Raw genomic sequence first — 57,671 nt, 5'->3', positions numbered from 1 at the left:
CATTCAGCGACGGTTCCACAGCAATCACTTTGATGTTCAGATAAGATATCTTTTAACAAACCAACTTGATGGTGATAATCTATAGGCATGAGTTAATCATCCTTTCACTTTACATATATGTATAATGTGCCTAGGGTTACCTGGAATTATACGAACCCGGAAAAGGAGCAATTCCAATATGGAGTAGCTCCTTTTCTTTTCGTAGGATTGAATAATTTACTACTTGGTGTTTTTTCCAATCACGAAAATAATCTTGCCTACACTATTGTTTCATGTTATCTTTTAAAACGATATTAAAGAGATAGAGGTGTTTAAATGCGTATGCGTAACAAGCCTTGGGCAATTGATTTTATTGCAGATCATCCCCAATTTGTGATATCGAATCCAACAGAAGCAAAAGGTAAATGGCATGAGATTTTTGGAAATTCTCATCCAATTCATATAGAAGTTGGTACAGGAAAAGGTCAATTCATTACCGGTATGGCAGGGCAAAATGACTCGATAAATTATATAGGAATTGAACTATCTGAAAGCATTATCGTTACTGCACTTCAAAAGGCGATTGAAGTTGATTTACCTAATCTTAAGCTGTTAAATGTAAATGCTGAAAAATTAACGGAGTACTTTGAAGATGGTGAAATTGACCGAGTTTATTTAAACTTCTCAGATCCATGGCCAAAGCCACGACATGCGAAGCGTCGACTAACGTTCAAAACGTTCCTTTCTATTTACGAGAGAATTTTAGTTGATGGTGGCGAAATTCACTTTAAGACAGATAATCAAGGCCTGTTCGAGTACTCACTAACAAGCTTTTCAGAATATGGACTAAGGTTGCAATATGTTAGCTTGGATTTACACAACAGCAAGTTTGAAGGAAACATCATGACAGAATACGAAGAAAAGTTCTCAGGACTGGGGCAACGTATTTACCGTTCAGAAGTGAAATTTTTAAACGAGAAACTCAGGACCAATAAGTGGTTTTGAGTTTTTTCGTTTGTGATTAAGTAGGCCGTGAAACTGAGATCTGTCTTCTAAAAGCAGTGGAGCTTTTTACATCACGTTCACTCTTTTCATGTGATATGATGAAAGCGGAGGGGATAAAATGGAAACGCTTCAAATAGGTCAAACAAAGTTAACATGGTTAAATGGAGGAGACACACATTTAGACGGTGGTGCGATGTTTGGTGTAGTGCCAAAAGCACTTTGGTCTAAAAAAGTATCCTGTAAATGAAAAAAATCTAATTGAATTAAGAACAGACCCAATATTAGTGCAAAAAAACGGAGTAAACCTTTTAATTGATACAGGCGTTGGTTCTGGAAAAATGAATGAAAAACAATTAAGAAATTTTGGTGTCACTGAAGAGTCGAGCGTCGATACTTCGTTAAAATCACTAGGATTAACACGTGATGATATTAATATTGTTATCATGACTCATCTGCATTTTGATCATGCAAGTGGATTAACAATGTGGGAAGATGATGAACTTGTTTCAGCATTTAAACAAGCGAAAATTTTTACCTCAAAAATAGAATGGGAAGAAATGCAACTACCGAATATTCGCTCGAAAAATACATATTGGCTAGAAAATTGGGAGTCCATTCAAAATCAAATCGTCACGTTTCAAGATCAAATCGAAGTAGTTGAGGGCATTACGATGTTTCATAGCGGCGGACATAGTGATGGACATAGTGTTGTTGTGATAAAGGATTCAGATGAATCAATTGTACACATGGCAGATTTAATGCCAACCCATGCGCACAAGCATGTTCTTTGGGTATTAGCTTATGATGATTACCCAATGACCTCAATTGAACAAAAGCAAAAGTGGCTACCATACGCGCAAAAACAAAATGCATGGTTAACTTTTTACCATGATGCGTATTACCGAGCGATCAAGTGGAATAGTGAAGGTGAAATTGTTAAGAAGGTTGAAAGAAACAGGGTCTGAAATTAGACCCTGTTAGTTTTTGTTTAACCCTTTAATTTGCGTGTGGGCCGCCGACTATTGAGCTGGTTCGACCAACTTTGGAGAGCGAGTGCCCAACTAATCATATCTAGACCCTGTTCACTTCTAATATCGTGCCTGTAGTTGCATCAACGATTGTTTCGTATTGTTCAACTTCTCCATCAGCTGTTCGAGTGATCCCAGTTTTGTATATTTGATAGGTAAGATCATTTTTTTTATATTCCTCAGGCACTGTATAAATCCATGATCCATCAATTTTGCCACGTTGTTTAAATGCCTTTTTAACAATATGTAGAGCTTTATCAGAAGAAATCGTTGCTGGTTTTAATTGACTACTTGCTAAATACGTAAGTGCTGCCCCAATTCCAATGCCAAGGAAAAATTGATTCCACCTCATAATTTCTCACCTATCCCCTTCGGTTACGTTCTACTTTAAAGTATACAAAAAGAATGGTGACTTGTTAAGTTGAATGGTAATTCTGGAAAGGCTTGCAAAATACATGTAAAATAGGTTTCATACATAGTAAGAGGTTCTCTCGCGTTAGAAAATAGCAAAGGGGTTTTAAAATATGAATCACGAAACATTAGAGTTATTTAAAACATTAACTGAACTGCCCGGTGCGCCAGGTAACGAGCATGCTGTTAGGTCATTCATGAGATCGGAAATTGAAAAATACACCGAAGAAATTGTCCAAGATCGTTTAGGTGGTATCTTTGGAGTAAAACGAGGAGAGCAAAACGGTCCTACTATCATGGTTGCTGGACATATGGATGAAGTGGGCTTTATGGTGACGGCGATTACGGATAATGGAATGCTCCGTTTTCAACCTCTTGGTGGCTGGTGGAGTCAAGTATTGCTTGCTCAACGTGTTGAAATTATTACCGACAACGGTCCAGTAATTGGGGTAATCGGATCAATTCCACCTCACTTATTAAGTGAAGATCAACGTAAACGTCCTATGGAAATGAAAAACATGCTAATTGATATTGGTGCTGATAGCCGCGCGGATGCGAAGGATATTGGAATTAAGCCTGGTCAACAAGTAGTTCCTATTTGTCCTTTCACTCCTATGGCAAATCCGAAAAAAATTCTCGCAAAAGCATGGGATAACCGTTATGGATGTGGCCTTGCAATTGAACTTTTAAAAGAAATAAAAGATACAACGTTGCCTAATACCTTGTATTCTGGTGCAACGGTTCAAGAAGAAGTTGGCTTACGGGGAGCTCAAACTGCAGCAAACATGATTAAACCAGACTTGTTTTTTGCTTTAGATGCTAGTCCAGCTAATGACATGAGTGGAGACAAAAAAGAATTCGGGCAGCTTGGTAAGGGTACTCTTCTTCGTATTCTTGATAAATCAATGGTTACCCACCGTGGCTTACGTGAATATGTATTAGATATGGCAGAAACAAATAAAATTCCCTATCAATATTTCGTGTCACAAGGAGGAACAGATGCTGGTCGAGTTCATATAACAAATGAAGGCGTTCCATCTGCAGTGGTAGGAATTTGCTCCCGCTACATTCACACGCATGGCTCAATTATCCATGTTGATGATTATGCAGCTGCAAAAGAGCTTCTTGTGAAGTTAGTAACATCATGTGATCAAACTACGGTAAATACAATTAAAGAAAATTCATAATATACAGGAAGGGAGAAATCACTTATTGGTTTCTTCCTTCTATTTTTCAGGAGGAATTATTTTGAAGATTGCGATCGGTACCACAAACCCAACAAAGGTAAATGCCGTTAAGGAGGCATTTGCAAGCCTTATCTCGGCTGAATTTCAAGCTGTTTCAGTTGCTTCTGGTGTTGCTGAGCAACCACTTTCTGATGAAGAAACAATATCAGGAGCGATCAATCGAGCTAATGCTGCACGTTTAGAATGTGATGTAACAATTGGTATTGGGCTGGAGGGAGGAGTAGTTAAAACAAAAATGGGCTACTTCTTATGCAATTGGGGAGCGATAATTGATGGAAACAACGAACCAATTGTAGCCGGAGGATCAAGAATTCTTCTTCCAACTGAATTGGGAGAGCAAGTATTTAATGGTAAAGAGCTTGGAGATGTTATGGACGAGTATACGAATCAGCATAATGTCCGACAAAATGAAGGAGCAATCGGAATTTTTACAAGCGGATATGTGAATCGAACGGAAATGTTCACACATCTCTCAAAGCTATTGCTTGGGCAATATTTGTTTAGTACGCAATCAGGTAATGAGAATTGAACGAACAAATAGGTTCACTTTACCTTTGGTTCTCGTGCAAATATCGAGATTCCCGTGCACAATTATCCAAAATTCTCTTGAAATCATCTCCGAATCATGCTCAAAACTGTAAAATCAAAAAAGAGTAAGCGCACCTTGTGCCCTACTCCTGATCAAAAATATAACGAAGCACTTTCATAGCTTGTTCTACGCTCTCAACCGTAACATTTGCTTTATTGGAAAGCTCTTTCAACGGATGGTGGAGATGCTCAGGACGAATTAAGATGAGTGGTTTGTTTAGGGCAATTGCAGAACTAGCATCCATCGCTGTGTTCCACTGTTTATATTTTTCACCGAAAAGCGCAATCACGATGTCGGACTTATTCATTAGGACACTTGTACGGAAGTTATTAATTTTAGAAGCTGCTTCATCTTTAAAAATTGAATTATGCTGCTCTCCAATGATTTCCTCTCCAATTTCATCTGATCGACTGTGATTTTCCATTGGACCAACGAAAGTAATTGGAAGACGATGTTCAGAGGCTCTTTCCTTAATTTCATCACGCCAATGACTATGTATTTCTCCAGCTAAATAAACGACAAATTCCAATTTCAGTTCCTCCAATTTTTTACTTTTCATCTAACTAACCTAGTTTATACCCGAAAAAATACTACTTAAAACATGATACTCTTGTCAATACTAAAAAAATAGGGTTATTATAGTAATTAGGTTCTATTTTCCTAGTAAGGAGGAGTATTAGTAATGAAGCAATTTGCATTTATACCATTATTATTCATTCTTTTATTAGTAGGCTGTGCGGTATCGGATGAGGAACTTAAAACAACAACTACCGAGAATGTTCAGCAAGGGTTTAAAGCCGAGCCTCAAAAACCAAATGAAGATGGTGGCCCTTTTTCCTATTTCCTACCAGAGGGATTTGAGATAAAGAAGACAAAAAACTCGAACATTCTTCTTGAAGAAGATGGACAACGGTTTATTTTATTCTCGAATGAAAATGAGGAAAATAATAGCCAAGTCTCTTATCAAACTCTAGCTAGCCAATATAAGAATCCAGTCATCCAAGAAACAATTGAAGATAAAAATCGATTCGGTTATGTTTTTGTGAATGAAATCGAAAAAAATACGTATGAAGTGACGATTGGGATCGGTGGTACGAAGATGACGACCGAAACAAAAAGTCAGAACGTAGCTGAAAGCGCAAAAATGATGATGACAATTGTTTCATCAGTTCAATAATTTTAGATACTCTTGCCCTCGGATAGAACCGGGGGCATTTATTTTTCTTTTGAACGCGGAGTTTGGTATGATCCAATTAGATACTTTTTAATAAATATAATCAACCTAATAGATCAACTAATTGATGGAGGTTAAAAAAATGAAAAAGCTGCAATCAATGGATGAATTCAAGGAATTAATGAATCTGGATTATGTCATTTTTATGTTTTCAGCAGATTGGTGTCCAGATTGTCGTGTTATCGACCCTATTCTACCCGAGATTGAGCAGGAGAATAATCAATATACGTTTTATTACGTAGACCGTGATCAGTTTATTGATTTATGTGTGGAGCTAAATGTGTTTGGTATTCCAAGCTTTGTTGCGTTTCATAAGGGAGAAGAAATAGGGAGATTGGTTAATAAAGAACGAAAAACGAAAGAACAAATACAAGAATTTGTTAACACGCTATAGGAACTTTAAAAAACAAGAGGGGAGGACATCTTATGAAAATGACATCAAGAATAATGGTTGAAAAAATTAAGGAGAAATTAGCAGAACGAGATTGGACGTTTTCTTTTGATCGTGAAAAAGACACGTTGCGAATTGAAAATAGTAGCTTAAACAAAGGTGTAACACTTTCACTTCCAGGAATTATTGCAAAATGGGAGACTCGAAAAGAAGATGCTTTAATTGAAGTCGTCTATTATGTAGAAGAGGCTCTCTCAGTAATGGGCGATTCCCATACACTATCTGGAAAAGAGAAGTCGATTTTCCCTGTTATTCGTTCGACGTCTTTTACAAAAGAAACAAGTGACGGAGTTCCGCTCCTGTTTTTAGCACACACAGCTGAGACAAGAATTTATTATGCGCTGGACCTTGGAACAACGTATAAATTAATTGATCAAACTATGATGGAGAAGGAAAACTGGACAGCTGAACGAATTAAGGAAAGCGCCATGTTTAACCTACGCTCATTGGAGACGAAGTATAAAGAAGATTCGGTAGCAGGTAATACCTTTTATTTCTTCAACTCAAATGATGGCTATGATGCAAGTAGAATCCTAAATGACTCCTTACTTCTAGCTTTTCAAGAAAAAATGGAGGGGAATATGGCAGTTGCCGTTCCTCATCAAGATGTATTAATTGTCGTCGATGTGAAGAATGAAACGGGCTATGACATTTTAGCGCAATTAACGATGAGCTTTTTTGCAAGTGGTACGATACCAATTACTGCACTTTCTTTTTTATATGAAAAAGAGGAACTAGAACCAATCTTTATTCTAGGTAAAAATAAACCGAAATAATTTGTTGGAAGGAAGATATTTGTGAACGTTTTTTATAACCTTGAAGGAGTGGGGGACACTCTGCTGATTTCGTTAAAGGACATTTCTCTAGAAAATCGGGACATTGAAACAAAGGAAGATGTTGTCAGGATTTTCAATAAGCAAACTGGAGAAACTGCTGGTTTCAATATTTTTCAAGCTTCTACATATTCCCCTATCATTGAAAATGGTGTGGTTGAAATAACGGAAGAGATGATCAAGCAAATTAATCAGATTCTCCAAAAGAATGGCTTCTCAGAAACGGTGGAGGTCGATTTGTCACCAAAGTTTGTCGTTGGACATGTTCTAACAAAAGAGAAGCACCCCAATGCAGACAAGCTAAATATTTGCCAAGTAGACATTGGTTCAGAGACTCTACAAATCGTTTGTGGAGCGCATAATGTTGAACAAGGACAAAAGGTTGTTGTTGCAAAGGTTGGAGCGGTTATGCCAAGTGGGCTAGTGATTAAGGATGCCGAATTACGAGGAGTTGCTTCAAGTGGGATGATTTGTTCTGCAAAAGAACTTGATATCCCAAATGCACCTCAAGAAAAAGGAATTTTAGTACTTAATGAAGACCGTGATACAGGAACGCCTTTTCTAGGTTAATATCTTAACTACCTCTCAACCAATGATAAAGGTAGCGTACACCCAAAAATTCTCACAATAAAACGTAGAGTCTACTAAGCCCTAGTCACTAGTAATTAATCTAGTGGCTTTTTTTATCTACAAAATCAGACAAATATTGATACAATAGAGAAGCTAGACTTTTATAATTGAAATTTTGAAAGAGTGATAAATATGAGTTGGGTATCGAAATTTATTCAGTATTTTGTAAGTGATTCTGATGAGGAAGAATTGCATGAAGAATTTAAACCACGTGAAAAAGAATATAAAAAGATTCAACAGGAACAATCGATGAATGAAAGTGAAAAAAAAGAAATTGAAACAAAAGTATCGTATCAATATCCAAAAGGTAACTTCCGCTTTCCACTTATTCTCGACGAAAGCGGTAAAAAAGGAACAATAAACAGACAGCATAATCTAAAATACGAAGAAAAAAAAACACCAAACTATCGAGAACTGAAAAGTCGAACGCGAGAGCAATCATCTTTTAAGGAAGTAAAAGATAAAAAACATTTTTCTCCAACCGAAATTCCATCTCCCATTTATGGCTTTCATTCTCGTTATAAGCAGGAGAGCGACTTATATCCATCTGCTTTAAGCGATCAAAGTACTAAATCTGAAGTACCTTTGCAAGAAAAACTCAATGAGGATTATGTACACTTAAATTTAGTGGGAAAATTAATGGACAAAAGTAACACTGTAATAGGAAATCAACCCTTCATTGAACAAGAGGAAGCTCGTCAGAATCACCCTGAATCAGTTCAACTAACTGAAGAAGTTCAACATGATGAGGAAGATCAAAAGGGTGTCGATATTTTTGAATACCGTGAGATGGAAGAGCCCTTGGACCACGAGAATTCTAAATCTATTCATCAGGAACCCGAACATTTTTTTAGTGGCCAACCTCTGAAGAGTCACACTGAATTAACAATAGAGGAAGCACCGCCAGTTGAGACGCAAAGAGAAATCAATTTAGAAGAAACACCGCCAGTTGAGACGCAAAGAGAAATCAATTTAGAAGAAGCACCGCCAGTTGAGACGCAAAGAGAAATCATTTTAGAAGAAACGCCAGTTGAGACGCAAAGAGAAATCATTTTAGAAGAAACGCCAGTTGAGACGCAAAGAGAAATCATTTTAGAAGAAACGCCAGTTGAGACGCAAAGAGAAATCATTTTAGAAGAAACGCCGCCAGTTGAGACGCAAAAAGAAATCATTTTTGAGGAAACGCCTCACATTGAAATGGCAAAAGAAGTAATCGTTGAAAAAACTCTACCTGAAAAAGAGAGTACCAGAGCAAACGACCGATTAACATTAACTCATTCAACAGAGAAAAAATCAACGATTCCTTTTAATGTTTTAATGTTGAATCGTGACAAGCAAAAGATGCCTGCACGGGAAGCTGAAGGTGCATATTCGTTTCCTTCGCTATCATTCCTAGATGTACCACAAAATAATGTGATTGAAGACACAACATGGTTGAATGACCAGAAAGAGCTATTAAATTTAACGCTCAAGAACTTTAATGTACGCGCACAGGTTGTCAATGTCACACAGGGTCCATCAGTTACAAGGCTTGAAGTGCATCCAGAGCCAGGTGTGAAGGTTAATAAGATTACCAACCTAAGTGACGATATCAAACTTAGCTTGTCTGCTAAGGACATTCGCATCGAAGCCCCAATCCCAGGGAAAAATACAATTGGCATAGAAGTGCCAAATAAGCATAGTAAAATGGTGTTCTTACGTGAGATTTTGCGTAGCCCTGAATTTAGAAATAATCCGTCACCAATGACTGCAGTATTAGGTTTAGATATTTCCGGTCTTCCAGTGGTTACAGATTTAAAAAAAATGCCACATGGTCTAATAGCAGGTGCAACAGGATCAGGAAAAAGTGTTTGTATTAATACGATTCTTGTTAGCTTGTTGTATAAGGCAGCACCACATGAAGTTAAATTGTTGTTAATTGATCCTAAAATGGTTGAACTCTCGCCATATAATGAAATTCCCCATTTGGTTAGTCCGGTGATTACAGATGTGAAGGCTGCCACAGCTGCACTAAAATGGGCGGTTGAAGAGATGGAACGCCGTTATGAATTGTTTGCACATTCAGGGGCGCGGGAAATAACTCGTTATAATCAAATGGTAAAGGAACATAAAACGGGTGAGCATTTACCTTACTTACTGATTGTAATCGATGAGTTAGCAGATTTAATGATGGTCGCTCCTAGTGATGTAGAAGAAGCGATTTGTCGGATCGCTCAGAAGGCAAGAGCTTGTGGTATTCACTTAATTGTCGCTACTCAGCGTCCGTCTGTGGACGTTATTACAGGCTTAATTAAAGCAAATATTCCAACGCGAATTGCTTTTTCCGTATCATCTCAAGTGGATTCTCGAACGATTATTGATGTGAGTGGAGCAGAAAAGCTCTTGGGACGGGGAGATATGCTATTTTTAGAAAATGGTTCGTCAAAAGCAGTACGTCTTCAAGGCACATTTGTATCAGATGACGAAATTGAACGAGTCGTAAGCTATGTGAAAAAGCAAATGAAACCTGAATACTTATTTCAACAAGAAGAATTAATAAAAAGAGCGGCTATTCAAGCAGATGAAGATGAATTATTTTTTGAAGCATGTGAATTTGTGCTCTTACAAGGTGGAGCATCAGCCTCAGGGTTACAAAGAAGATTCCGAATTGGCTACAATCGTGCAGCACGATTAATGGACATGATGGAGGAGCAAGGAATTATCTCTGGAAATCGCGGTAGTAAACCGAGAGACATTCTAATTACTGGTGAGGATTTGAATATTCTACAAGAAAACAATTAATTAATCTTCATGAATTCTGTTCTTCTACTTTATGAATGTGTACTATAATGATAGAATGTGATCACTAGCTAGGGAAAAGGGAGCTTATGTGGATGAAAGAAATTGAATTAAAGTTGCGAGGGGATATTAAACGGTTGTCGAATAACACATTTAAGTTTGACGAACGAGTTGGAGAAGGATGGTTTTCTGCCGTCTACTTTTTAAAAACTCGTGAAATCGTTAAAGACTTTCTTCCCAATCAACATGTTTTGATGCAGTTTTTTCAAAAAGAGCATGGAGTTCTATGCGGAACAGATGAAGTAATTGCTCTCATAAAAACGTTTGCTGATAATCCAGAAAACTTAGACATTTACTCTTTAAAAGATGGAGATAAAATTAGTCCTTTTGAAACCGTTCTGACTGTTGCAGGTCCTTATCAAGATTTTGGTTATCTTGAGGGAATGATTGATGGTATTTTATCTAGGAGAACTTCCGTTTCAACAAATGTATACAATGTGGTAAAAGCAGCAGGGATTTCGGGTATTCAAAAACCTGTCATCTTTATGGGCGATCGTGATGACCATTTTACACAGCAGGCGGGTGACGGCTATGCTGCACATATAGGTGGATCTACCGCACAAGCTACACATGCAATGAATGAGTGGTGGGGAAAACAAGGAATGGGCACGATGCCTCATGCGCTCATCCAACTGTTTGGTGGTGATGTGGTTGAAGCGGCAAAAGCTTATTATAAAAAATTTCCTGAAGATGATTTAATTGTTTTGGTCGACTATAACAACGATTGCATAACCGATGCACTGCGAATTGCAAGAGAATTTGGCGATCAGCTAAAAGGTGTAAGAGTTGATACCTCCAGGACGATGATTGATCAGTACTTTATTCGAAAACCGGACCTACTTGGCACGTTTGATCCTCGAGGTGTAAATGCTAATTTGATTTTTGCATTAAGAAAAGCCTTGGATGATGAAGGCTATCATCATGTGAAGATTGTTGTAAGTGGTGGTTTTACTCAAAAGCGTATTATGGAATTTGAAGAGAGTAAAGTTCCTGTTGATATTTATGGTGTAGGTGGCAGTTTATTAAACATCACCATTGGATTTACGGGTGATAATGTTTTATTAAATGGTGAGCCGCAAGCAAAAGCTGGTCGACGATACCGCCCAAATCCACGTTTAGAAAAAGTGGAATAAGGTCATGTGTAAGATTGTAAACTTGGAACAGCATCGGAAAGAAAAGGAAATACAGCTTCAGACTTTTTTGATGAAACACATAGGGGAGTTTGAACAGCACTTAGTTAGAAACTCAAACATTCGTGAAAAAGTAAAGGCCGTTCATATTTTTAGGGATAAGGTCGGATGTTCAATACCTAGAGAATTAACTAAACTAGAAGAGCAATTATTTTTGAGCTGGTTCTCATACGACTATAAAACAATTCAAGGCTTCACACTGTACCAAGTTTTCCTTAAGAACATTGATACAAAGTCAATTCCCTTTGAGGCTGTGTTTCATGCTCTTCTTATGGCAAGTGTGTTAGAGCCTTTCAAGATTATTGAAGTGAATAACGATTACTTTGTTGCACTCCACCTAATGACAAACGAACAAAGTATTATTAAAAGCAATCTAGATATACTTTACAAAAGGGACGACTTAGTCTTTCTAAGATGTGTACCAATCTATGATTATTTATTTTCTTTACACCCTGGCTTTCAATTTAATGATGAAAAACGGGGAGCATTACTAAAGCATTTTCAAAATACTGAGTTGAGTTGGCGAACATTTTTAAAAAAACATGCCATACAATTTGCTTGGAATGGGAAAACTGATCAAGAATGATGATTTTAACAATCTTCCTTCTACAAGTTAGAAGTAGTAGCTTGGAATTTAGTTTTCATGGTCAACTGCTATTGATATGTTATAATAAACACCCGTAAGCCCGACTATATTTTTGTTTGGCTTTCTAACCAGAAATTTTTTATAAAAATAGTTTTTTTACATACTTTGAATTGCTATAAATGAGTTGCAAAACTAGATGAACGTCATATACTGTCAATCAGATAGACGTTTGTTGGAGGTTCTATATATGACTGTTTATCACTTTGTTGGAATTAAGGGGACGGGAATGAGCTCCCTCGCACAAATCTTGCATGATATGAATTATCAAGTTCAAGGGTCTGATATTGAAAAAACCATTTTCACTCAGAAAGCACTTGAATCACGTGGAATTCCAATATTACCTTTTACAAAAGATAATATTAAAGAAGGGCTTACTGTTATTGCAGGGAACGCCTTTCCCGATACACATATAGAAATTGAAGAGGCAATTCAGCTTGGGTTACCAGTGATTCGTTACCACCGCTTCCTAGGTGAATTTATGAAGAAGTTTATAAGTGTAGGCGTTACGGGTGTTCATGGTAAAACATCAACAACAGGTTTGCTTTCACATGTTATTCAAGGTGCTGAACCAACTTCTTACCTCATCGGAGATGGAACTGGGAATGGGATTGAAAACAGCAAGTATTTCATTTATGAATCGTGTGAGTACCGGAGACATTTCTTGTCCTACCATCCAGATTACGCGATTATGACAAATATTGATTATGATCATCCTGACTACTTTACAAGCATTGAAGATGTTTTTAGTGCTTTTCAAGAAATGGCTTTGCAAGTAAAAAAGGGAATTATTGCTTGCGGTGATGATGAGCAGCTACAGCAAATTCAGGCAAAGGTTCCTGTTGTCTATTATGGATTAGCCGATCATAATGATTTTCAAGCTCGAAACATTCTCAAAGATACGGATGGTACTGCATTCGATGTATATGTTCGAAATACGTTCTATGCTTCATTTAAAATCAATACCTATGGTGATCATAGTATTTTAAATGCGTTATCTGTTATTGCATTATGTCATTATGAAGAAGTGAGTGTTGAAATTATTCAACAACGTCTTATGACATTCGAAGGGGTTAAGCGTCGTTTCAATGAGAAAAAAGTAGGCGACCAAATTTTAATTGACGATTATGCGCACCACCCAACTGAAATCAATGCAACAATAGATGCAGCAAGACAAAAATACCCTGATCGTGACATCGTTGCCGTTTTTCAACCACATACATTTTCACGTACTCAATCTTTTTTAGAAGAGTTTGCAGACAGCCTTCTAAGAGCAGATTATGTGTATTTATGTGACATTTTTGGCTCAGCCAGAGAGAATGTTGGTAAACTTTCAATTGAAAATCTTAAAGATAAAATACACAATGCTAGCTTAATTTCTGAAGAAGATACATCGATCTTAAAAAGACATGAAAATGCAGTTTTAGTTTTCATGGGCGCTGGTGATATACAAAAATATCAAGAAGCTTATGAAAGAGTTATGGTATAAAAAAAAGGGTGCCTCTCAAATTTTTGAGAGACACCCTTTTTTTATACCAGAATTTATAAGGCGCCTTGCGCTTTTCTTACTGTTTTGGAAATTATAAAATTCTGGTACTGTGGATAACGTTTCTGCATCCAGCTCCAGCGTCTAGCCCCGACGTACAGGACGTGCTAGTGCAGTCAATGCGACAGGATGTCGCGTTTTTGACTGCCTCGAGGTCATAAGTCAATTATAAATTGAAGGCAAAGAACACCTTCTATTTATAATCGCCTTATGCTATGCCTAAGGCTGTTCAAGGCGCTTGCGCTTTTGTTCCTACTTCAAATTCTCAGGATTAAGCGCTTCTAACTCAGGAATAACAAAGCGTCCATCTTTTCGAATTAATACATCGTCAAAATAAATCTCACCACCACCATATTCAGGACGTTGTATCATGACCATGTCCCAGTGAATGTTTGAGTTGTTGCCGTTTGATGCTTCGTCATAGCATTGTCCTGGAGTGAAGTGGAAACTACCGTCGATTTTTTCATCGAATAAGATATCCTGCATCGGATGTAGAATGTAAGGGTTAACACCGATTGCAAACTCTCCTACAAAGCGTGCTCCTTCATCTGTATCGAAAATCTTGTTGATTCGTTCGCTATCATTTGCAGTTGCTTCAACAATTTTGCCTTCCTTAAATGTTAAACGCACATTTTCGAACGTAAAGCCATTGTAAGGTGATGGCGTGTTGCATGTAATTGTACCGCTTACGGAATCACGAACTGGTGCTGTGTAAACTTCACCATCTGGAATGTTCATTTGACCAGAACACTTAATAGCTGGGATATCCTTAATTGAGAAAGATAAATCAGTGTCAGTTCCAGTCAGGCGAACTTTATCTGTTTTGTTCATCAAGTCAACTAATGAATCCATCGCTTTGTCCATTTTTCCGTAATCTAAGTTACAAACATTGAAGTAGAAGTCTTCAAATTGTTCTGTGCTCATTTTTGCAAGCTGTGCCATTGAAGCAGTAGGGTATCTTAGGACAACCCATCTCGTTTTAGGAACTCGAATTTCACGGTGCACCTTTTGTCCGACCGTTTTTCCATGTAACCTCATTTGATCGTCTGGAACGTCTGCCTGTTCACTGATGTTATCACCAGAACGCAAGCCGATATAGGCATCCATTTTGCTCATTACATTTGCCTCGAAATCTGCGATCATATTGTACTGTTCTTCTTGTCCGCCCATAAGCAAGGAACGGTCAACTTGGTGATCTTTTAACGTAACAAAAGGATAACCGCCAACTGCATATGCTTCCTTCACAAGAGAGACAACAAGCTCTCTTTGTAAACCGAAATTCTCAATTAACACTTTCTCGCCTTTTTGTAAGCGGATTGAGTAATTAATTAGATTTTTTGCTAACTGCTCGATACGTGGATCTTTCAAAGTAAATCCTCCTATAAAAAAAGTATATGTACATTCATATTGTAACCGATAACAATTGGAAGAAGAAATGATTTACAAAAATCAAAGTTGCAATAAAAAGGAATTAGACATTTAATGAAGAATTAAGCTATATGATCATATTTTTATGTTTATAATAAGCTTTATCGGGTAATTATCTATTATAATTCACAGGAGGTGTAAGTTCATGATTGTTATTCTTTATTTAAGTGCTGCAATTATTGCGATAGCATTCGCTGTTCTAGTCGTATACTTAGCAAAAACTCTCAAATCCTTACAGGGAACTTTAGACAATGTAGCAGGAACTCTTTCAGGATTAGAGGTTCAAATGCAAGGGATAACAACTGAAACAACGGAATTGTTACATAAAACAAACGCGTTAGCAGAAGATATACAACATAAGTCCGATCGCCTGAATAGTGTCGTTCACGCGGTTGAAGACGTTGGTAACTCAATTCAACAATTCAATTCTTCTGTAAAGAAAGTTTCAACTACAGTAACAACAAATCTTGAACAAAATCAAGATAAGATTAGTCATATCGTTCAATGGAGCAATGTTGCGATGGACATCTGGGAAAAATGGAAGCTCAAGAAGGAAAAGCAACCAACTGTAAAACAGTACTAACAAATAAGGGGAGGAATTTAACATGAGTAAAGATGGAATTAATAGCAAGGATTTTATTATTGGGAGTTTAGTTGGTGGAATTATAGGTGCAGCGACTGCTCTTTTTCTAGCACCGAAGTCTGGTAAAGAGCTTCGCGATGATCTGGGGCAACAAGCAACTGTTGTAAAAGATCGTACTGGAAAATTCACGAATGAAGCACTTGAAAAAAGCAACGGTATCGCTAGCATGGCAAAAGAAAAAACATCTACACTTTCCCAAGTTGTAACAGAACAATCTTCTCAAATTATGAACAAAGTACGTGACTTAACAAATTCGTCAAAAGAGAATGGCGATGTTGTTGAAAACATGGTAGTAGATGCTTTAACGAGTATTTCTGATGAAAATACAGGTTCTGAGTCAGTGAATAAACAAACTGAAGCAGCAATTAATGAGCTAGAAAAAGAAACTTCAGAAGTCGCAAAAAGCTCTGAAGATGTTAAAGCACAAATAAACGAAGAATTAAAAGGTGCTGAGAAAGAACTAACGAAAACGAATCATTAATCGGCGGGAAACTGCCGGTTTTTCTATTCTTAAAACCCATCTAATACATTAACGAAAAGGTGACCGAATATGAGTAAAGAAGTCATAGAAACAGTCGAACAATTTGAAGACATTTTAACCAGGCATGAGAAATTCCTATTCCTCAAAAATAGTTTAACTTGTCCAATCAGTCATGCAGCTTTTGAAGAGTTTGAACATTTCACGGAAGATTATCAAGACATCCCAAGTTACTACTTAAATGTGCAAGACGCACGACAACTTTCAAATTACATCTCAGAAACGATTGGGATTAAACATGAATCACCGCAAGTATTTTTGTTTAAGAGTAAAGAAGTCGTCTGGAGTGCATCCCATTGGAAAATCACCTTTGATGCATTGAGTAAGGAAATGAAGAAGACAAACGAAATTTAAAACCTACGATAATAATAAGTCATCATCGCTGAACGGTAAATCAGTGGTGGTGATTTTTTTCATTTAAGAAATGATGGTGATTTTGCCATGCGATGTAAGTTCAATGTCTGTCAATTTTTGTCGAGAAAACAAAAAAGAGCTTAAAAACAAGCTCTTTTCCACATAAACCCACGATTAAATTAAAGCCACTCGATCGATAATGCATCCCCCGCATTGATTTGATCTTCAAAGCCGATTTCTTCTCCATTTTTCATTAATCGAAAGCGGCTCTTTCCTGTGATTGGAGTGTCTACATCTATTACGTTGAAGATGTCTTGAAAGATAAATGGACTCATGGCGGATTTCGAAGTAGTCAGCTTGTCTCCACTGTTTATTGCCGTGTCCATCTTTATTTTTTCTTGATTCCGATAAAAATCCACCAGATTCTTCTCTAGTGTAATTGGTTTTCCATTAAACGTAACGGAAAGGATTTGGTTGACTAAAATCGTGCATTCATTTGCTACTTCCATTAATGAAGGAGTAACTTGTGGCTTAAGAGTAATCATATCACCATTTTCAACCTTTTTTTCTCCTGTTGTAGGTAATCCATTTTTATACAATCTACCTGAAAACATTTCAAGAGAGATTATTCTTTGATCAAGCTCGATGAAATAAGGTTTTACTTTGGATAATTGCTCATCCAATCTCAGTGACATGAAACTAGCTTCAATTGTATCAGGAATTGTGCAGCTAATTTTGTCCCTGTCCTTTAAAATTACATTAAAGAGTGCAGGCTGATGATTAATTAAAAGTGTAGGCTGTATTGTATATGACTGTCCATTAACCGATATTTTTTTTGTTGGTATTTCGTCTAAAATTTCCTGTAACTGTACTTGTTGTTCTTTCCCATCGGAACCTTTTTGAACTGTAATGATGTCTCCATGCTTAATCTCATCCTCCAAGGAGCACTGTTGTTCATTTTTTATTATATTAGGAGGGTTTCCTATTTTTCCAGGAATTGTTACAGTTACGTTGTTTACCTCGACCATTAATGCCATTCCAGGTTTTCCAAAGAGTCTATTTAATTGAATCCCTGCAGATAGCAAACTATCTCCTACTGTTAATGCTTTCATATGGAACAAGCGTACAGAGCGTTCATTTACTTTTACACTAATATATTGTATCGGATTTTCTTTTGAAGCAACAGCGATACCTATCGGAGTAACTAACTCTGGTCCTTTTTGCAAATGGTCCGCAATTTCTAGATTTGCGATTGCATCAATTCCTCTAATTGCTACGCGATTCTCAGATAGACCAAGTTTTTCTGATAGTTTTTTTGGTAGCAGGGGAGTTAAACTACCACCTCCTACAAGCATGACAGCCTTAGGTGAATTGGAATTATTTAATCTGTAAATTTCTTCACTTATTGAAGTTGCAAGTCGATCTATAGTTGGTGAGATTTTATCAATCACTTCTTGTTTTGGAACTTCCATTTCAAAACCTAAAATATCCGTGATTGTAATCGTATCGTTCGTATGTAATTTTCTTTTTGCTTCTTCAGCTAAGGGGAAGTCTAGCAAAAATTCATCGGATATCGCTTCGGTAATTTCATCGCCGGCAATCGGTACCATTCCGTAGGAAATAATTGTTCCCAAATCTGTGATGGCGATATCGCTTGTACCTGCCCCAATGTCAACAAGGGCGATATTTAAACGTCTCATTGAAGGTGGAATTAATACATTGATTGCTGCAATTGGCTCTAAAGTTAGTGCTTCCATTTCCAAGTTAGCGCGATTTAAAGCAGCAAGCAATGATTCGACGACAACTTTAGGTAGAAAAGTTGAGATAATTTCAACGGAAGCAAAATCGCCTTGCTGATCTATTAAACTACCAATTTCTTCGCCGTCCAATTGATAGTGAAGCACAGAGTACCCAACACAATCATAAAGTGTGAGTTTATTTGCGTCGCTTTTTTCAGCAAGCTGCTTTTGTGCTTGCTGCACAGCCATTAACTCTAGCTGAAGAATGTCTTCTTTTTGAATCATCGGTTTTCCCTTTATTTCAATGACCATCGAGGCCCTCTCTGTTTTTAAGGCCCTACCAGCGGCAGCAACACATACCTTATAAAGTGAACCGTGAGTAGATTCAAGTTCTTCTTTAACTGAAGTAATCACGTTAGCTACAGAAAGAACATCGTGAATTTGCCCATCAAGCATTGAACGTGTGTCATGTTCTTTTATTACCGTATCTATAATTCGATATATTCCATTTTTTTCTTGCAATATTAAGCCGACAACAGAACGAGTCCCAATGTCGAGAGCAAATGTAAAATTGCTTTTATCCAAGTTGAAACACCTTCTTTGTGGGATGCTCATAAAATACTTTATCGCTTAAAAGCTTAAAAGCGTTTAAATGTTAAAGTTTTTAGGTGACAACCATAATTTAATCGTTTATAATAACTAATAATTATAAAAAATGTACCACACTTTCTTTGATAGATAAAGGAAACATAAGTTCACTGAGCTTAGTAAAAAAAGCACGAAATTTTATTATCATATTTAAGATTGAAAGGATGAGAGAGATGAGCAATGCAGAGCTTAATGCATTAAGAGAGAGAGTAGACGAGATTAATTTACAAATGTTAAAACTGATTAGTGAGCGAGGAAAGCTTGTCCAAGAAATCGGGAAAGCAAAAGACACTGGGGGCATTAATCGCTATGACCCTGTTCGAGAACGAAAAATGTTAAATAGTATTATAGAATCCAACGATGGTCCATTTGAGGATTCGACTTTACAGCATATATTCAAAGAAATCTTCAAAGCGGGATTAGAGCTTCAAGAAGATGATCACAGCAAAGCGCTGCTTGTTTCGAGAAAGAAAAAACCTGAAGATACAATTGTTGACATTAAAGGAATTAAAATTGGTGATGGAAGTCAAACATTTATTGTTGGTCCATGTGCAGTTGAAAGCTACGAACAAGTTGCAGCTGTTGCTGAGGAAGCAAAAAAACAAGGTATTAAGCTATTACGTGGTGGTGCATTTAAGCCTCGTACAAGTCCATATGACTTTCAAGGTTTGGGCTTAGAGGGCTTGAAGATTCTTAAAAGAGTTGCCGATGAATATGATATGGCGGTAATAAGTGAAATTGTCAATCCAGCGCATATTGAAATGGCAATCGAATACATCGACGTCATTCAAATTGGTGCAAGAAACATGCAAAACTTTGAATTATTAAAAGCTGCAGGTGCTGTGCGTAAACCGGTTCTTTTAAAACGTGGTTTAGCTGCAACTCTTTCAGAATTTATGAATGCTGCAGAATATATTGCTTCTCAAGGAAATGATCAAATCATTCTTTGTGAACGAGGAATTCGTACGTATGAAACAGCGACAAGAAATACATTAGACATATCGGCTGTTCCGATTTTAAAACAAGAAACACATTTACCGGTATTCGTTGATGTGACACACTCAACTGGAAGAAGAGATCTATTACTTCCAACAGCTAAAGCTGCGCTTGCAATCGGTGCAGACGGAGTAATGGCAGAAGTTCATCCAGATCCTGCTGTTGCGTTATCTGATTCAGCTCAACAAATGGACTTCGATCAATTTGATACATTTATGAAAGAATTGAGACCGTTTGTCAAAGTGAATGCTTAATTGAAAAGATAAAAAGAAATGGCTCAACTGAGTCATTTCTTTTTATTTTAATATCAGAATTTATATAAATTTTAGACTTAGTATGCGTTTCGCAAGTCCAGCGCCTAGCCCCTCGAGGTCTTGCTTGTCGGGGCTGAACAAGGCGCTTGCGCTTTTTTTTTTAGAAAAAATCTATATTTTTTCATTATCTTATTCATACTACAAATAGTACTAGTTAAGATAAAAGTGTGTTCAGTAGTGAACAAATAATGAAAATCCTGTGAAAACGTTGTAAAATCAACGTAAATGCGTTGCAGATGGGTACAGAGTATCGTATGATTATTTACATATAGTTTTCTTAGGTGCCAAAAATCTACACTAACAAATAAAAATCACCATATACATAGTTGATTCAAACTGTTCCGGGTAGTAATTTGAACTAAAGTATAGATGACCGAAAAAAGGAGTGGAAGTATGAGTAGTGTAACAATCTATGATGTTGCACGTGAAGCAAATGTCTCAATGGCAACTGTATCTCGTGTTGTAAACGGCAATCCAAATGTAAAACCAACAACTCGAAAAAAAGTTTTAGAAGCAATTGATCGTCTTGGATATCGTCCAAACGCAGTAGCTCGTGGTTTGGCGAGTAAAAAGACAACAACAGTCGGGGTCATTATTCCCGATATTTCAAGTACGTTTTATTCTGAATTAGCTCGTGGAATAGAAGATATTGCTACAATGTATAAATACAACATTATCTTAAGTAATTCAGATCAAAATAAAGAAAAAGAATTGCATGTATTAAATACGATGCTTGGAAAACAAGTAGATGGAATCGTGTTCATGAGTGGGAATGTAACAGAGGACCATGTTGAACAGTTTAAGCGATCTCCAGTTCCGATTGTATTTGCTGCGTCCATCGATCTTACAGGAACAACCCCATCTGTGAACATTAATTATGAGCAAGCTACATTTGACGTCATTACAATGTTGATTGAAAAAGGACATAGAAGGATTGCATATGTTGCAGGACCAAATGAAGAGCCTGTTAACAGATTGAAAAAATCAGTTGGATATCAAAGTGCTCTTGAAGCTGCGGGAATTCCTTTTGAAGAAGAGCTTGTAATCGAAGGAGACTACACATACGATTCTGGAATTGAAGCTTTTGAAAAAGTAGACGAGCTTTCAGAAAAACCAACAGCGATTTTCGTTGGAACAGACGAGATGGCTCTAGGTGTTATTCATGGTGCACAAGATCGAAACTATAGTATTCCGAACGATTTTGAAATAGTCGGGTTTGATAACACAAGGCTTGCGACAATGGTAAGACCTCAGTTGACGACTGTTGTTCAACCAACATACGATATTGGTGCTGTTGCGATGAGATTGCTAACTAAGCTGATGAACAAAGAAGAAGTAGAAGATCAAAGTGTTGAATTACCACACAGAATTGAATATAGACAATCGACGAAGTCGTGATGAAAAGCAGTAGAATGTAATTTGTTCTACTGCTTTTTCTTTGTTTAGAAAATTCTTGTACTGTTGATAACATTTCTGCATCCAGATCTTATAAAGTATTAACGTTTGAATTCGACTGACCCTGCCGAATAATATGCAAAGCTTTTGCTAAAGTCTGCGCATTTTTTTCTTCTATCTCTGCCTTGCGTGGGATCGGAGTGTACAGATTGCTTGGATCATTCCATCCTTCAGGCAGTGTAACAGGTGCTTGATGTTGCCATTTGTTTATCCAATCTTGTGGCAGTTTGCCTTCTGCTTCGATACCTTTCATTTCTAACCAAATATATGACCACGCTCTTGGAACGACCCGCCATATGTCATAACCACCGCCACCAACTGCAATCCACCGGCCGTCACAGTACTGATGAGCAATCTCATGTGCGATCTTAGGTATCTCTTTATAAATAGCAATAGATGCAGATAAATGTGTTAATGGATCGTGAAAGTGAGCATCTGCACCGTTTTGAGTTAAAATAACATCTGGCTTAAAATAAGCAGCAATTTCTCTTAATGAAGTTTTATAGGCATCTAACCATGAATCATCCTCCGTAAAGGCATCTAAAGGGATGTTAAATGAATAACCATAGCCTTTTCCAGATCCGCGCTCTGTCACACTCCCTGTGCCCGGAAATAAGTATCGACCGGTTTCGTGTATTGATAGTGTGCAAACATTAGGATCATCATAAAACGTCCATTGCACGCCATCACCATGATGTGCATCCGTATCAATATAAAGCACTCTTGCGTTATACTTTTCTTGCATATATTTAATTGCGACTGAGCTGTCATTGTAAATACAAAATCCCGAAGCTTTCCCTCTAAATCCGTGATGTAACCCACCGCCAAAATTCACCGCATGTTTTGCTTTACCACCCATCACAAGGTCAACAGCTGTTAGTGTTCCGCCTACTAAAAGAGCACTAGCTTCATGCATGTTTTGAAAAATTGGTGTATCTTCTGTACTTATTCCATAATTAAGAGCCTCATGTTGTTCGAGTTTTCCGTGTCCTGCTAATGTAACGGCACGAATGTAGTTCCGATCATGGACAAGTGCCAATTCATCATCTGTAGCAAGTCTAGGACTGACAAGCTCGTGATCACCAAGTGTGTTCATTTTTCTTAATAAATCATAGGTTAAATCGACTCTTAACTGATTGAATGGATGGCTTTTACCAAGTTTATAGTCTTGAAATTTAGGAGAGTAGATGAAAACGCTATCTAGATTACTCATGCTTCATTCCCCGGAGTACTTGGCCACTAAACGGTTGTTCTACGAACATAAAATGTACCTCCTTACTTTTACCAATCTCTTGATTGAACTTACTTAGTACATAAACCGATTTTTAAAACGTAAAGAATCAAATTGAGGGATTGAATCAGGTTTTACTCGTTTCCCAATTCGAGCCATTAAGCAGTTAGCAGGATGAGAACTGATCTCTGGATCGTCTGTGGCATACCATTCAAGTCCGCCAGCATGCATCATTTTTTCCATTACTTTACGATATTCCCATACGTTTAAGCCCGACCCTTTAAGATCCCAATGCCAGTAATACTCAGTTGTGATCACAATATAATCTTCCATGGCATCATCCATCATGGACACTCTCAATAAATTTTTACCAACTGAAAAGCCACGGAATTCAGGAATGACTTCAATCGCACCTAGTTCAATCAAATCTTCCATGTTCCCCTCAGACCAGCGTTCTAGTGGATCAGGGTAGAGATATGTAACATAACCAACGATGGTATGTCGATTCCTTGCGATGATAATTCGTCCCTCAGGCAATTTTGCAATTTCAATTAACGCTTTATGCTGTTGATCGGGTTGTCGAAATGCAACCAAATCTTTATGAAATTCATAGCTTGCTAGATTCTCAGAAGAAATCGGACCTTCGATTATGAGACTTCCATGTGGTGTTTTAAGTTCTTTTGCGTTATAAGTCAAACTATGTTTCATCAGGTCACCGCCTTTTTCTTTCTAGTTAAGTGTTTCTTCTATTATACTAAAAATAATAAGGTGAAGCGTTTACATTATAACAAAAGATCTACTTTTTGAAAAATTGAGAAAAATACCATTTTATATTATAATGAAGAAGATTAATTTACATAAGGGGGAGTTTAAGTGAAATTGGAAGCGCTACCAGTAGTGAAGGGGAACCACAACTTATCAGATTACAACGAAGTATATCAAAGTTTCGATTGGCAAGAAGCTGAAAAGAACTTTTCTTGGTCGGAAACTGGTAGAGTCAATGCTGCATACGAGGCTATTGATAAACACGCGACTACATCCCGAAAAAATAAAATTGCTTTGTTCTATCGTGACCAGGAACGTGAGGAAAAGTACACGTTCAAAGAAATGAAAGAACTTTCAAATAAGGCTGGAAACGTGTTAAGACAATCTGCTGATGTTGAAAAAGGTGATCGTGTTTTTGTATTTATGCCTAGAACTCCTGAACTATACTTTGTTATCCTTGGTGCTATTAAATTGGGTGCCATCGTTGGACCTTTGTTTGAAGCTTTTATGGAAGGTGCAGTGAAAGACCGTTTAGAAGACAGTGATGCGAAGGTAATTGTCACAACTCCAGAATTACTAGAAAGAGTTCCTTTTGATCAGTTGCCATCTTTAAAGCATGTAGTAATTGTCGGAAATAGAGTGAATACAGATATTGAATCTATTGATTTTTTAACAGAAATGAAGACTGCTAGCAAAGAGCTTGAGATTGAATGGGTAAATAAGACAGATGGATTGCTGCTACATTATACATCTGGTTCCACTGGAAAGCCAAAAGGGGTACTACATGTTCATAATGCTATGATTCAACAATATCAAACGGCACAATGGGTTCTAGACCTTAAGGAAGATGATGTGTACTGGTGTACAGCAGATCCTGGTTGGGTCACTGGGACGGTATATGGTATTTTTGGACCTTGGCTTTCAGGGGCAACAAATGTGGTTGTAGGAGGGCGATTTAGTCCTGAAACATGGTATCAAACCATTGAAGATTACGGTGTAACGGTTTGGTATAGCGCACCAACTGCATTTAGAATGTTGATGGGTGCAGGAGACGCGTTAGTTAAGCGATTCGACTTACGTTCCTTGCGACATGTTTTAAGCGTAGGTGAGCCATTGAATCCAGAAGTGGTTCGCTGGGGTGTTAAGGTATTTGAAAATCGCATTCATGACACATGGTGGATGACAGAAACAGGTTCACAACTAATCTGTAACTATCCTTGTTTAGAGATTAAGCCTGGATCAATGGGTAAGCCAATCCCAGGTGTTGTTGCAGCGATTGTGGATGACAAAGGGAACGAGGTTCCTCCGTACCGAATGGGGAACTTAGCGATCAAAAAAGGCTTCCCTTCGATGATGCATACAATATGGAATAACCAAGAAAAGTTTGAATCTTACTTTTTGCATGGTGATTGGTATGTTTCTGGTGACTCTGCCTACATGGATGAAGATGGCTATTTCTGGTTCCAAGGGCGAATTGATGATGTCATTATGACCTCGGGTGAGCGAGTAGGTCCATTTGAAGTTGAAAGTAAACTGATTGAACATCCAGCCATTGCAGAAGCAGGAGTAATTGGGAAACCAGATCCTGTTCGAGGGGAAATTATTAAGGCGTTCGTTGCGCTACGAGAAGGATATGAGGCAACGGATGAATTAAAGGAAGAAATTCGTACATTTGTGAAAAAAAGGGTTGGCTGCACATGCTGCACCACGTGAAATAGAATTTAGAGATAAGTTACCTAAAACGCGCAGTGGTAAAATCATGCGCCGTGTCTTAAAGGCATGGGAACTAGATTTACCTACTGGTGATTTGTCGACCATGGAAGATTAAAACCAAAAATGACGTTCCCTTGAGGAACGTCATTTTTGGTTTAATTTGTGTTTTCACCATTACCGTCTGGTTTTTCTGCGTTACCACCATTATCTTTAGGCGGGTCTTTAGGTTTTGGTTTATCTTGTTTAGGTGGATCTTTTGGTTTAGTGTCTTCTTTTGGTTTTTCCTCAGGCTTTGGCTTTTCTTCTGGTTTTTTATCTACATAATCACCATTTTTAATAATTGCTGATGGAGCCGATTCCTTGCCAGCTACGTCGACAGCAACAACATAGTATGCTGCCGGGTTATTACCAATTGAAGCAGTCATTGATTTTGATGCAGGTACGCTTGCTACTTTTTTGAAGTCGGTTGAAAAGTTTGCAGCTGCGTATACTCTGTAACCAATTACATCATTGTCACCATTTGCTCGCCAAGATAATTTCCCTCCTGAAGCTGCGACACCACTTACTGGAGATGGATTTGCTCCATTGTCACCAATTTCTTTGTCTTCAGTAATCACAAGATTATCCCATCTCACCGTGTTAGGGAGAAGCCTTTTTAAGTCGGTGAGATTACTTATGCTATGTTTTGCTAGAATGTCTTTTTTAAGCATAACACCCTCCTGAACAAATTCGGAAGGAGCTGTCCCAGGAACACGGTAGGCACGATCTTTTACAAAGACATATTTTCCTTGTGTTAAACTATCATCTACTTTTGTCGGTACGTATTTAGCATTGAATAAGTCGGTTGCGACTAATCCTGCTTTTTTACAAAGATCTGAAGGTATTTCACCTGTTAAAGCACAGTAGGAGCGTGAGACGATTCCACCAGGCATTTGGAAACGCTCTTTTGGTGCGATTAAGTCAGGGCTTACTTCATGAGCGACGTTCATAAGCTTGGCCCATAGTAAGATATTACGTTTACTATATGTTAATCCTTTATATCGCTGTTCAAGTTGTTTAGGTGTGTCATAGCCAATCCATGTTCCAAATGTTACATTAGGGTTGGATGCAACAAACCAAGCATCATAGGTGTCTTGAGTGGTTCCTGTTTTTCCAGCCCAATCCGCGTTAAAGGATAAGTATCCATTTAAAGAAGCAGCAGTTCCTTTTTTTATAACGTCTCGCATCATATCGATGGTTAAATAGGCAGTTTGAGGCGAAAAGACGTCTGTTTGCTTCGATTCATGCTCATAAACAACATCCCCATTACTTGTTTCAATCTTTTCAATCATATACGCGTCAATGAACTTTCCACCGTTGGCAAAGGTGGTATATGCGTTCACATTTTCCTCTACGCTTACTCCAACTGTCATACCCCCAAGACTTAAGGAAGCAAATCCACCTTTGTCTGCTTCATGCATATCTGTAAAACCCATTTTTTCAAGGTATGAAGAAGGACGTTGATCAATCATCTTCATATACGTTTTTACAGCTGGAACATTGTAAGAATATTGCAGTGCTGCTCTCGCACTTGTTAATCCATGAGTACCAACGTATGTTTTCGAGCCAACTGAGAATGGGGTATCAGCAATTACAGTCCCTGGCTGTACAACCCCTGCTTCCATTGCAGGGGCATAAACGAGTAGCGGCTTCATCGTGGATCCGTTCTGCCTTTGAGCTTTGGTCGCATGATTTGTTTGTTCGCGACTGTGGTCCCGTCCTCCGACAAAACTAAGTATTTTACCACTAGTGTTCTCGATAAGAACACCACCAACTTCAACAGGTTCATTTACAACAATGTCTTCGCCAGTATCAGGGTCTACTTTTGTCTGTTTTTTGTCACTACCATAGTATTCATATTCTTTTGCAACACTTTGCATTTTGTCGTAGATCGGTTTATTAATGGTAGTATGAATGCGGTAACCTTGTTGGCGTAGATCGTAATCTGCAATTGTACGATATTCATTCTTTAACTTTTTGTCTTTAGTTAGATCTTCTTCTGTGTATCCATCTTTCTCAGCTAGAAATTTCATGATAATTTCTATTGCTCTGTTCTCTATTTCATATGTTAAAAATGGGTACTGCTCGGTGGAAGATGGTTTTTTCTTTGTTAAGTTGTCTTTAATATTATAAGTAAGTGCATTGTCATATTCGTCTTTTGTAATAAAGCCACCTGTATACATTCTATTCAGAACAGTTTTCATCCTGTTTGTACCTGACTCAAGACTTTCTTTTACTTCACCTGAATTTGTAAAGGGTGTATAACCAAAAGGACTTTGTGGAAGTCCTGCAATGTAAGCGGATTGAGCAATGTTTAGATCTTTTGCATCAACTCCAAATACACCTTGTGCAGCGGTTTGAACCCCTGCAATATTGCGCCCAGAAGCATTTCTCCCTAAGTCAGCCATATTTAGATACGCTTCTAATATTTCTTTTTTTTCAAAGAAACGTTCTAGTCGCAGGGCTAAAAGTATTTCTTTTGCTTTCCGATCAAAAGAAACTTCATTTGTGAGTATCTGGTTTTTAATTAATTGTTGAGTAAGTGTACTACCACCAGTTCGGGTTGACGAATTTGTAAACTCTTGAAAGAGCGCACGCATAATCGCTTTCGGCACGACACCTTCGTGTTCATAGAAGAGTTCATCCTCAGTAGCAATGACAGCGTTTACTAGATGTGGTGACACGTCTTCTAACTTGATTTCTTCACGCTCAAGATCAGCGCTCAACTTACCTAAGTACACATCATTAGCAAAATATATTTCTGAAGTTTCTTCATAATTGTATACATCTTTCTTCATTACCTCGTAAGAACGAATGGGTTCATCCTTTACTAATGAAGCAAAATATCCAGCACCAACTCCACCGGCAAAACAGAGGCCAATGATACCAATGACAAAGAATAGCAAGATAAGATTCCAAACAACGGTAAACGTTATTGAAAAACTTTTTTGTGCCTTTTTTTGAAATGGTGAGAAGCGCCTTAGCTTTTCTATCCATTTATCCATATTCTAATCCCCCCATATCCAGCCTATATTATACCATAGCATGCAGCAGTTTTTGTATGGTTTTGTCGGAATCCCTACTGTGATTTGACAAATTGAATATACTATGTTTAAAATCTAATAAAGTTATCAATAATATTATAAATAAGCATTGATTGGTTTAGTAGTGATCACTTGTTGTTTTAGAGAGCTGATGGTTGGTGAAAATCAGTACAAAGGTGAACCATGAATTACGCCCATGAGCATCTTTTTCGAAAAGGGTTAACCTCAGTAGGGAAAGACGGTTAAAATCCGTTAACATTTTTAAGCGAGGATTGCGCATAATGGGCATTTCTAAGTAGGGTGGTACCGCGAATAACATCGTCCCTTCATTTCTAATGAAGGGACGTTTTTTATTGTTTTTTATTTTATAAACAAAGAGGAGCTTGGCTATGAACGAATTACTAAAGGACTTACAATTTCGAGGTTTAATTAGTCAAATGACAGATGAAGAGGGACTAGATAAACTATTATCAAGTGAAAAAATCAAGCTATATTCTGGCTTTGATCCAACAGCAGATAGTCTTCATATCGGTCATTTACTTCCAGTCTTAACGTTAAGACGTTTCCAGCTGAATGGTCATCATCCGATTGCTTTTGTTGGAGGTGCTACCGGATTAATTGGCGATCCAAGCGGAAAAAAAGCGGAAAGAACATTAAACTCTAGTGATATTGTTCAAAATTGGTCTGATCGTATAAAAGAACAGTTGTCTCGTTTCTTAGATTTTGAAGCAACTGAAAATCCTGCAACCATTGCAAATAACTATGATTGGATCGGTAAGATTGATGTAATTTCATTTTTACGAGATGTTGGTAAAAACTTTGGAATCAACTACATGCTCGCTAAAGACTCTGTCCAATCGCGAATTGAATCTGGCATATCATTCACAGAATTCAGCTATATGATTTTACAATCCTACGACTTTTTAAAATTGTACCAAGACAGGCAGTGTAAACTTCAAATTGGTGGAAGTGATCAGTGGGGAAATATCACAGCAGGAATGGAATTAATTCGCAAAACTGAAGAAAATGCAAAAGCTTTTGGCTTAACGATTCCACTCGTAACAAAAGCAGATGGGACAAAGTTTGGTAAAACAGAGGGCGGAGCAATTTGGCTAGATCCTGAAAAAACGTCTCCTTATGAGTTTTACCAGTTCTGGATTAATGCTGACGATCGCGATGTAATTAAGTACTTGAAATTTTTCACATTCCTTTCAGTTGCTGAGATTGAACAATTAGAAAAAGAAACACAAGAAGCCCCTGAAAAACGATTAGCTCAAAAAACACTCGCTGAGGAAGTAACGAACTTAGTACATGGGGAAGAAGCCTTAAAGCAGGCAATGAAAATTACAGAAGCTCTGTTTAGTGGAAATATTAAAGCATTAACAGCAACAGAAATAATTCAAGGATTTAAAGATGTTCCTACTTTTGAAGTGAACGAAGAGGGAATTAGTTTAATCGAATTACTCGTCCAGGCGAAGATTTCTCCTTCTAAACGCCAAGCGCGTGAAGATATTGCTAATGGAGCAGTTTACATCAATGGTGATCGAAATCAGGAACTTGAAAAGGTAATTACAACGCAAGACAAAATTGAGAACCAATTTACAGTGATTCGTCGAGGGAAGAAGAAATACTACTTGATTAAGTTTACTTGAAGTAAAAGGGAAGAGACTTAACTTAAATGTTGAGTCTTTTTTTAAAATTAGACAAAAAAACCAGTCGTATGAAACGACTGGTTTAATGTATTAACGAGAGTAGAATTCAACGATTAATGCTTCGTTAATTTCAGCTGGTAATTCAGAACGCTCAGGTGAACGTGTGAATGTACCTTCTAATTTTTCTGCATCGAAAGAAAGGTATTCAGGTACGAAGTTACTTACTTCTACCGCTTCTTTCACGATATCAAGGTTACGAGACTTTTCGCGGAATGAAATCGTTTGACCAGGTTTTACTTGGAATGAAGGGATGTCTACGCGACTACCATCAACAAGGATATGACCATGGTTTACTAATTGACGTGATTGACGACGAGTACGAGCTAAGCCAAGACGATAAACAACGTTATCTAGACGAGAGTCAAGAAGAATCATGAAGTTATCACCGTGCTTACCAGCCATTTTACTCGCTCTTACGAATAAGTTTTTGAACTGACGCTCAGTCACACCATACATGTGACGAAGTTTTTGCTTCTCTTGTAATTGTAAACCATATTCAGAGATTTTTTTGCGTTGTCCTGGACCATGTTGTCCTGGAGCATATGGACGCTTTTCTAATTCTTTACCTGTACCACTTAAAGAAATTCCTAATCTACGAGAGAGTTTCCAGCTTGAGCCTGTATAACGAGCCATGCTAACTCCTCCTTTATGTTTTTATTTTGCATAAAATAAAAACCAAACTGATCTACACAATGATGCACATTTTGTTTTCATATATCCTCGCTCCAGCAGCAGAGAGTTACACGATACAACCTTACTGGGATGTGAGAGGTCTGATTTGAGAGGTCAGAAAAAACCTCAAGAGCCTCAAATAGAAGTAAGGGAACAAACTGAAGTCATTATTGCTCATCAATAGGCTGCAGTATTTTATACACAAAGAGTATTATATGAATTTCTCGTGATAAAGTCAAGGACATTTAACAAACAAAGTTCCTACCCTAGATTTTCAGGCTGAATACTTTAGATACTAGCCCCCCGCACAGAGCACTAAGTAAATAAATTTACAATTAAAAAATATACTCAATTCTTGTTGAATAGTTGAATTATGATATAATGATGAGTGGTAAATCTTTCTTATCTCATACGGCGCCGTCAGGTCTATACGTCGCTAAACAGGCTTGTGATTTTTTATAATGCAATATGATACTGTGGGTGATTTATGTGAAAAATGAATCAGTGTTAGCAGCGATTAGGAGTGAGTTTTTTAACTACTTAAGTAGTTATGGAACCACAAATTCCAACAAAATGATAACCGATTGGCTGGTTTCTTTGCTTAAAAAAGAAATGAACGTAGCCCATGCGGCTTTTTATATTTACAATGAGAAAAATGAACACTTTTCCCCATTAGTCTATCAAGATAAACGGTTTGTTGATCGTAAATCGTTAACCTTCAAGTTATCCGATGGTCCAGTTCATCACTGTAATGACAACTATTTTATCCTACTTTACATAAAAAAGGACCTATACGGATTAATTGAACTAAAAAGTCTCAACACTTCCATCTACACAGAGGAACTTCTACAAAGTATTGCAGTTGATTGCTCAAAATTCCTTGAGTTTACTGCGAGCCTTTCCAAAATCTTAGAAAATAAACAAAAATATGAACAGCTTTATCAATTAACAAAAAAGTTTCACTCGTTTATGAAAAACAAAGATGATGTTCTAATTGAGCTGATTTCTACTTTGCAAACAATGTACTCTGAATATATCTTTTATTTATTTTTGTCTCATGATAATGAAAATAAACAGCATCTACCAATTAAGGATTTAGATTATGAAAAAGAAGATCATGACACAGCAATGGAAGCGTATGTTACCGGAGAAGTTCAGATAGAGCGGAACGACGCCTTAAAACAAGCTGTTTTATATGTTCCTTTAAAAGGAAAGCAGGGTGTTTATGGTGTACTTCAAGTCGTTGCAAATAATGAATTGGGCCTTGAAGCGGATAACATTGACTTTATTACGCTTCTTGCTAATGCTGCAGGAAATGCACTAGAAAATGCTCAATTGTATGAGCAATCAAAGCGTTTGATCGAAGACTTACAATTAATCAATGAGACTTCTCATCGTTTAAATAAAAATCTGAGATTAACTGAGACCATGAGTTTTATGTCTAAGAGAATACTTGAGTCTTTTCAGGCAAATGAGGTAGGCTTTTTTTACTATGATCATACCGGGGTATGTAAAACATTACCAGGTAGTACTGCGTTTTTTCAGCATGAATCCTCTAAAGAGTGCGTGGAGTACGTGTTTGCAAAAATCGAACGTGATCGAGATGGTTTATTTATTGGAGATGTAACAACCTCATTAGAGTACTCGACTTTTTGTTCTGTCATGGTAGTTCCAATGATTCAAAGTGATGATATTAAAGGGTGTGCAATCGTCTTACACAAAGATCCTTATCATTTTTCGTTTGAAGTTTACAAGCTATTACAATCTTTAATTCATCATTCAACGTTAGCTTTAACAAACTCTTTACTCCGGGAAGAGTTAGAAACATTAGTGAAAACAGATCATTTAACAAAGCTTTACTCCCGAAATTACTTTAATGAGTTTATTCAGCAGTCGATGAAAGACGATCGTCAAGGCACTTTTATTTTAGTAGATATTGATGATTTTAAACAAATTAACGATACCTATGGCCATCAAATTGGAGATGAAGTGATTATCCAAGTTGCTGAGCTGATTAAAAGCAATATTCGCGAGCGAGACATTGGTGCACGATGGGGCGGAGAAGAGCTTGCCATTTATTTACCACAAGTTGACTTTGATTCAGGAATCGCAGTCGCTACTCGCATTGTAAAAAAGGTTGGAGAGTTAACAAATCCTTCAATTACGATCTCGTGTGGAGTTACGTATTGGAAGGAGGACGAGGAAGACGACTTTATGAGTCTGTTTAGTCGTGCAGATAAGGCACTTTACACAGCAAAACATAATGGTAAGAACCGAGTTGTCATTGGGGAATATAGTCAATCAATCTAAGTACCTGAATTAGCAGGTGCTTTTTTTGTACGTGAAAAAAAGTACTGCAATTCGAGCGAACAGAGATGGTACGAACTATACAGAGTTTGCGAAAGAGAGATTGGACAATATGGAAGCGCTATCATTTTCAATTAATCCAACATACTATAAATAATAGAGTTGTCTAAAGGGGGATGTTTATGAAAAAGCAGGATTTTCGAACGAAGGTCATTCACGGTGAAGCCACTCATTATAAAGATCCTTATAACAGCCTAGTACCACCAATTTATCAAACTGCAACTTTTACTTTTGACACAGCTGAGCAAGTGGAAAGAAGGTTTGCGGGTGATGAAGAAGGACCTATTTATTCTCGATTAGGTAATCCAACGGTGCAAATGCTTGAACAAAAAATGGCTGTACTAGAAGAAGGGGAAGCTGCATTGGCATTTGGTTCAGGGATGGGTGCTGTATCAGCAGTTGTTTTATCACTAGTTAACGCTGGAGACCATATTCTTTGTTCAAAAGGTGTTTATGGGTGCACATTTGGCTTTTTAAACATGTTACATGAAAAATTTAATGTTTCTCACACTTTTTCTAATTTAACGAATGAGCTAGAGATTGAGTCGCAACTTTCTAACTACACAACTTGTATATATATCGAAACACCAATCAATCCAACCATGCAGTTAATTGACCTAGCGTTAGTGGTGAAGGTTGCAAAAAAACATAAAATTAAAGTTGTCGTCGATAACACTTTTTCTTCACCATATCTCCAACAGCCTCTATTATTTGGCTGTGACATTGTGTTGCATAGTGCTACAAAGTACTTATGTGGTCATGGAGATGTCATCGGGGGAATCGTTGTTAGCGATGAATCCTATATTGAGGAGCTTTCAAAAACAGTCCGAAAAGATATCGGAGCCATTATGTCTCCCTTTGATGCTTGGTTGCTACTTAGAGGATTAAAAACATTAGCTGTTAGAATGGATCGACACTGTGAAAATGCAGAAGAGATCGTAAATAAGCTTAGTGAACATCCAAAAATTGAGTCAATCGTTTATCCTTTTTCAAGCAGTGATCAACAACTTGCAAAAAAACAAATGAAGCAAGGAGGAGGCTTGATTACGTTTTCTCTTAAAAATGGTTCGAAAAAAACAGCTCAGAAATTGATGAATGAATTAAATTTAATAAAAATTGCTGTAAGTTTAGGTGATGCAGAGACACTAATACAGCACCCTGCAACAATGACACACGCAGTTGTAGGCGAAGAGGAAAGAGAAAGAATGGGCATAACAGAAAACATGATTAGACTTTCTATTGGGTTAGAGGCGTGGGAGGATATTTGGAATGATTTAGAGCATGCGTTGCAAAAAGTGTGATTAGGCGCCAAGAGGAATTTAAAAGGGCGCTAATAGACAAGTAGTGAACATTTGTCTTAGCACCCTTTTTCTTATAAATAATTAACTAAAACATCAACATATTGCTCTAAGTACATTTGATCTACTTCATCAAAACGACTTTTAATCGGGCTATCAATATCTAAAACGCCAATTAGCTTATCATCGATAATGATCGGAACAACAATTTCTGAATGTGATGCCGCATCACAAGCAATGTGGCCTGGAAACTGATGAACATCCTCTACAAGAAAGGTTTTCATTTCGGCTGCAGCGGACCCGCAAACTCCTTTTCCTAATGGAATTCTCACACAAGCAGGTAGACCCTGAAAAGGTCCCAACACAAGCTGATCATTTTTTAATAAATAAAAGCCAACCCAATTCACGTTATCTAAAAATTGATTTAATAAAGAAGAAGCATTTGCTAGATTTGCAATTTGATCTTCCTCTCCATCGAGTAAAGCTTTTAACTGTTTTAACAATAATTCATATTTTTCTTCTCTATTAACTGAGTATTTTTCGACATGAAACATACTATTTCCCCACCTTTTGAGTATATGCAACAAACTATTAACACTAGTACAAACTTTGTCGAGAGAACAATAGAGGATTCTTCCTATTCCTATTGAAGTTACTAGGTATAAATAGGTGTTGTGAGTACAGATCAACATAAGCCTATTAAGTAATTAAAAGGGGTGAATAGAATGACACTTACCGCCTTATCTGATACAAAACAAAAAATACTGGATGCCGCTATTTATTTATTTAATTCAAAGGGTTTTACTGGCACATCCGTCCGTGAAATTGCCAAAAAGGCAAATGTGAATGTTGCTCATATTTCCTATTATTTCAAAGGGAAAGGCGGACTACTAGAACATCTTGTCTCTCAGTTTTATGAAGGATATTTAACTGTCATTGAAAACAATCTTTCGCATTTGACTAAAGGCTCCGCGGGGTCTTGTTTGCGAAGCTTAATTTTAGATATATTAAACTACCAGCACGAAAACCGTCAACTTTCAAGACTTGTGCTACGGGAGGTAACGCTTGATACTGTTCTCATTCGTGAGGTCATGACAACATACCTTACGAAGGAAAAGTACTATTTAAAGGCAATTTTAGAGCATGGAATAAAAGTAGGTCAATTTAGGAAAGTATTTATTCCTCATATCATCATCCAGTTGAAAAGTTTGGTGAATATGCCATATCTTCAGCCTCAGTATATGAGTGAAGTACTGCATATACAATCACATGAGGCCTATTTCGTCCATCAATATTATAAGGATGTGATGATTTGGATTGATAGTCTTCTGACTGAACACCATCCAATCCAACAAAAAGTTGTTGCACTAAGATAACTCTAATTCTTTATATGCTTGATAATTCATTCCAAGATCCCTTGCACTATGGGCATCAGATCCATATACAAGAGGGATTTTTTTCTGTATGGCCAAATGAGCAATCCAATTTTGTGGATAGGTCTCACCACAAAATTCCTTTCTCAATCCTGCCACATTGTAGTCAATTTGCATTTCTTCTCTAACAATTGCCTGTAAAATTGTTTGTATTGAATTAGAAAAGTCAAAGTGAACTGGAAAAAGCTTCTGGAATTTATGGGCAAGAGTTAGATGACCAATACGTTTAGGTTTATATTTTCCTAAATCTGTATTTACGGATGTAAGTACTGCCTCATAGTAGAGCCGATGCAGCTTCTCAAGGGATCCGACTCGTTTAACCATCTCTCCAAACGTAACCTCATCATAATCAATACAAAAATACTGATCATCTAACTTTATAAAATGAACCGAGAGGATACTGTCTGTCAGGAAGCTTCCATACTGATTTAAAAAACCGGTAATCTCATCCTCATATCCACGAATAAAATCAACCTCTAGTCCAATGTTTATGATGATTCTGTTCTGATATTTTTCTTTTAGCCTCTCAATTGATTGAAAGTAGTCAGCCAATTTTTCGAGACTCATCGAACTATCCCTTAAAGGAGTAGGATCAACAAACCCTTTCGGAAGCGGCGCATGTTCAGTAAACGTTATTTCATGGAAGTTTTCTTCGATTGCCTTTTCCACGTATTTCTCGAGCGTATCCCCAGTACCATGTGGACAAAAAGGGGTATGAATATGTCCATCAATTTTCCTCATGTTAGCTACACCTCTAAAAACTGCGAATTATGACGATAATTAATGTAAAAATTTTAAAAATATTGGTCAAAAATTGTCGTTTACATGGTATCATAAATACATTGAAATAACATTATACATGGTTTTATTCATACATAGAAATTTCGACAAAAGACGCTTATCAACATGATAATATAAGTGAAACTTCCATCAGTAGGGGTTCTCTTCACCCCCGCTGATGGTTAGTTGAACCAATCGGACCTTTACGGGCAGTTATCCCACCTACCTTCCTTTCAAACTCGGAATTCTTAGGTATGGGTGTTACTGCCCGTTAAGAGTGGGGTAATTCCCTGTCATGACGATTTTGTGTAGTACAACGAGGGGGCTCATTATGGAAGTTGTAGTAATTGGATTAATACTGACCTTATGTATCCTATTTGGAGTAGGTTACTTTATACGCAAAGGTATATTTAGTGAGGTAGATCGACTAGAGGCATCTAAAATTGAAATGATGAATCGATCAATCGTTGATGAAATGTCAAAAGTTAAAGATTTAAAAATGACAGGACAGGCAGAGAAATTATTTGAAGAATGGCGTAAAGAGTGGGATGAAATTATTACGTCTCAACTTCCAGAAGTTGAAGAGCTCCTTTTCGATGCAGAGGACTATGCTGATAAATACCGATTTAAAAAAGCAAAAAGTGTGCTTGCTCATATTGAAGCCGTATTAAAAGCAGTAGATGAAAGCATTGATAAAATTATATCTGAAATTAATGAGCTAGTCACTAGTGAAGAAAGAAATACGGTAGAAATTGAAGATGTTAAACAACACTTTAAAAAAGCAAAAAAGACGTTAATTGCTCATGGCCATCTTTTTGGTAAATCACATGAGAAGCTAGAATCAATGCTTAATAAAATAGCTCAAGAACTTAAGCGCTTCGAAGGTGAAACAAACGAAGGGAATTATTTAGCAGCACGAGAAATTCTTCTTTTACAAAAAGAAGAATTAGATACGTTGATTCTGAAAATTGACGAAATTCCCAAATTGCTCACCGATTGCCAATCATCAATTCCAAATCAGATCATTGAGTTAACTGAAGGCTATAATGAAATGCTACAACAAGGATACCATCTCGAGCACATCCAAGTTGAACAAGAAGTCGATAATATGAACAGACGGTTAGAAGGTTTTCTAAGTCAGCTCACAGACACTGAGATCAACGACATCCAAGAAAGCATTCAAGAAATACAAGAATCAATTGACATGCTCTATGAATTACTGGAAAGGGAAGTTCATGCGAATCACTTTGTTCATACTGCAAAAACAAAGATTGCTGACAAAATAACCGATCTAGTAGAGCAGAAGGAAGTAACAAAAGAAGAGACAGAGTTGGTTAAACAAAGTTACTTCTTAGCAGAACAAGAGTTAGAAAAACAACGTCAAATTGAAAAGCAGATAAATCAACTAGAAAAGAAATTTTTACATATCCAACAAAACCTTACGAAAGACCATATCGCGCACACAATCATTAAAGAAGAACTAGAGGATATTGAAAAGCAAATAGAGAACCTACTAACAGAGCATGCAGAATATCGTGAAATGCTTCAAACACTTCGAAAGGATGAACTGCAGGCAAGACAAAAGTTAACGGAATTAAAACGATTAATGCTTGAATCAATCAGGCTTGTTCAAAAGAGTAATATACCAGGTTTACCACTTGAATTCGTAAATGAAATTGACGTGACAAAAAGCCGAGTACAAAAGGTAACCGCTAAACTCGACGAAATGCCACTTGATATGGTAGTCGTTAATACATTACTGGAAGATGCAGTTGAATGCGTTCAACTATTAAACACTGATGCAAAAGAAATGATCGAACAAGTATATTTAGTCGAAAAGGTCATTCAGTATGGAAATCGATATAGAAATCGAAATTCCAGCTTAGCATCTCAATTAATAGAAGCTGAACATCTTTTTCGTAAATATAAGTACGGAGAATCTCTTGAAGCTGCCGCAGCTGCCCTAGAGCAAGTTGAGCCAGGATCTCTTAAAAGAATTCAATCCATTATTGGAAAAGAAGACGCGAAATAATAATCAAACAAATAAATAGCTAAATAAAAAAACGCACAAGATTTTGTTTTGAAAATCTTGTGCGTTTTTATGTTCATACAAGTTCTGGCTTACTTTTAACTCTAGATACGATCCAACCAACAAAACCTCCAACAACTGCTGGTACTACCCAACCTACTCCAAATTCAAAAAACGGAACATACAGATTAAGGAATTCATTTAGGTTGCCTAATTGTATGTTTGCTGCATTTAACCCATCAATAATACTTAGAGAAGCAGTTGCCGTTATACTAAAAACGTACACCTCTCTAGCACCCTTAAATGTAGAATGGAGAAAAGTTAACATAATTAAAACGATGGCTAGAGGGTAAATCGTTACTAAAATAGGGACAGAAAATGAAATGATTTGTGATAATCCAAAATTGGCGACGATTGTGCTAAATAATGTTATGAAAAGTATGATCAAATTATAAGAAAATCTGGGTAGGATTTTCGAGAAATACTCACCGCATGCTGATACAAGACCTACACTTGTTGTTAAGCAGGCAAAGGTAATAGCCAAGCCCAAAACAATATTACCAAAAGGTCCAAACAAAACAGTGGCAGAGCTCGCTAAGATTGCACTCCCATTATCTAAGTATCCTAAAGTTGATACACTTGTAGCTCCTAGATAAGCGAGGGATACATAAACAAATATTAGCCCAACAGAAGCAATAAGACCTGCTTTTGTACAGACGATTGCAATTTCCTTTTGACTCGTTACTCCACGACTTTTGACTGCATTGATTACAACAATCCCGAAAACGAGTGCTGCAATTGTATCCATGGTCAAGTAACCTTCTAGAAAACCTTTAAAAAAGGCTCCTTCAACGTAATCTTCTTGCGGTTTCTGTAGTGAACCCATGGGTGTAACAAAAGCTTTAACACTTAGCATAACTAATACAAGAATTAAAGCAGGAGTAAGTACTTTTCCTATAGTATCAACTAGTTTGCTGGGATTGAGTGATAGCCAAAAAGTAATCCCAAAAAAGACTAAAGTATATACAAATAGTGAAACTGTAGAGTCTACAAAACGGTCGGGTAAAAAAGGAGTAACACCCATTTCGTAAGCAACAGTTCCAGTTCTTGGAATCCCAAAAAGTGGTCCAATTGCCAAGTATAAGATAATAGGAAACAACCATCCAAATAATGGATGAACACGATTGCTTAGGGACTGAACATCACTCCCAGACAAGCCAATCGAAATGACACCAAGTAAAGGTAAACCAACGCCCGTAATTAAGAATCCAAGTACGACGAGCCATACGTTCTCTCCGGCTGCTTGTCCTAATGAAGGAGGAAAAATCATATTTCCTGCTCCAAAGAAAAGAGCAAACAACATCAAACCGATAACTAAAGTATCTTTACCGGATAGCTTTTTATCCATAATAACCTCCTGAAAACACTAATTGAGATGTAGCCGTTTACATACTAACATAAATAGTGAGAAAATTGTCGAATTTATTAAATAATTTTTAGTATTTTCTAATACCATTCTGATTCTTTTTTTAATCTTGTTATGATGTGGTATTATGTTTTTTTAGGCCTTTAGGTTGCAGGTCAGAAATGCATCGATAACTTACCTTTCTTCCTCTGAACAGGGGACCTGAGCTATTGTTACTTATATTCCTTACAATAATAATTTTGAATTCATAAAGAATAGTTGGTGGAAATATATGTTGTATTTAGATAACAGTGCAACAACAAAGCCCTATCCAGAAGTTCTGGATACGTATTTAAAAGTAGCAGAAACATTTTTTGCAAATCCTTCATCTATTCATAAACTAGGAAGCGATGCAGAAAAATTGTTAACTTCAGCGAGAAAACAAACCTCTGAGCTTTTAGGCGTGAACTTTCGTGAAATTATTTTCACATCAGGTGGAACGGAAGGAAACAATCTTGCGATCAAGGGAGCTGCTCTTGCGAATAAACACAAAGGAAATCACATTATCACAACCGAGATTGAGCACCCTTCTGTAATAGAGTCTGTAAAACAGCTAAAAGAAATCCATAACTTTGATGTCACATTTTTGCCCGTTGACGAGAATGGATTTGTTTCGCTTGAACGTTTGAAAAATGAACTGTGTAACGAAACCATCCTCGTTTCAATTATGTCAGTAAATAATGAAATTGGTTCAATTCAGCCTATCGAAGGTATTGGGAATTTACTATTGAATTATCCCAATGTACTCTTTCATGTAGATCACACTCAAGGAATAACGAAAATTCCTTTAAACATAAAAAGCTCCTCTATTGATTTATGTACGATCTCTGGACATAAATTTCATGCGTTAAATGGAACTGGTGCATTATATGTAAGAGAAGGTGTTAAGCTTACGCCAATTTTATCTGGCGGCTCTCAAGAAGGCAATTTACGCTCAGGAACTGAAAGCTTGCCAGGAATTGTCTCGATGACAAAAGCACTACGAATGGCAATAGAGAGTAGCACACACAACCTAGCAATATTAACTAAAGTGCGGAATAAACTTTTAAACGAGTTGAGTACGATTGAAGGTGTTGTCATAAATACACCGATTTCAAAGGGCGCACCACACATCATTAATTTTTCAGTACCTGGTTTGAAAGCAGAGGTTCTTGTTCATTTTTTAGAGGAGAAAAATATTTTTGTCTCAACAAACTCTGCCTGTTCCTCAAAAAGAGTAAAAGAAAGTACAACTTTACTTGCTATGAACAAAGGTGGAAATATTGCAGCTAGTGCTATACGGTTAAGCTTTTCACTAGAACAAACGGAAGAAATTATCGAACCTTTTATCATTCATTTGAAGAACGGTTTAAAAAAACTAACAAAGGTAACGAGGTAGATTAGATGAAGTTTGATCACATTTTAATACGGTTTGGAGAAATTTCTACAAAAGGGAGAAATCGCAGACTGTTTGTTGAGCGTTTAAAAAGAAATATACAAAATGTTTTAACCGATTACCCAGAGCTTACTTACCATGGAACACGAGATCGTCTTTATATCACTCTTAATGAAACAGATCATGAAGGTGTTGTTAAAAATATAGCAGATGTTTTTGGAATTCAATCCTATAGTCTAGCAATGAAATGTCGGAGTGAACTTGACGAAATCAAAAAATCAGCTCTTCAAGCGGTTCAAGGATTATATAAATCTGGTGATTCTTTTAAGGTTACTACGAAAAGAGCTGACAAACAGTTTCCTTTAGATACCAATGAATTGAACTATGAAATTGGAAGCTATGTTTTAATCAACACTGAAGATTTATCCGTCGATGTTAAAAATCCAACAATTAATTTACGAGTCGAAGTTAGGAAGGAAGCTACATATCTAACTTGCTACGACTATAAGGGTGCTGGTGGATTACCTGTTGGAATGAGTGGCAAAGCCATGCTGCTCCTGTCAGGAGGAATCGATAGCCCAGTAGCTGGTTTTTTATCGTTAAAAAGAGGACTCGAGATAGAAGCAATTCACTTTTTTAGCCCTCCTTATACGAGTGAACGTGCAAAGCAAAAGGTGATTGATTTGTGTAAAGAGCTTATATCCTACGGTGGGAAAATGAAGCTGCACATCGTTCCTTTTACAACCATTCAAGAGCAGATTCAAAAGCAAGTACCTGAAAACTATACGATGACCTCTACAAGAAGAATGATGCTAAAAATTGCTGATCAAATTCGAGAAAATAAACAGGCGCTTGCACTAATTACTGGGGAAAGCCTAGGACAAGTGGCCAGTCAAACACTAGAAAGCATGGTTGCAATCAATGAAGTAACGAACACTCCTATTCTGCGACCGCTAATCACAATGGATAAAACCGATATTATAACAATCTCTAAGGATATTGGAACACACGATATTTCAATAAGACCTTTCGAAGATTGCTGTACGATTTTCACTCCAGCTTCCCCAAAAACTCGTCCAAAGCTTGAAAAGGTTGCTCGTTTTGAAAGCTTTATTGACTTTGACGAACTAATCAAAACAGCAGTTCAAGAAACTGAAACGATTACAATTGAGTATGAACGTAAAAAAAGAGAATTTGAGGACTTATTGTAAATCTGAATTTGTGAACAATTACCATTTTGAAAATTGAATGAAGCCATGTGTTTTTACACAATCTATACTCACAAGGAGGTGAAAAACACATGGCACAAAACGGCGGTAACAGCTCAAATCAATTATTAGTTCCTGGTGCAGCACAAGCTATCGACCAAATGAAGTATGAAATCGCTTCTGAATTTGGAGTTAACTTAGGAGCAGAAACAACTTCACGCGCTAACGGTTCAGTTGGTGGTGAAATTACAAAACGTTTAGTATCTTTCGGTCAACAACACATGAGTGGTGGTTCTACATTCTAATTACAATTAAATAGAGAATGGCTACGAGGGTGGGGATCAAACCCCGCCCTTTTTGTATGTTGATTTTTAAACAAAAGCTCAGGGCTAGGCGCTGGCAGTCAAGAACGCGACGTCCTTGTCGCATTGACTGCACTAGCACCTCCTGTGCGTCGGAGCTGGATGTCGAAACGCATACTTACTCTTAACTTTTCTACTTTTTAATTTTTAAATAAGGAGGCACAAAATATGACTAAAAGTCAAAATAACAACCAGGAATTTGCTGAAGAAATCGGTGGTGTACAAGAGCAGGATCAGAAGCTTCAAAAGGCACGAAAGCAAGGAAGAAAGCGTAGAAACGAACCGAAAAACGCTCAAGAATCAAATGAACAAAGCTAAACTCAAGTTTTCTAAGCTGTATATAAATAATGAAATCAAGAATTGTCATTACTGGCAGTTCTTTTTTTTACCAAAATTTAATTTATTAAAATAATATTCAAAAACTTTTAAAAATTATGTATAATTTACTTGAACAGCAAATAAGGAGGGGTATGCATGTTAAGAGAAGAACTTATTGCACCTGAAATATATAATTTAGTACAAGAGGTTGAGCAGTATGCAAAAGACTCATCTAAAGTTGCGTTAAAATGGGAGAATGAACAAGGGGAACAAAAAAAAATTACCTATGCTGAACTATTAGAAAATGTAAACAGAATTGGAAGCGCTTTATTAAATCAGGGGCTACAAGCTGGTGATAGGCTTCTCGTTGTTATCCCTAGACTAATCGAGGCTTACGCTGTTTACCTCGGAGCATTAAAAGCAGGTCTCGTTGTTATTCCAAGCTCAGAAATGCTTCGAACAAAAGACTTACAATATCGAGTTACACATGCAGATGTAAAAGGGGTTGTGAGCTTTCACAAGTTTACAGACGAGTTTGCAGGAGTAAACGAATTTGATTCACTTGTGAAGATCGTTGTTGGGGGAAAAGAGAAGAACTGGTTGTCTCTAGAAGACTTAATGCTAGAGCAGACTTCAAAATTAGCTTTTTCACCTACAATGCGAGATTCCATGGCGTTTTTATCATATACTTCGGGAACAACAGGAAATCCAAAAGGAGTCGTACATACACATGGATGGGGATTTGCTCATCTGCGAACAGCTGCAAAAAATTGGTTGGGAATAGAAGGCGCTGATACTGTATGGGCAACAGCAGGACCAGGCTGGCAAAAGTGGATTTGGAGTCCATTCCTTTCCGTACTAGGCTCAGGGGCAACAGGATTTATATATGAGGGTCGCTTTGATCCCGAAAAATATCTTCAACTATTACAAGACTATCAAATAAACGTATTGTGCTGCACACCTACTGAATACCGCTTAATGGCTAAGGTAAATGGATTAGATCGTTATTCACTTCCAGCATTACATAGCGCTGTTTCGGCAGGAGAACCACTAAACAGAGAAGTAATTGAAACGTTTCAGCGTTATTTTCAAGTGGATGTTCGCGATGGCTATGGACAAACAGAAAATACGCTACTCGTTGGCGTGATGAAGGGTATGGAAATAAAGTCCGGATCAATGGGAAAACCAACTCCTGGTAATCATGTTGACGTAATTAACGAAGATGGAGAGCCTTGTAAAGCCAATGAAGTCGGTGACATCGCTGTTCATAAGGATACACCTGCACTATTTAAAGAATATTTTAAGGATGAAGAACGAACAGTTATGCAATTCCGAGGCGACTATTATGTCACAGGTGATCGAGCTAGAAAAGATGAAGATGGCTATTTTTGGTTTGAAGGGAGAAGAGATGATATTATCATCAGCTCGGGTTATACAATCGGGCCATTTGAAGTAGAAGATGCTCTAGTAAAGCACCCGGCAGTAAAAGAGTGTGCAGTTGTAGCAAGTCCCGATGAAATCCGGGGATGCATTGTTAAAGCGTATATTGTTCTTAAAGATGAAATCGACTCAGAAAATCCAGAGTTGATTTCTGCTCTTCAAGAACATGTTAAACAATTAACAGCACCTTACAAATATCCTAGAAAAATTGAATTTGTCCCTGAATTGCCAAAAACAACATCAGGAAAAATTCGCAGAATAGAGTTAAGACAACGTGAACTAGAACAAGCTAACTTATGAGCTTACAAACCAGGCGCTGATTATATGCCTGGTTTTTCTAATAGAAAAGGTGTCGAACATAAAATTATGCTACTATATATGACAAAAGAATTAGGGAGGTCTGTACTGTGGGAACGCTTTGGTATGGAGGCCAAATATATACGTTAGAAGCAGAGTATGAAAAGGTTGAGGCTGTTTACGTAGAAAATGGCATGATAGAAGCAGTTGGAGATTATCAAACGTTGTTAGCTAAATTTAAACACAAAGTAGAAAAGAAAATAAATCTACAAGGGAATACGATGATACCGGGCTTGGTTGACAGTCATCTTCATTTAATAGGTCATGGTGAGAAGTTATTGCGATTAGATTTCTCTGATATGAATTCTTCAGAGGAGATTTTGCAGGCTATCCAAAGAAAAATTCCCTTTTTGAACAAAAATGAATGGATCATTGGGGAAGGATGGAATGAAAATCAATTAACTGATCGAAAAATAATCCACCGCACAGAGCTGGATTTAATTGCTCCTGATCATCCTGTATTATTAAAACGTATTTGTAGACATGCAGTAATTGTAAACTCTAAGGCGCTTGCGCTTGCAGGTATTACGAGTGACACTCTGGATCCATCTGATGGGGTTATTGTACGTGATCACGATGGAACACCAACCGGATATTTACTCGATGGTGCACAAGAACTAATCTTTCAAGTTACACCAAATGTTTCAGCAGACTATCTGAAGAATGCGCTAAAAACATCGATTGAAGACTGCTATGAAAAAGGTTTAGTTGGAGGGCATTCTGAAGATTTAGCTTATTATGGGGACTTGGAAAAAACATTAACTACCTTTGAAGAAGTGGTTAATCACAATCGCAAATTCAGAACGAATCTGTTAGCACATCATTCGATTATTGATGAACTACATAGCAAGAACCGTAACCTTGGACTCTTTGTAGAATTAGGAGCAATGAAAATTTTCGCAGATGGTGCACTTGGTGGAAGAACTGCACTATTAAGCTCACAGTATAAAGATGACCCAGAAACAAATGGTGTTGCCATTCATGCAAAACAAGAGTTAGTCGGACTCGTTAGGAAAGCAAGGTCTTACAAAATGGAAGTTGCCATTCATGTTATTGGAGATTTAGCGTTTGAGTGGGCACTAGATGCCATCACGATTTGCCCACCACAGCCTGGCCAAAACGACCGTCTCATTCATGCACAGATCTTAAGAGAAGATTTAATTGAACGAATGATTGGACTTCCAATTGTACTAGACATTCAGCCGAGATTTGTTGCGAGTGATTTTCCATGGATTTTAGATCGTATTGATGAAAAAAAAATAAAATACTGCTATGCGTGGAAAACGCTTCTTGAAAAAGGAATTGCTTGTGCAGGGGGATCGGATGCACCGATTGAACCGGTCGATCCATTACTAGGTATCCATGCAGCCGTTACAAGAAAGAGCATGTATGACAATATAACCTATTACCCTGAACAGTGTCTTTCAGTTTTTGAAGCAGTGGAACTATTTACTAAAGGCAGCGCAGTTGTCATACATAAAGAAAACGAAAGAGGCATCATTAAAGAAGGATATGTTGCTGATTTTACTGTATTCAACAAAGATATTTTTACGATACCACATGAGGAAATACTAACTACAAAGGTAAGTATGACAGTTGTGGATAACACTGTCATGTATGAAAATATAAGCAGACAAAAACAGGAAGCATAGGCTTCCTGTTTTTTATAGAAACGTTCTCTTCACTTTCTCCCAGAACGAATTATCTTTTAGTTTTACCGTTTTAATCATCTTCTCACTCAATCCAAATTCGATTTCCTTCACGTGACTGATGCTCAATGCCTCATTATCCATCCCAATCACTGGGTGATCGTTTCCATCTTGAACGATGTTTAACTTAAGTTTGCGACTTCCGCTCAATATAAAGGAAGAACCAAGTGTACGGTAAAGATTGTTATTAACTGAAGCGAGTTCACTAACTTGTAAGCAAGGAAGCATTGGGTCAACAACTGCTCCATTTACTGATTTGTTGTATGCGGTACTACCTGTTGGTGTGGCGATGATCATTCCGTCGCCTCGGAAGGTTTCAAAATGAAGGTCATCGATATGAACATCAATCACAAAGGTCTTAATAATGCCTGATCGAATCGAGCATTCATTCAAGCAATGAAAGATCGTATCAGAATCAATCTTTACATCAATAAGCGGGTACTTTCTTACTTCAATGTTTTCTTCTGTCATTGCTTGAATCATTTTATCTGTATCGTCAAGGATAAAGTCACAATACAAGCTGATTGTACCAGGTATCGCAATTCCGGCATAAAGACAATCTTCACGGAAGTTTGTTTTCCGGACGGCTTGAAGAAAAGCACCATCTCCGCCAATACTAACGATTATATTTGCATCCTTCTGGTCATTAACAACATGAAAGTTGTGTTGCTTTGCTAGCTCAACTAAAGAAGCGACCTTTTCTACTAGATCATCCTCTTTTTTGTAAAAAAAGTAAACATTACGGCGATTTGTCATATGTAGTCCTCCTTTTGGTTGGAAAGTTTCTCCACATTCGTTATTAAAGATGATACAATACTTTATGGTGTTTAGTTTACCACTTTTGTGAAATTAAATGTTTCAATATAATGAGGTAATCTAAGATGGTAGTTGTCCCGATGAACAACTTGTAGTGTAAAAAGGAGGTTTTTTCATGAATGGAAAACGATGGGGAGCTTTAATCATTGCAGGAGTACTGATGGTTTTTGGTGTTATTACAAGTGCAACACAAATGTTCCTAAGCCAAACGGATACCTTTGCGGACGCGTTATCAACAGACGATACTTTTTCAGAAGAGATCATTGAAGAAGGCTCAGGCTCGAAAAAAATCGTAGTTCTTAATGTGAATGGAGTCATTCAAGATACGGGTGAAAACGTCACATCATTTTTTGAAACAGCAGGGTATCAGCATCAACAATTTTTAGACATGGTTGAGGCTGCAGGAGAAGATGATAACGTAAAAGGTGTCATTTTAAGAGTCAACTCTCCTGGTGGTGGGGTTGTCGAAAGTGCTGAAATACATAAGAAACTAATTGAGTTAAAAGAAGATAATAAAAAACCAATTTATGTTTCAATGGGAACAACTGCAGCTTCAGGAGGTTATTATATAGCAACACCTGCCGATAAGATCTTTGCAGCACCTGATACGTTAACAGGTTCATTGGGTGTTATTATGCAGAGTGTGAATTACGGAGGATTAGCGGAGAAGTATGGTGTTACATTTGAAACCATTAAAAGTGGTCCTTACAAAGACATTTTTTCTCCAACACGTGAAATGACGGACGATGAACGCAAAATTCTTCAATCAATGGTGGATAATGCCTATAAAGGTTTTGTAGATGTTATTTCTGGAGGTCGTGAGCTAAGTGAGTCAGAAGTTCGTCGAGTTGCCGACGGACGAATCTATGATGGACGTCAAGCAAAGGAATTAAACTTAATCGATGAACTAGGCTACTTTGATGATACAGTCGAAGGCATGAAAAAAGATTTAAAACTTGAAGATGCACAGGTAATTGAATACAATTCTGGTGCTGGTTTTGATTCTCTGTTCTCAATGGGTGCTAGCAAAGTGTTTAAAAACGAATTTGAATTGTCTGGTTTATACCAACTCATCTCCAGGCCAAATTCGCCTAGATTGATGTATTTATATTCTGAATAAGGGGGGCTAATCGTGGATACTACACTAGAAGGTGGAAATGAGTTCGAACAGCCTCTTGAAAAACAGCACTACAGCGAAGTAACAACAATAAATCATTACGCAGGATTCTGGATGCGTTTTTGGGCATATCTTTTTGATTTACTTGTGGTGGGAAGTGTAAATCGAATAATTATTTATCCTTTATTTGCGTTAATGGGAATAAATACATCTGGAGCCGGTATTTTCTCTCCAATTGAAATTGTAACAGCGATTACGTTTTTTCTTTACTTTGTGTTAATGACAAAATACTTTAATCAAACGCTTGGAAAAATGATTTTCGGTTTAAAAGTAGTCTCAGTTCTAAAAGAAAAAGAGCCTCTTCCTTGGAGTACGGTTCTATTCAGAGAGCTCGTTGGACGTTATATTTCAAAAGTTATTTGGATTGGTTATTTAATTGTAGCCTTCACTAACAAAAAACAAGGGTTACACGATTTATTCGCAGATACAACCGTTGTTCATGAAAAACTTTATACAGTAAGTCGCAAAGAAGTAAAACCTGTTGAGTAAAATCAACAGGTTTTTTTTCATACACCAGAATTTATATAATTCTAAGATATAGTAAGCGTTTCTGAATCCAGCTCCAGCTCCTAGCCCCTCGAGGTCGGGGCTGACCAAGGCGCTTGCGCTTTTTTTATTGAAAAAAAATCCACTTAGAATATTTTCTTTACCATGAGGCGATAATGGTAGATTGAAAGGACGTGTATTCAAGTGGCATGGATAATCGGTATTGGTTCTTTTCTCTTATTTGTCCTCATTTTAATCATCATAACAAAGATTACAGTAACTTTGGATTTAAATCACGTTGGAGATGATGATCATTTTAAAGTGAAATTAAGAGCTTGGTTTGGTTTACTTCGTTATACAATTAACATTCCACTTGTTAAAGTTAACGATGATAGCCCGAATCTAATTGTCAAGAAAGAAAAGACGCTTGGGAAGGAAGGTAATCAAAAATCCTCAGAAAACGAAGATGAAATTTCCCCCGAAGATGTGTTAACTGATTTAAAAGATATAAATGAATTTGTTCAGCATATTGTCGGGTTACATAAAATTGTGAGTAAATTCTTGAAAAAAATAAGCATCTCGCGTTTTGAATGGCATTCACAAATTGGAATCGGTGATGCTGCTTATACGGGAATGTTAATAGGTGCGGCTTGGTCAATAAAAGGTGGAGTTACCGCTTTATTCAGTAGCTATATGAAACTTAAATCCAATCCGATCTTGACAATTACACCGGAATTTAATCGAATGTGCTCAAGGACAAAGCTTCAATGTATTTTTCACTTTCGAATCGGGAATGCTATGGTAGCGGGTTTACGTTTCGTCAAATATTGGAAGGGCGGTCGTCCACATTTTATTAACAGACCTTTTTCCTTTATTTTTGGCGACGATAAGAAAAACAAATCAGTTTAAAGGAGGCTACTTACATGAGTGATCACCCAATTCAAGGATTAATGAAGACTGCGATGGAAAACTTAAAACAGATGATTGATGTAAACACAATCGTGGGTGACCCTGTTGAAACACCAGATGGCAGTGTCATTTTGACTGTTTCAAAAGTAGGGTTTGGTTTTGCAGCAGGTGGAAGTGAGTTTGGAGCAAACGGAAATGACGGAAAATCACACGAAGGCGATAACAAAGGTTCTAGGATGCCATTCGGTGGTGGTAGTGGTGGCGGAGTCTCTATTACTCCAATTGCCTTTTTAATCGTAGGAACAAACGGTGTTAAGATGCTTCATTTGGATGAAAGCACACATCTTTATGAAAAAATCCTGGAAGCAGCGCCGCAAACAATTGATAAGATTCAAGGTATGTTTAAAAAAGGTCAAAAAAATAACCAACAACCTGATCTAAACCCAAGCCAAAACACAACCGCACAACATACTAAACAAGATTTAGATATTTAACTGCCGACCAGGCAGTTTTTTTTTTTAGTTCATAAAAATTGATAAATGAAAAAATTAACGCTATATTTACACTGTACATACTTAAAAGGGAGGAATAACGGCATGGCAAACATTACGTTTAAAAACAATCCTGTAACATTGAAAGGTAACGAGGTAAAAGTGGGGGATTCAGCACCTGATTTTACAGTTTTAGCGAATGACTTATCACCTGTGACTTTGGCTGATTCTAAAGGTACTGTTCGACTAATTTCAGTTGTACCATCTATTGATACTGGAGTTTGTGATGCACAAACAAGACGTTTTAACGAAGAAGCTTCAAAGTTAGGCAATGTACAAGTTTTAACGATTAGTGTGGATCTTCCATTTGCACAAAAACGTTGGTGTGCTGCGAACGGACTTGAAAATGTAAAAACATTATCAGATCACCGTGACCTTTCTTTTGGCGAAGCTTATGGAGTTGCCATTCAAGAACTACGTTTACTTGCACGCGCTGTATTCGTTGTAGATGGCAATGATAAAGTGGTTTATGTTGAATATGTAAGTGAAGCAACAAACCATCCGGACTATGAAGCAGCTTTAGAAGCAGCCAAGTCTGCACAATAGGACACCGTCCTGCAAACCTCAGCATTTGCTGGGGTTTTTCATTTTTACTGAAACACTTTTGCAAGGATGAGATGCGAGTCAAGTTTAAAATTTTGGTCAAATGTCAGTTAAAGTGATCGGATAAGTAGCAAAAGTGGTGGGAAAATCACAATAATGTCTGCGATAATAGCATTAGCGTTATGATACAATATACCTTTTATAGGATAAAATAAAGAGAAGACATGAAGCTTAGAGGAGGATTTACCATGCAAGCGATCTCGAATGTCGAGAATCTTTTTGCAGTTTTAAATGAAACCGCAGAAATTATTGCAAAAGAACTGAATGTAGCATACATAGAAGCACTTTCAGAAACAGGAGAAAACATCTTCCACGGTTCGATCTTACAAGAGGAACTGAGCGAGATTTCAGTGAAAGGTTTAAAGCGTAGATATGAAAGTGTGAAGATTGATTTATTTTCAAATGAAGAGCTTCGTAAGGCCTATCAATTGGCTATCTTAAAGGGTCTAAAAGAAGGGGCCCATCCAAATCATCAAATGACACCGGATACGATCGGTTTATTCCTCGGCTATTTGGTGAATAAATTTATCGGGTCAAAAAAAGAAATATCGTTATTAGATCCTGCAGTAGGAACAGGTAATTTATTAACGACAATCCTGAATTCGCTGACGGTTGAAACGGTTGATAGTTTTGGTATTGATGTTGATGATCTTCTCGTTAGACTTGCCTATATTAATGCAAATTTACAGGAACACCCTGTACAGTTTTTTAATCAAGATAGCTTAGAACCTTTGCTAGTGGATCCAGTCGATTTTGTTGTGAGTGACCTTCCAGTTGGATACTATCCAAATGCTGAAGGTGCCAAAAAGTATGCTTTAAAAGCGTCTGAAGGTCATTCCTATTCACATCATCTGTTTATTGAACAAAGCCTAAACTATACAAAGTCAGCTGGATATTTGTTTTTAATCGTTCCGAACTCATTGTTCGATACAAAAGAAGCACCAAAGTTAAACGAACTAATTAGAGAGCAAGCTTACATCCAAGGCTTCATTCAATTGCCATCTAACCTATTTAAAGAAGAACAACATGCCAAAAGCATATTAGTACTACAGAAAAAAGGAAACGGTGTATCAGCACCTAAACACGCAATGCTCGTTAACCTTCCAAAGTTTTCAAACAAAGAAGCCATGCAATCAATCATGAAACAAATCGAGGAATGGTTTCAAGTGAATAAAAATATAAAATAATCATAAGAAGAATGGAGAACTAATTAAATGGTTCTCTTTTTTTTGTTTTCAACACCAAGCCATCATATAAACCGATCTAAATTCGGTGAATTATGCGAATTCATTGATTTTTTATTGTAACCGATTGCATCTATACTCGACTCTTGAAAAGTGTCAGTGGCAGTGTTTAAATGAGAAAGGCAGATAATATTCGGTTTCATTTTGTAAAGACTATAAGAGATTAAGAAATTGACAAAATGGACTGGTTTTATAAAAAGGAGCGGTAACTAAAATGGTAAAAATTATAGCAATTAACGCGGGAAGCTCATCTTTAAAATTTCAGCTTTTTGATATGCCCAGTGAAACGGTTTTAACAAAAGGGCTTGTAGAACGAATCGGCTTAGATAATGCGGTTTTTAGCATAAGTGTTGCTGGAGAAAAGCAAACAGACGTTACGGATATTCCAGATCATGCTGTTGCTGTTAAAATTCTTTTAGCTAAATTAACGGATCTTGGTATTATTAAAAGTTTAGATGAAATCGATGGGATTGGTCATCGAGTTGTTCATGGTGGAGAAAAATTCACAGACTCTGTTCCGATTACGGCTGAAACGCTTAAGGAAATTGAGGTTTTATCTGATCTTGCACCACTTCATAACCCAGCCAATGTCGTAGGAATTAAAGCATTTAAGGAAGTATTACCAAATGTACCGTCAGTAGCCGTTTTTGATACGGCGTTTCACCAAACAATGCCTGAGCAGTCATTTTTATATAGCTTACCTTATGACTATTATGAAAAATATGGAATTCGTAAATATGGGTTTCATGGTACAAGCCATAAGTATGTTTCAGAAAGAGCGGCAGAATTACTCGGTCGCCCTGTAGAGCATTTGCGTTTGATCTCTTGTCACTTAGGTAACGGTGCAAGTATCGCAGCAATTGAAGGCGGACAATCTATAGATACTTCGATGGGATTCACTCCACTAGCAGGTGTTGCAATGGGTACTCGTTCTGGTAACATCGATCCGGCTCTCATTCCATATATCATGGAAAAAACAGGGGATAGTGTTATCGAAGTTTTAGATACACTTAATAAAAAGAGTGGACTTCTTGGAATATCTGGTTTATCTAGTGATTTGCGTGATATCGAGCAAGCGACTGAAGATGGGGATAACCGAGCAAAAACTGCGCTTGAAGTGTTTGCTAGCAGAATCCATAAATACATTGGTTCATATGCAGCGAGAATGTCTGGTGTAGATGCGATAATTTTCACAGCTGGCATAGGTGAAAACAGTACTGAAATTCGTGCACGAGTACTCAGAGGCCTAGAATTCATGGGCGTTTATTGGGATCCGGCACTAAATAAAGTACGTGGTGAAGAAGCGTTTTTAAGCTACCCACATTCACCCGTAAAAGTACTTGTAATTCCGACAAATGAAGAGGTTATGATTGCACGTGATGTCGTGCGATTATCAAACTAAAAGTCTTCATAAGTAAAGGCAGCCACAATTAAGTGGCTGCCTATTTATGTTATAATAAGGGAAACTAGACGTAAAAAAAGCGGTTGCTAAGGGAGGCGAAGATTTCAATGGATTCTACTAGAAATCAAGAAATCTTAAATGAGATATATGCTTGGGAAGCAGGGTTACAAGAAGATCACAGATCCGATTTTATACGTACATTTAATAAATGGTTAAATAACAAAATGGAAAACATCCCAGAATCTGCAAAGAAATTATTTCTAGAAACCTTCGATAAAAGTTTATTCTATCTTCACTCCTTCATTCAAAACACTCAAATACAGCAAGATGCAAGAAATCAAATTTTATTGTCTGCTCGAGCACTAAACCAAGATATAAAAACATTTGAGGACTTACAAAGTCTATCACTCGATCAACTACATTACATATCTGATTTACAAACTTCCAAGCATCGCTTATATTCACTTATGCAAGGTGGGCTAACAGGAACAGGTGGACTATTACTAGCAGGTGTAGATGTTCCCGCTCAAACTGTTTTAAACCTGCGTGCTGTACAAATGGTTTCGATGTGCTACGGTTTTGAAGTGAACACACCATATGAAATGATGACTTCATTAAAAGTTTATCATGCTTCCCTCATGCCAAAACATCTAAAATACAAACAGTGGCTTTCCTTGAAAGAGGAATTGAATGAAAATGAGTATTCACGTTATTTTTATGAAGGAATTGAAGAGTTAGCTGATGAAGCGAGTCTAGAATTTTTAGCAAAGCAAATCGTAAAACTATCAGCTATTTCGTTAGTGAAAAAGAAAACCTTGCAAGGAATTCCGTTGCTAAGCATTGTAATTGGTGCCAGTATGAATTATCGTCTCACACGACAAGTGACTGATTTTGCAAATAATTATTATCAATATCGATTGATTTTAAAAACTTCAGAATTAGATCAACTTCATAATTACTAAAAAGGAGGAACTAAAGTTGAGCAGTATTGAGCATAAAAGTGAAGCGCCTTCCCAAGTGAGATGTAAGATCATTACAGTTAGTGACACGAGAACGATCGAAACAGACAAAAGCGGAGCATTAATGAGAAGTCTGATAGAAGGTAGCGGCCACTTGATCGTAGAGCATATGATTGTAAAAGATGAAGAAATGCACATTCGTGAAGCCGTTCTTCAAGGCTGTGAGCAGAAGGAAATTGATGTTGTGTTAACAAATGGAGGCACTGGAATTGCCAAGCGAGATGTGACCATTGAAGCTGTCGGGAAAATAATTGAGAAAGAAATACCTGGATTTGGAGAGCTTTTTAGAATGTTAAGCTACCAATATGACATTGGATCTGCAGCACTATTAAGCAGAGCAATTGCAGGTGTGGCTGGCAATACTGCTATATTTGCAACGCCAGGCTCAACAGGAGCGGTAAAGTTAGCAATGGAAAAGTTAATCCTACCTGAATTGGGCCATGTGGTTAGAGAAGTAAAGAAAGACTTGTGATGAGAGAACAGACTCTAAGATGGTCTGTTCTTTAATTATGTGCTTTCTCAAAAGACACACTTTGCGACATTCGAAACCAGAGCCATAAATCATTGATGATGGAGGCTAGTTCTGAGATATTCTCATTTATTTCACAGGATTTCTTAAAGTCGTCTTCGTTGTTTAACTGTTCTTGTTTACCGTTAATTTCATCTTCAAGCTCCGCAATTCGATCTGGGATGCTACCGCGAATGATTTCCCACTCCAATAAAATTGCCTGTTGTTTGCTATGATCATACAGGTTCCAGTCCAAATCTAAGTCAGGAATTTTTATTTTTAATCTTGAATTATAGATGAAATATTTCTCCACTGAAACACCCTCCAACCCTTCTAACATCTCATTCTACATCAATTTTTTTAGAATTTCTACGAAAGTTCTATGAAAAAAAATAGAAAATTGTATTGACGAACAGTAGAACAAATTGATAAAGTGATACATACAAAATGTATTATTATAAATTTAAATTTATTTTTATACAAATAAGGAGGAAATCATAAATGAAAAAAGTGGTGTTAGCTTATTCGGGTGGTTTGGATACATCTGTTGCAATTAAATGGCTTGAGGAAAAGGGCTATGCAGTTATAGCATGTTGCCTTGATATTGGAGAAGGAAAGGATCTTGGCTTTGTGCAACAAAAAGCATTACAAGTGGGTGCTGTAAAATCATTTGTAATTGATGCAAAAGAAGAGTTTGCAAAAGAGTATGCTTTGCTGGCTTTGCAATCACACGCACTCTATGAAGGCAAATATCCGTTAGTCTCAGCATTATCTCGTCCTTTAATTGCTCAAAAACTAGTAGAGGTTGCTGAAAAAGAAGGAGCGGTTGCAGTTGCACATGGTTGCACAGGAAAAGGAAACGACCAAGTGCGCTTCGAAGTATCAATCCAAGCGTTAAACCCTGATCTAGAGGTACTAGCACCAGTTAGAGAGTGGAGCTGGTCTCGTGAAGAAGAAATAGAATATGCACAGAAACATCAGATTCCAATTCCAATTCAGCTTGATAGTCCTTACTCTATTGATCAAAATTTATGGGGACGTAGCAATGAGTGTGGAGTGCTCGAAGATCCGTGGGCTGAGCCACCAGAGGGTGCATATGAATTAACAACACCACTTGAAAATACACCTGATCATCATGAAATGATTGAAATTTCTTTTGAACAGGGAGTACCTGTAGCAATAAATAATGACTATTATCCATTACACACACTTATCTTAAAGCTCAATGAACTTGCAGGAAAACATGGTGTTGGAAGAATTGATCATGTTGAAAATCGTCTTGTTGGAATCAAATCGCGTGAGGTTTACGAATGTCCAGCAGCAATGACGTTAATCAAAGCGCATAAAGAATTAGAAGACTTAACTCTCGTAAAAGAAGTGGCCCATTTCAAACCGCAAATTGAACAAAAGCTAACAGAGCTTATTTATAACGGATTGTGGTTTTCACCATTAAAAACTGCATTGCAAGCATTCCTAGAAGAAACGCAGAAGCATGTTACAGGTGTTGTGCGTGTGAAGCTATTTAAAGGTCATGCAATTGTTGTCGGAAGAAAGTCGGAGTATTCTCTTTACGACGAAAAGCTGGCTACTTATACAAAAGCAGACGCGTTTGATCATAATGCAGCAGTTGGATTTATTTCACTTTGGGGTCTGCCAACAAAGGTAAATAGCATGGTGAAAAACAATAAGGTGAACGCATGAAAAAATTGTGGGGAGGCCGTTTTCAGAAAACACCTGAAGAGTGGGTTGATGACTTTGGAGCATCGATTCACTTTGATCAGGCACTAGTAGAAGAAGATATCACAGGAAGTCTAGCGCATGTAGCAATGCTAGGAAAATGTGAAATAATTACTAAAGAAGAAGCAAAACAAATTAAAGACGGCCTTCATACTCTTTTAGA

General features: G+C 37.3%; 52 protein-coding genes, 3 pseudogenes and 1 other annotated feature (2 of these 56 cut by a window edge). Of the genes and pseudogenes, 41 read left to right on the top strand and 14 right to left on the bottom strand.

Annotated features, from left to right (window positions below):
* Positions 1 to 89 carry the 5' portion of a YtzH-like family protein gene (locus ACFFIX_RS02595; RefSeq protein ID WP_378930183.1) on the bottom strand. Its footprint begins 190 nt before the window's first position, so 89 of the gene's 279 nt are visible here — the first part of the coding sequence; its start codon is at positions 87 to 89; the stop codon falls past the left edge of the window.
* A 226-nt stretch (positions 90 to 315) separates the two neighbouring features.
* On the opposite strand from ACFFIX_RS02595, the gene trmB reads away from it, so the two are divergent.
* Together trmB and ACFFIX_RS02585 are read left to right on the top strand one after the other, a co-directional pair.
* Positions 316 to 984, top strand: a complete 669-nt coding sequence (gene trmB / locus ACFFIX_RS02590; RefSeq protein ID WP_378930181.1) for a tRNA (guanosine(46)-N7)-methyltransferase TrmB — start codon at positions 316 to 318, stop codon at positions 982 to 984.
* A 118-nt stretch (positions 985 to 1,102) separates the two neighbouring features.
* Positions 1,103 to 1,949 (top strand): annotated as a pseudogene (locus ACFFIX_RS02585) (YtnP family quorum-quenching lactonase).
* A 106-nt stretch (positions 1,950 to 2,055) separates the two neighbouring features.
* On the opposite strand, the gene ACFFIX_RS02580 reads toward ACFFIX_RS02585, so the two are convergent.
* Positions 2,056 to 2,364: a PepSY domain-containing protein gene (locus ACFFIX_RS02580; RefSeq protein WP_378930179.1), complete on the bottom strand. Its 309-nt coding sequence runs from the start codon at positions 2,362 to 2,364 to the stop codon at positions 2,056 to 2,058.
* A 172-nt stretch (positions 2,365 to 2,536) separates the two neighbouring features.
* On the opposite strand from ACFFIX_RS02580, the gene ACFFIX_RS02575 reads away from it, so the two are divergent.
* Together ACFFIX_RS02575 and ACFFIX_RS02570 are read left to right on the top strand one after the other, a co-directional pair.
* Entirely contained in the window at positions 2,537 to 3,610 is a 1,074-nt protein-coding gene (locus ACFFIX_RS02575) for a M42 family metallopeptidase (protein ID WP_378930177.1), read from the top strand.
* A 61-nt stretch (positions 3,611 to 3,671) separates the two neighbouring features.
* Positions 3,672 to 4,199, top strand: a complete 528-nt coding sequence (locus ACFFIX_RS02570; RefSeq protein ID WP_378930175.1) for a DUF84 family protein — start codon at positions 3,672 to 3,674, stop codon at positions 4,197 to 4,199.
* 142 nt (positions 4,200 to 4,341) lie between these two features.
* On the opposite strand, the gene ACFFIX_RS02565 is transcribed toward ACFFIX_RS02570, so the two are convergent.
* Entirely contained in the window at positions 4,342 to 4,788 is a 447-nt protein-coding gene (locus ACFFIX_RS02565) for a YtoQ family protein (protein WP_378930173.1), read from the bottom strand.
* A gap of 153 nt (positions 4,789 to 4,941) precedes the next feature.
* Between ACFFIX_RS02565 and ACFFIX_RS02560 the strand changes: the two genes are divergently transcribed.
* The 8 genes from ACFFIX_RS02560 to murC all read left to right on the top strand — a co-directional run bounded on the left by ACFFIX_RS02560 (position 4,942) and on the right by murC (position 13,567).
* Entirely contained in the window at positions 4,942 to 5,436 is a 495-nt protein-coding gene (locus ACFFIX_RS02560) for a hypothetical protein (protein ID WP_378930171.1), read from the top strand.
* 139 nt (positions 5,437 to 5,575) lie between these two features.
* Complete coding sequence (locus ACFFIX_RS02555; RefSeq protein WP_378930169.1) at positions 5,576 to 5,887, top strand: thioredoxin family protein; 312 nt, start codon at positions 5,576 to 5,578, stop codon at positions 5,885 to 5,887.
* A 32-nt stretch (positions 5,888 to 5,919) separates the two neighbouring features.
* Positions 5,920 to 6,720, top strand: coding sequence for a DUF1444 domain-containing protein (locus ACFFIX_RS02550; RefSeq protein ID WP_378930167.1), 801 nt, complete (start codon positions 5,920 to 5,922; stop codon positions 6,718 to 6,720).
* Between the two features lie 21 nt (positions 6,721 to 6,741).
* Positions 6,742 to 7,347, top strand: a complete 606-nt coding sequence (ytpR, locus tag ACFFIX_RS02545; protein ID WP_378930165.1) for a YtpR family tRNA-binding protein — start codon at positions 6,742 to 6,744, stop codon at positions 7,345 to 7,347.
* Positions 7,348 to 7,539: 192 nt separating this feature from the next.
* Entirely contained in the window at positions 7,540 to 10,188 is a 2,649-nt protein-coding gene (locus ACFFIX_RS02540) for a DNA translocase FtsK (RefSeq protein ID WP_378930163.1), read from the top strand.
* A gap of 92 nt (positions 10,189 to 10,280) precedes the next feature.
* The gene (locus ACFFIX_RS02535; RefSeq protein WP_378930161.1) at positions 10,281 to 11,378 is read left to right on the top strand and encodes a nicotinate phosphoribosyltransferase; all 1,098 of its coding nucleotides are present in this window, start codon (positions 10,281 to 10,283) and stop codon (positions 11,376 to 11,378) included.
* Positions 11,379 to 11,448: 70 nt separating this feature from the next.
* The gene (locus tag ACFFIX_RS02530; protein WP_378930160.1) at positions 11,449 to 12,021 is read left to right on the top strand and encodes a hypothetical protein; all 573 of its coding nucleotides are present in this window, start codon (positions 11,449 to 11,451) and stop codon (positions 12,019 to 12,021) included.
* Positions 12,022 to 12,268: 247 nt separating this feature from the next.
* Positions 12,269 to 13,567, top strand: coding sequence for a UDP-N-acetylmuramate--L-alanine ligase (gene murC / locus ACFFIX_RS02525; RefSeq protein ID WP_378930158.1), 1,299 nt, complete (start codon positions 12,269 to 12,271; stop codon positions 13,565 to 13,567).
* 309 nt (positions 13,568 to 13,876) lie between these two features.
* On the opposite strand, the gene ACFFIX_RS02520 is transcribed toward murC, so the two are convergent.
* On the bottom strand, positions 13,877 to 14,992 hold the full coding sequence (locus ACFFIX_RS02520) for an aminopeptidase (RefSeq protein WP_378930156.1): 1,116 nt from the start codon (positions 14,990 to 14,992) through the stop codon (positions 13,877 to 13,879).
* A gap of 205 nt (positions 14,993 to 15,197) precedes the next feature.
* On the opposite strand from ACFFIX_RS02520, the gene ACFFIX_RS02515 reads away from it, so the two are divergent.
* The 3 genes from ACFFIX_RS02515 (at position 15,198) to ytxJ (ending at position 16,587) form a co-directional block, all read left to right on the top strand.
* A complete protein-coding gene (locus ACFFIX_RS02515) occupies positions 15,198 to 15,635 on the top strand; it encodes a DUF948 domain-containing protein (protein ID WP_378930154.1) in 438 nt (145 codons plus the stop codon).
* Positions 15,636 to 15,657: 22 nt separating this feature from the next.
* On the top strand, positions 15,658 to 16,176 hold the full coding sequence (locus ACFFIX_RS02510) for a YtxH domain-containing protein (RefSeq protein ID WP_378930152.1): 519 nt from the start codon (positions 15,658 to 15,660) through the stop codon (positions 16,174 to 16,176).
* A 69-nt stretch (positions 16,177 to 16,245) separates the two neighbouring features.
* Positions 16,246 to 16,587: a bacillithiol system redox-active protein YtxJ gene (ytxJ, locus tag ACFFIX_RS02505; protein ID WP_378930150.1), complete on the top strand. Its 342-nt coding sequence runs from the start codon at positions 16,246 to 16,248 to the stop codon at positions 16,585 to 16,587.
* A 179-nt stretch (positions 16,588 to 16,766) separates the two neighbouring features.
* On the opposite strand, the gene pilM is transcribed toward ytxJ, so the two are convergent.
* Positions 16,767 to 18,911 (bottom strand): pilus assembly protein PilM, encoded by a 2,145-nt coding sequence (gene pilM / locus ACFFIX_RS02500; protein WP_378930148.1) that lies wholly within the window; start codon positions 18,909 to 18,911, stop codon positions 16,767 to 16,769.
* Between the two features lie 236 nt (positions 18,912 to 19,147).
* Here pilM and ACFFIX_RS02495 point away from each other — a divergent pair, with 236 nt between their 5' ends.
* Together ACFFIX_RS02495 and ccpA are read left to right on the top strand one after the other, a co-directional pair.
* A complete protein-coding gene (locus ACFFIX_RS02495) occupies positions 19,148 to 20,224 on the top strand; it encodes a bifunctional 3-deoxy-7-phosphoheptulonate synthase/chorismate mutase (RefSeq protein ID WP_378930146.1) in 1,077 nt (358 codons plus the stop codon).
* Positions 20,225 to 20,677: 453 nt separating this feature from the next.
* Positions 20,678 to 21,682 (top strand): catabolite control protein A, encoded by a 1,005-nt coding sequence (gene ccpA, locus ACFFIX_RS02490; protein ID WP_378930144.1) that lies wholly within the window; start codon positions 20,678 to 20,680, stop codon positions 21,680 to 21,682.
* 88 nt (positions 21,683 to 21,770) lie between these two features.
* On the opposite strand, the gene ACFFIX_RS02485 is transcribed toward ccpA, so the two are convergent.
* Positions 21,771 to 22,952 carry an acetoin utilization protein AcuC gene (locus ACFFIX_RS02485; protein WP_378930142.1) on the bottom strand — a complete coding sequence of 394 codons (1,182 nt, stop codon included), beginning with the start codon at positions 22,950 to 22,952 and terminating at the stop codon, positions 21,771 to 21,773.
* A gap of 93 nt (positions 22,953 to 23,045) precedes the next feature.
* The gene (locus tag ACFFIX_RS02480) at positions 23,046 to 23,678 is read right to left on the bottom strand and encodes a GNAT family N-acetyltransferase (RefSeq protein WP_378930140.1); all 633 of its coding nucleotides are present in this window, start codon (positions 23,676 to 23,678) and stop codon (positions 23,046 to 23,048) included.
* A gap of 165 nt (positions 23,679 to 23,843) precedes the next feature.
* Between ACFFIX_RS02480 and acsA the strand changes: the two are divergent.
* Positions 23,844 to 25,563: pseudogene (acsA, locus tag ACFFIX_RS02475) on the top strand (acetate--CoA ligase).
* 40 nt (positions 25,564 to 25,603) lie between these two features.
* Here the strand turns inward: acsA and ACFFIX_RS02470 are convergent.
* Entirely contained in the window at positions 25,604 to 28,492 is a 2,889-nt protein-coding gene (locus ACFFIX_RS02470; RefSeq protein WP_378930138.1) for a transglycosylase domain-containing protein, read from the bottom strand.
* Positions 28,493 to 28,631: 139 nt separating this feature from the next.
* Positions 28,632 to 28,860, top strand: a binding site (T-box leader).
* A gap of 60 nt (positions 28,861 to 28,920) precedes the next feature.
* Between ACFFIX_RS02470 and tyrS the strand changes: the two genes are divergently transcribed.
* Positions 28,921 to 30,183, top strand: a complete 1,263-nt coding sequence (tyrS, locus tag ACFFIX_RS02465; RefSeq protein ID WP_378930136.1) for a tyrosine--tRNA ligase — start codon at positions 28,921 to 28,923, stop codon at positions 30,181 to 30,183.
* A gap of 90 nt (positions 30,184 to 30,273) precedes the next feature.
* Here tyrS and rpsD read toward each other — a convergent pair whose 3' ends face one another.
* The gene (rpsD, locus tag ACFFIX_RS02460) at positions 30,274 to 30,876 is read right to left on the bottom strand and encodes a 30S ribosomal protein S4 (protein ID WP_378930134.1); all 603 of its coding nucleotides are present in this window, start codon (positions 30,874 to 30,876) and stop codon (positions 30,274 to 30,276) included.
* A 528-nt stretch (positions 30,877 to 31,404) separates the two neighbouring features.
* Between rpsD and ACFFIX_RS02455 the strand changes: the two genes are divergently transcribed.
* Genes ACFFIX_RS02455 through megL form a run of 3 tightly spaced genes read left to right on the top strand, consistent with a single transcriptional unit; the run spans position 31,405 to position 34,583 of the window.
* Complete coding sequence (locus ACFFIX_RS02455) at positions 31,405 to 33,225, top strand: sensor domain-containing diguanylate cyclase (RefSeq protein ID WP_378930132.1); 1,821 nt, start codon at positions 31,405 to 31,407, stop codon at positions 33,223 to 33,225.
* A gap of 31 nt (positions 33,226 to 33,256) precedes the next feature.
* A complete protein-coding gene (locus tag ACFFIX_RS02450; RefSeq protein WP_378930130.1) occupies positions 33,257 to 33,379 on the top strand; it encodes a hypothetical protein in 123 nt (40 codons plus the stop codon).
* Between the two features lie 19 nt (positions 33,380 to 33,398).
* Complete coding sequence (gene megL / locus ACFFIX_RS02445) at positions 33,399 to 34,583, top strand: methionine gamma-lyase (protein WP_378930128.1); 1,185 nt, start codon at positions 33,399 to 33,401, stop codon at positions 34,581 to 34,583.
* A 71-nt stretch (positions 34,584 to 34,654) separates the two neighbouring features.
* Here megL and msrC read toward each other — a convergent pair whose 3' ends face one another.
* On the bottom strand, positions 34,655 to 35,134 hold the full coding sequence (msrC, locus tag ACFFIX_RS02440) for a free L-methionine (R)-S-oxide reductase MsrC (protein WP_378930126.1): 480 nt from the start codon (positions 35,132 to 35,134) through the stop codon (positions 34,655 to 34,657).
* A gap of 171 nt (positions 35,135 to 35,305) precedes the next feature.
* Between msrC and refZ the strand changes: the two genes are divergently transcribed.
* Positions 35,306 to 35,956, top strand: coding sequence for a forespore capture DNA-binding protein RefZ (refZ, locus tag ACFFIX_RS02435; RefSeq protein WP_378930124.1), 651 nt, complete (start codon positions 35,306 to 35,308; stop codon positions 35,954 to 35,956).
* Here refZ and hisJ read toward each other — a convergent pair.
* The gene (gene hisJ, locus ACFFIX_RS02430; RefSeq protein WP_378930122.1) at positions 35,948 to 36,754 is read right to left on the bottom strand and encodes a histidinol-phosphatase HisJ; all 807 of its coding nucleotides are present in this window, start codon (positions 36,752 to 36,754) and stop codon (positions 35,948 to 35,950) included. The two genes, refZ and hisJ, sit on opposite strands and share 9 nt — an antisense overlap.
* A gap of 370 nt (positions 36,755 to 37,124) precedes the next feature.
* Here hisJ and ezrA point away from each other — a divergent pair, with 370 nt between their 5' ends.
* Positions 37,125 to 38,825: a septation ring formation regulator EzrA gene (gene ezrA / locus ACFFIX_RS02425; protein ID WP_378930120.1), complete on the top strand. Its 1,701-nt coding sequence runs from the start codon at positions 37,125 to 37,127 to the stop codon at positions 38,823 to 38,825.
* Between the two features lie 73 nt (positions 38,826 to 38,898).
* Here the strand turns inward: ezrA and brnQ are convergent, their stop codons facing one another.
* Entirely contained in the window at positions 38,899 to 40,230 is a 1,332-nt protein-coding gene (brnQ, locus tag ACFFIX_RS02420) for a branched-chain amino acid transport system II carrier protein (protein WP_378930119.1), read from the bottom strand.
* A 289-nt stretch (positions 40,231 to 40,519) separates the two neighbouring features.
* Between brnQ and ACFFIX_RS02415 the strand changes: the two genes are divergently transcribed.
* The 6 genes from ACFFIX_RS02415 to ACFFIX_RS02390 all read left to right on the top strand — a co-directional run bounded on the left by ACFFIX_RS02415 (position 40,520) and on the right by ACFFIX_RS02390 (position 46,999).
* Positions 40,520 to 41,665: a cysteine desulfurase family protein gene (locus ACFFIX_RS02415; protein WP_378930117.1), complete on the top strand. Its 1,146-nt coding sequence runs from the start codon at positions 40,520 to 40,522 to the stop codon at positions 41,663 to 41,665.
* A gap of 5 nt (positions 41,666 to 41,670) precedes the next feature.
* The gene (gene thiI, locus ACFFIX_RS02410) at positions 41,671 to 42,873 is read left to right on the top strand and encodes a tRNA uracil 4-sulfurtransferase ThiI (RefSeq protein WP_378930115.1); all 1,203 of its coding nucleotides are present in this window, start codon (positions 41,671 to 41,673) and stop codon (positions 42,871 to 42,873) included.
* A gap of 89 nt (positions 42,874 to 42,962) precedes the next feature.
* Complete coding sequence (locus ACFFIX_RS02405) at positions 42,963 to 43,175, top strand: alpha/beta-type small acid-soluble spore protein (RefSeq protein ID WP_378930113.1); 213 nt, start codon at positions 42,963 to 42,965, stop codon at positions 43,173 to 43,175.
* 225 nt (positions 43,176 to 43,400) lie between these two features.
* Positions 43,401 to 43,550: a hypothetical protein gene (locus ACFFIX_RS02400; protein ID WP_378930111.1), complete on the top strand. Its 150-nt coding sequence runs from the start codon at positions 43,401 to 43,403 to the stop codon at positions 43,548 to 43,550.
* A gap of 156 nt (positions 43,551 to 43,706) precedes the next feature.
* Positions 43,707 to 45,290 (top strand): acyl-CoA synthetase MbcS, encoded by a 1,584-nt coding sequence (mbcS, locus tag ACFFIX_RS02395; protein ID WP_378930109.1) that lies wholly within the window; start codon positions 43,707 to 43,709, stop codon positions 45,288 to 45,290.
* Between the two features lie 107 nt (positions 45,291 to 45,397).
* Positions 45,398 to 46,999, top strand: coding sequence for an amidohydrolase (locus ACFFIX_RS02390; protein ID WP_378930107.1), 1,602 nt, complete (start codon positions 45,398 to 45,400; stop codon positions 46,997 to 46,999).
* Positions 47,000 to 47,011: 12 nt separating this feature from the next.
* Here the strand turns inward: ACFFIX_RS02390 and ACFFIX_RS02385 are convergent, their stop codons facing one another.
* Entirely contained in the window at positions 47,012 to 47,812 is an 801-nt protein-coding gene (locus ACFFIX_RS02385) for an NAD kinase (RefSeq protein ID WP_378930105.1), read from the bottom strand.
* Between the two features lie 175 nt (positions 47,813 to 47,987).
* Here ACFFIX_RS02385 and sppA point away from each other — a divergent pair, with 175 nt between their 5' ends.
* The 9 genes from sppA (at position 47,988) to ACFFIX_RS02340 (ending at position 55,735) form a co-directional block, all read left to right on the top strand.
* A complete protein-coding gene (gene sppA, locus ACFFIX_RS02380) occupies positions 47,988 to 48,992 on the top strand; it encodes a signal peptide peptidase SppA (protein WP_378930103.1) in 1,005 nt (334 codons plus the stop codon).
* Positions 48,993 to 49,004: 12 nt separating this feature from the next.
* A complete protein-coding gene (locus tag ACFFIX_RS02375) occupies positions 49,005 to 49,538 on the top strand; it encodes an RDD family protein (RefSeq protein WP_378930101.1) in 534 nt (177 codons plus the stop codon).
* A gap of 201 nt (positions 49,539 to 49,739) precedes the next feature.
* Positions 49,740 to 50,444: a DUF2953 domain-containing protein gene (locus ACFFIX_RS02370; protein ID WP_378930099.1), complete on the top strand. Its 705-nt coding sequence runs from the start codon at positions 49,740 to 49,742 to the stop codon at positions 50,442 to 50,444.
* A gap of 14 nt (positions 50,445 to 50,458) precedes the next feature.
* The gene (ytfJ, locus tag ACFFIX_RS02365) at positions 50,459 to 50,938 is read left to right on the top strand and encodes a GerW family sporulation protein (RefSeq protein ID WP_378930097.1); all 480 of its coding nucleotides are present in this window, start codon (positions 50,459 to 50,461) and stop codon (positions 50,936 to 50,938) included.
* Positions 50,939 to 51,040: 102 nt separating this feature from the next.
* Complete coding sequence (gene tpx / locus ACFFIX_RS02360) at positions 51,041 to 51,541, top strand: thiol peroxidase (RefSeq protein ID WP_378930095.1); 501 nt, start codon at positions 51,041 to 51,043, stop codon at positions 51,539 to 51,541.
* Positions 51,542 to 51,786: 245 nt separating this feature from the next.
* Positions 51,787 to 52,785 carry a class I SAM-dependent methyltransferase gene (locus tag ACFFIX_RS02355; RefSeq protein ID WP_378930093.1) on the top strand — a complete coding sequence of 333 codons (999 nt, stop codon included), beginning with the start codon at positions 51,787 to 51,789 and terminating at the stop codon, positions 52,783 to 52,785.
* Positions 52,786 to 53,056: 271 nt separating this feature from the next.
* On the top strand, positions 53,057 to 54,244 hold the full coding sequence (locus ACFFIX_RS02350; protein ID WP_378930091.1) for an acetate kinase: 1,188 nt from the start codon (positions 53,057 to 53,059) through the stop codon (positions 54,242 to 54,244).
* Between the two features lie 107 nt (positions 54,245 to 54,351).
* On the top strand, positions 54,352 to 55,206 hold the full coding sequence (locus ACFFIX_RS02345; protein ID WP_378930089.1) for an EcsC family protein: 855 nt from the start codon (positions 54,352 to 54,354) through the stop codon (positions 55,204 to 55,206).
* A gap of 16 nt (positions 55,207 to 55,222) precedes the next feature.
* Positions 55,223 to 55,735, top strand: coding sequence for a MogA/MoaB family molybdenum cofactor biosynthesis protein (locus ACFFIX_RS02340; protein WP_378930087.1), 513 nt, complete (start codon positions 55,223 to 55,225; stop codon positions 55,733 to 55,735).
* Between the two features lie 31 nt (positions 55,736 to 55,766).
* Here ACFFIX_RS02340 and ACFFIX_RS02335 read toward each other — a convergent pair whose 3' ends face one another.
* The gene (locus tag ACFFIX_RS02335; protein WP_378930085.1) at positions 55,767 to 56,084 is read right to left on the bottom strand and encodes a hypothetical protein; all 318 of its coding nucleotides are present in this window, start codon (positions 56,082 to 56,084) and stop codon (positions 55,767 to 55,769) included.
* A 188-nt stretch (positions 56,085 to 56,272) separates the two neighbouring features.
* Between ACFFIX_RS02335 and ACFFIX_RS02330 the strand changes: the two genes are divergently transcribed.
* Together ACFFIX_RS02330 and argH are read left to right on the top strand one after the other, a co-directional pair.
* Positions 56,273 to 57,472 (top strand): argininosuccinate synthase, encoded by a 1,200-nt coding sequence (locus tag ACFFIX_RS02330; protein WP_378930083.1) that lies wholly within the window; start codon positions 56,273 to 56,275, stop codon positions 57,470 to 57,472.
* Positions 57,469 to 57,671: pseudogene (gene argH, locus ACFFIX_RS02325) on the top strand (argininosuccinate lyase); it runs 1,175 nt beyond the window's last position. The gene ACFFIX_RS02330 and the pseudogene argH overlap by 4 nt, the downstream one beginning before the upstream one ends.

It is taken from the genome of Metabacillus herbersteinensis, assembly GCF_042433335.1.
Classification (GTDB): Bacteria; Bacillota; Bacilli; order Bacillales; family Bacillaceae; genus Metabacillus; species Metabacillus herbersteinensis.
The sequence above is the reverse complement of the archived record's forward strand: the minus strand, read 5'-3'. Positions and strand labels throughout refer to the sequence as shown.

What these genes read in the sequence shown, in the direction of transcription:
- ACFFIX_RS02355 (WP_378930093.1), top strand. Translation starts at nt 51,787, where the DNA reads ATGCAAGCGATCTCGAATGTCGAGAATCTTTTTGCAGTTTTAAATGAA.
- ACFFIX_RS02555 (WP_378930169.1), top strand. Translation starts at nt 5,576, where the DNA reads ATGAAAAAGCTGCAATCAATGGATGAATTCAAGGAATTAATGAATCTG.
- tyrS (WP_378930136.1), top strand. Translation starts at nt 28,921, where the DNA reads ATGAACGAATTACTAAAGGACTTACAATTTCGAGGTTTAATTAGTCAA.
- ACFFIX_RS02540 (WP_378930163.1), top strand. Translation starts at nt 7,540, where the DNA reads ATGAGTTGGGTATCGAAATTTATTCAGTATTTTGTAAGTGATTCTGAT.
- mbcS (WP_378930109.1), top strand. Translation starts at nt 43,707, where the DNA reads ATGTTAAGAGAAGAACTTATTGCACCTGAAATATATAATTTAGTACAA.
- brnQ (WP_378930119.1), bottom strand. Translation starts at nt 40,230, where the DNA reads ATGGATAAAAAGCTATCCGGTAAAGATACTTTAGTTATCGGTTTGATG.
- megL (WP_378930128.1), top strand. Translation starts at nt 33,399, where the DNA reads ATGTTTATGAAAAAGCAGGATTTTCGAACGAAGGTCATTCACGGTGAA.
- ccpA (WP_378930144.1), top strand. Translation starts at nt 20,678, where the DNA reads ATGAGTAGTGTAACAATCTATGATGTTGCACGTGAAGCAAATGTCTCA.
- ACFFIX_RS02535 (WP_378930161.1), top strand. Translation starts at nt 10,281, where the DNA reads ATGAAAGAAATTGAATTAAAGTTGCGAGGGGATATTAAACGGTTGTCG.
- ACFFIX_RS02560 (WP_378930171.1), top strand. Translation starts at nt 4,942, where the DNA reads ATGAAGCAATTTGCATTTATACCATTATTATTCATTCTTTTATTAGTA.
- ezrA (WP_378930120.1), top strand. Translation starts at nt 37,125, where the DNA reads ATGGAAGTTGTAGTAATTGGATTAATACTGACCTTATGTATCCTATTT.
- ACFFIX_RS02400 (WP_378930111.1), top strand. Translation starts at nt 43,401, where the DNA reads ATGACTAAAAGTCAAAATAACAACCAGGAATTTGCTGAAGAAATCGGT.
- ACFFIX_RS02515 (WP_378930154.1), top strand. Translation starts at nt 15,198, where the DNA reads ATGATTGTTATTCTTTATTTAAGTGCTGCAATTATTGCGATAGCATTC.
- msrC (WP_378930126.1), bottom strand. Translation starts at nt 35,134, where the DNA reads ATGTTTCATGTCGAAAAATACTCAGTTAATAGAGAAGAAAAATATGAA.
- ACFFIX_RS02350 (WP_378930091.1), top strand. Translation starts at nt 53,057, where the DNA reads ATGGTAAAAATTATAGCAATTAACGCGGGAAGCTCATCTTTAAAATTT.
- ACFFIX_RS02495 (WP_378930146.1), top strand. Translation starts at nt 19,148, where the DNA reads ATGAGCAATGCAGAGCTTAATGCATTAAGAGAGAGAGTAGACGAGATT.
- hisJ (WP_378930122.1), bottom strand. Translation starts at nt 36,754, where the DNA reads ATGAGGAAAATTGATGGACATATTCATACCCCTTTTTGTCCACATGGT.
- ACFFIX_RS02415 (WP_378930117.1), top strand. Translation starts at nt 40,520, where the DNA reads ATGTTGTATTTAGATAACAGTGCAACAACAAAGCCCTATCCAGAAGTT.
- ACFFIX_RS02345 (WP_378930089.1), top strand. Translation starts at nt 54,352, where the DNA reads ATGGATTCTACTAGAAATCAAGAAATCTTAAATGAGATATATGCTTGG.
- tpx (WP_378930095.1), top strand. Translation starts at nt 51,041, where the DNA reads ATGGCAAACATTACGTTTAAAAACAATCCTGTAACATTGAAAGGTAAC.
- ACFFIX_RS02485 (WP_378930142.1), bottom strand. Translation starts at nt 22,952, where the DNA reads ATGAGTAATCTAGATAGCGTTTTCATCTACTCTCCTAAATTTCAAGAC.
- ACFFIX_RS02480 (WP_378930140.1), bottom strand. Translation starts at nt 23,678, where the DNA reads ATGAAACATAGTTTGACTTATAACGCAAAAGAACTTAAAACACCACAT.
- ACFFIX_RS02580 (WP_378930179.1), bottom strand. Translation starts at nt 2,364, where the DNA reads ATGAGGTGGAATCAATTTTTCCTTGGCATTGGAATTGGGGCAGCACTT.
- ACFFIX_RS02405 (WP_378930113.1), top strand. Translation starts at nt 42,963, where the DNA reads ATGGCACAAAACGGCGGTAACAGCTCAAATCAATTATTAGTTCCTGGT.
- ACFFIX_RS02330 (WP_378930083.1), top strand. Translation starts at nt 56,273, where the DNA reads ATGAAAAAAGTGGTGTTAGCTTATTCGGGTGGTTTGGATACATCTGTT.
- murC (WP_378930158.1), top strand. Translation starts at nt 12,269, where the DNA reads ATGACTGTTTATCACTTTGTTGGAATTAAGGGGACGGGAATGAGCTCC.
- ACFFIX_RS02510 (WP_378930152.1), top strand. Translation starts at nt 15,658, where the DNA reads ATGAGTAAAGATGGAATTAATAGCAAGGATTTTATTATTGGGAGTTTA.
- ACFFIX_RS02470 (WP_378930138.1), bottom strand. Translation starts at nt 28,492, where the DNA reads ATGGATAAATGGATAGAAAAGCTAAGGCGCTTCTCACCATTTCAAAAA.
- ACFFIX_RS02550 (WP_378930167.1), top strand. Translation starts at nt 5,920, where the DNA reads ATGAAAATGACATCAAGAATAATGGTTGAAAAAATTAAGGAGAAATTA.
- ACFFIX_RS02385 (WP_378930105.1), bottom strand. Translation starts at nt 47,812, where the DNA reads ATGACAAATCGCCGTAATGTTTACTTTTTTTACAAAAAAGAGGATGAT.
- ACFFIX_RS02575 (WP_378930177.1), top strand. Translation starts at nt 2,537, where the DNA reads ATGAATCACGAAACATTAGAGTTATTTAAAACATTAACTGAACTGCCC.
- rpsD (WP_378930134.1), bottom strand. Translation starts at nt 30,876, where the DNA reads ATGGCTCGTTATACAGGCTCAAGCTGGAAACTCTCTCGTAGATTAGGA.
- ACFFIX_RS02530 (WP_378930160.1), top strand. Translation starts at nt 11,449, where the DNA reads ATGAAACACATAGGGGAGTTTGAACAGCACTTAGTTAGAAACTCAAAC.
- sppA (WP_378930103.1), top strand. Translation starts at nt 47,988, where the DNA reads ATGAATGGAAAACGATGGGGAGCTTTAATCATTGCAGGAGTACTGATG.
- trmB (WP_378930181.1), top strand. Translation starts at nt 316, where the DNA reads ATGCGTATGCGTAACAAGCCTTGGGCAATTGATTTTATTGCAGATCAT.
- ytfJ (WP_378930097.1), top strand. Translation starts at nt 50,459, where the DNA reads ATGAGTGATCACCCAATTCAAGGATTAATGAAGACTGCGATGGAAAAC.
- thiI (WP_378930115.1), top strand. Translation starts at nt 41,671, where the DNA reads ATGAAGTTTGATCACATTTTAATACGGTTTGGAGAAATTTCTACAAAA.
- ytxJ (WP_378930150.1), top strand. Translation starts at nt 16,246, where the DNA reads ATGAGTAAAGAAGTCATAGAAACAGTCGAACAATTTGAAGACATTTTA.
- refZ (WP_378930124.1), top strand. Translation starts at nt 35,306, where the DNA reads ATGACACTTACCGCCTTATCTGATACAAAACAAAAAATACTGGATGCC.